Annotated in this window: 55 protein-coding genes and 1 tRNA gene (2 of these 56 running past the window's edge); 30 read left to right on the top strand and 26 right to left on the bottom strand. The window is 68.1% G+C overall.

Annotation, left to right across the window (positions count from 1 at the left end):
* The 7 genes from ACN0WF_RS04105 to ureG all read left to right on the top strand — a co-directional run.
* Positions 1 to 164: the end of a lysozyme inhibitor LprI family protein gene (locus ACN0WF_RS04105; RefSeq protein ID WP_417771508.1), read on the top strand. Its footprint begins 259 nt before the window's first position; the window shows 164 of its 423 coding nt (coding positions 260-423); its start codon lies beyond the left edge, outside the window; it ends in the stop codon at positions 162 to 164.
* A 37-nt stretch (positions 165 to 201) separates the two neighbouring features.
* Positions 202 to 1,914 (top strand): urease subunit alpha, encoded by a 1,713-nt coding sequence (gene ureC / locus ACN0WF_RS04100; RefSeq protein ID WP_417771507.1) that lies wholly within the window; start codon positions 202 to 204, stop codon positions 1,912 to 1,914.
* Positions 1,915 to 1,983: 69 nt separating this feature from the next.
* Positions 1,984 to 2,595 (top strand): glutathione S-transferase family protein, encoded by a 612-nt coding sequence (locus ACN0WF_RS04095; RefSeq protein ID WP_417771506.1) that lies wholly within the window; start codon positions 1,984 to 1,986, stop codon positions 2,593 to 2,595.
* The gene (locus tag ACN0WF_RS04090) at positions 2,592 to 3,140 is read left to right on the top strand and encodes an urease accessory protein UreE (protein ID WP_417771505.1); all 549 of its coding nucleotides are present in this window, start codon (positions 2,592 to 2,594) and stop codon (positions 3,138 to 3,140) included. Before ACN0WF_RS04095 ends, ACN0WF_RS04090 begins: the two co-directional genes overlap by 4 nt.
* Positions 3,088 to 3,873, top strand: a complete 786-nt coding sequence (locus tag ACN0WF_RS04085; RefSeq protein WP_417771504.1) for an urease accessory protein UreF — start codon at positions 3,088 to 3,090, stop codon at positions 3,871 to 3,873. Before ACN0WF_RS04090 ends, ACN0WF_RS04085 begins: the two co-directional genes overlap by 53 nt.
* Positions 3,870 to 4,271 (top strand): hypothetical protein, encoded by a 402-nt coding sequence (locus tag ACN0WF_RS04080; RefSeq protein ID WP_417771503.1) that lies wholly within the window; start codon positions 3,870 to 3,872, stop codon positions 4,269 to 4,271. Before ACN0WF_RS04085 ends, ACN0WF_RS04080 begins: the two co-directional genes overlap by 4 nt.
* Positions 4,268 to 4,894 carry an urease accessory protein UreG gene (ureG, locus tag ACN0WF_RS04075; RefSeq protein WP_417771502.1) on the top strand — a complete coding sequence of 209 codons (627 nt, stop codon included), beginning with the start codon at positions 4,268 to 4,270 and terminating at the stop codon, positions 4,892 to 4,894. The genes ACN0WF_RS04080 and ureG overlap by 4 nt, the downstream gene beginning before the upstream one ends.
* 15 nt (positions 4,895 to 4,909) lie before the next feature.
* On the opposite strand, the gene ACN0WF_RS04070 is transcribed toward ureG, so the two are convergent.
* Positions 4,910 to 5,437, bottom strand: coding sequence for a gamma-glutamylcyclotransferase (locus tag ACN0WF_RS04070; RefSeq protein WP_417771501.1), 528 nt, complete (start codon positions 5,435 to 5,437; stop codon positions 4,910 to 4,912).
* A 151-nt stretch (positions 5,438 to 5,588) separates the two neighbouring features.
* Here ACN0WF_RS04070 and ACN0WF_RS04065 point away from each other — a divergent pair, with 151 nt between their 5' ends.
* Positions 5,589 to 6,671, top strand: coding sequence for a DUF2125 domain-containing protein (locus ACN0WF_RS04065; protein ID WP_417771500.1), 1,083 nt, complete (start codon positions 5,589 to 5,591; stop codon positions 6,669 to 6,671).
* Between the two features lie 47 nt (positions 6,672 to 6,718).
* On the opposite strand, the gene ACN0WF_RS04060 is transcribed toward ACN0WF_RS04065, so the two are convergent.
* Positions 6,719 to 7,180: a GNAT family N-acetyltransferase gene (locus tag ACN0WF_RS04060; RefSeq protein ID WP_417771499.1), complete on the bottom strand. Its 462-nt coding sequence runs from the start codon at positions 7,178 to 7,180 to the stop codon at positions 6,719 to 6,721.
* A 275-nt stretch (positions 7,181 to 7,455) separates the two neighbouring features.
* On the opposite strand from ACN0WF_RS04060, the gene ACN0WF_RS04055 reads away from it, so the two are divergent.
* The 3 genes from ACN0WF_RS04055 to ACN0WF_RS04045 all read left to right on the top strand — a co-directional run bounded on the left by ACN0WF_RS04055 (position 7,456) and on the right by ACN0WF_RS04045 (position 9,552).
* Positions 7,456 to 8,382, top strand: coding sequence for a DMT family transporter (locus tag ACN0WF_RS04055; protein WP_417771710.1), 927 nt, complete (start codon positions 7,456 to 7,458; stop codon positions 8,380 to 8,382).
* Positions 8,379 to 9,272, top strand: a complete 894-nt coding sequence (locus ACN0WF_RS04050) for an HpcH/HpaI aldolase/citrate lyase family protein (RefSeq protein ID WP_417771498.1) — start codon at positions 8,379 to 8,381, stop codon at positions 9,270 to 9,272. The genes ACN0WF_RS04055 and ACN0WF_RS04050 overlap by 4 nt, the downstream gene beginning before the upstream one ends.
* 73 nt (positions 9,273 to 9,345) lie before the next feature.
* On the top strand, positions 9,346 to 9,552 hold the full coding sequence (locus ACN0WF_RS04045; protein WP_417771497.1) for a DUF1737 domain-containing protein: 207 nt from the start codon (positions 9,346 to 9,348) through the stop codon (positions 9,550 to 9,552).
* 85 nt (positions 9,553 to 9,637) lie between these two features.
* Here the strand turns inward: ACN0WF_RS04045 and ACN0WF_RS04040 are convergent, their stop codons facing one another.
* Positions 9,638 to 10,690: a MaoC family dehydratase gene (locus tag ACN0WF_RS04040; protein WP_417771496.1), complete on the bottom strand. Its 1,053-nt coding sequence runs from the start codon at positions 10,688 to 10,690 to the stop codon at positions 9,638 to 9,640.
* Positions 10,691 to 10,906: 216 nt separating this feature from the next.
* Between ACN0WF_RS04040 and ACN0WF_RS04035 the strand changes: the two genes are divergently transcribed.
* Positions 10,907 to 11,602: a carbonic anhydrase gene (locus ACN0WF_RS04035; RefSeq protein ID WP_417771495.1), complete on the top strand. Its 696-nt coding sequence runs from the start codon at positions 10,907 to 10,909 to the stop codon at positions 11,600 to 11,602.
* Between the two features lie 81 nt (positions 11,603 to 11,683).
* Here ACN0WF_RS04035 and ACN0WF_RS04030 read toward each other — a convergent pair whose 3' ends face one another.
* The 4 genes from ACN0WF_RS04030 to hemC form a co-directional block, all read right to left on the bottom strand.
* Entirely contained in the window at positions 11,684 to 13,450 is a 1,767-nt protein-coding gene (locus tag ACN0WF_RS04030) for a heme biosynthesis HemY N-terminal domain-containing protein (protein ID WP_417771494.1), read from the bottom strand.
* 83 nt (positions 13,451 to 13,533) lie between these two features.
* Entirely contained in the window at positions 13,534 to 15,360 is a 1,827-nt protein-coding gene (locus tag ACN0WF_RS04025) for a mitofilin family membrane protein (RefSeq protein WP_417771493.1), read from the bottom strand.
* Between the two features lie 171 nt (positions 15,361 to 15,531).
* Positions 15,532 to 16,245: a uroporphyrinogen-III synthase gene (locus ACN0WF_RS04020; protein WP_417771492.1), complete on the bottom strand. Its 714-nt coding sequence runs from the start codon at positions 16,243 to 16,245 to the stop codon at positions 15,532 to 15,534.
* 4 nt (positions 16,246 to 16,249) lie between these two features.
* Positions 16,250 to 17,203 carry a hydroxymethylbilane synthase gene (gene hemC, locus ACN0WF_RS04015; RefSeq protein ID WP_417771491.1) on the bottom strand — a complete coding sequence of 318 codons (954 nt, stop codon included), beginning with the start codon at positions 17,201 to 17,203 and terminating at the stop codon, positions 16,250 to 16,252.
* 49 nt (positions 17,204 to 17,252) lie between these two features.
* Between hemC and tsaD the strand changes: the two genes are divergently transcribed.
* The 10 genes from tsaD to leuB all read left to right on the top strand — a co-directional run bounded on the left by tsaD (position 17,253) and on the right by leuB (position 25,901).
* Positions 17,253 to 18,422 carry a tRNA (adenosine(37)-N6)-threonylcarbamoyltransferase complex transferase subunit TsaD gene (gene tsaD, locus ACN0WF_RS04010; RefSeq protein WP_417771490.1) on the top strand — a complete coding sequence of 390 codons (1,170 nt, stop codon included), beginning with the start codon at positions 17,253 to 17,255 and terminating at the stop codon, positions 18,420 to 18,422.
* A complete protein-coding gene (locus tag ACN0WF_RS04005; RefSeq protein ID WP_417771489.1) occupies positions 18,419 to 18,946 on the top strand; it encodes an NUDIX hydrolase in 528 nt (175 codons plus the stop codon). The genes tsaD and ACN0WF_RS04005 overlap by 4 nt, the downstream gene beginning before the upstream one ends.
* Entirely contained in the window at positions 18,943 to 19,953 is a 1,011-nt protein-coding gene (locus tag ACN0WF_RS04000; protein ID WP_417771488.1) for an NAD(P)H-dependent glycerol-3-phosphate dehydrogenase, read from the top strand. The genes ACN0WF_RS04005 and ACN0WF_RS04000 overlap by 4 nt, the downstream gene beginning before the upstream one ends.
* A gap of 115 nt (positions 19,954 to 20,068) precedes the next feature.
* Positions 20,069 to 20,356 carry a YciI-like protein gene (locus ACN0WF_RS03995; protein ID WP_417771487.1) on the top strand — a complete coding sequence of 96 codons (288 nt, stop codon included), beginning with the start codon at positions 20,069 to 20,071 and terminating at the stop codon, positions 20,354 to 20,356.
* A 1-nt stretch (position 20,357) separates the two neighbouring features.
* Positions 20,358 to 20,792, top strand: coding sequence for an EVE domain-containing protein (locus tag ACN0WF_RS03990; RefSeq protein WP_417771486.1), 435 nt, complete (start codon positions 20,358 to 20,360; stop codon positions 20,790 to 20,792).
* Positions 20,792 to 21,454: a class I SAM-dependent methyltransferase gene (locus ACN0WF_RS03985; RefSeq protein ID WP_417771485.1), complete on the top strand. Its 663-nt coding sequence runs from the start codon at positions 20,792 to 20,794 to the stop codon at positions 21,452 to 21,454. Before ACN0WF_RS03990 ends, ACN0WF_RS03985 begins: the two co-directional genes overlap by 1 nt.
* 187 nt (positions 21,455 to 21,641) lie before the next feature.
* Complete coding sequence (locus ACN0WF_RS03980; RefSeq protein ID WP_417771484.1) at positions 21,642 to 22,811, top strand: M20 aminoacylase family protein; 1,170 nt, start codon at positions 21,642 to 21,644, stop codon at positions 22,809 to 22,811.
* A gap of 112 nt (positions 22,812 to 22,923) precedes the next feature.
* Positions 22,924 to 23,706, top strand: coding sequence for a sulfite exporter TauE/SafE family protein (locus tag ACN0WF_RS03975; RefSeq protein ID WP_417771483.1), 783 nt, complete (start codon positions 22,924 to 22,926; stop codon positions 23,704 to 23,706).
* 49 nt (positions 23,707 to 23,755) lie between these two features.
* A complete protein-coding gene (locus tag ACN0WF_RS03970) occupies positions 23,756 to 24,694 on the top strand; it encodes a threonine/serine dehydratase (protein WP_417771482.1) in 939 nt (312 codons plus the stop codon).
* A gap of 94 nt (positions 24,695 to 24,788) precedes the next feature.
* Positions 24,789 to 25,901, top strand: coding sequence for a 3-isopropylmalate dehydrogenase (leuB, locus tag ACN0WF_RS03965; protein WP_417771481.1), 1,113 nt, complete (start codon positions 24,789 to 24,791; stop codon positions 25,899 to 25,901).
* Positions 25,902 to 25,996: 95 nt separating this feature from the next.
* Here leuB and ACN0WF_RS03960 read toward each other — a convergent pair whose 3' ends face one another.
* The 4 genes from ACN0WF_RS03960 to ACN0WF_RS03945 form a co-directional block, all read right to left on the bottom strand.
* Positions 25,997 to 26,215, bottom strand: a complete 219-nt coding sequence (locus tag ACN0WF_RS03960; RefSeq protein ID WP_417771480.1) for a Trm112 family protein — start codon at positions 26,213 to 26,215, stop codon at positions 25,997 to 25,999.
* Between the two features lie 62 nt (positions 26,216 to 26,277).
* Positions 26,278 to 26,958 (bottom strand): LON peptidase substrate-binding domain-containing protein, encoded by a 681-nt coding sequence (locus ACN0WF_RS03955; protein ID WP_417771479.1) that lies wholly within the window; start codon positions 26,956 to 26,958, stop codon positions 26,278 to 26,280.
* A 158-nt stretch (positions 26,959 to 27,116) separates the two neighbouring features.
* Entirely contained in the window at positions 27,117 to 28,109 is a 993-nt protein-coding gene (gene trxA, locus ACN0WF_RS03950; protein ID WP_417771478.1) for a thioredoxin, read from the bottom strand.
* A gap of 111 nt (positions 28,110 to 28,220) precedes the next feature.
* Complete coding sequence (locus ACN0WF_RS03945) at positions 28,221 to 28,754, bottom strand: prolyl-tRNA synthetase associated domain-containing protein (protein ID WP_417771477.1); 534 nt, start codon at positions 28,752 to 28,754, stop codon at positions 28,221 to 28,223.
* A 361-nt stretch (positions 28,755 to 29,115) separates the two neighbouring features.
* On the opposite strand from ACN0WF_RS03945, the gene ACN0WF_RS03940 reads away from it, so the two are divergent.
* Positions 29,116 to 29,190 (top strand) — tRNA-Gly (locus tag ACN0WF_RS03940).
* Between the two features lie 156 nt (positions 29,191 to 29,346).
* On the opposite strand, the gene ACN0WF_RS03935 is transcribed toward ACN0WF_RS03940, so the two are convergent.
* The 5 genes from ACN0WF_RS03935 to ACN0WF_RS03915 all read right to left on the bottom strand — a co-directional run bounded on the left by ACN0WF_RS03935 (position 29,347) and on the right by ACN0WF_RS03915 (position 33,643).
* Positions 29,347 to 30,651 (bottom strand): TRAP transporter large permease, encoded by a 1,305-nt coding sequence (locus ACN0WF_RS03935; RefSeq protein WP_417771476.1) that lies wholly within the window; start codon positions 30,649 to 30,651, stop codon positions 29,347 to 29,349.
* On the bottom strand, positions 30,648 to 31,130 hold the full coding sequence (locus tag ACN0WF_RS03930; protein WP_417771475.1) for a TRAP transporter small permease: 483 nt from the start codon (positions 31,128 to 31,130) through the stop codon (positions 30,648 to 30,650). The genes ACN0WF_RS03935 and ACN0WF_RS03930 overlap by 4 nt, the downstream gene beginning before the upstream one ends.
* A 72-nt stretch (positions 31,131 to 31,202) precedes the next feature.
* The gene (gene dctP / locus ACN0WF_RS03925) at positions 31,203 to 32,267 is read right to left on the bottom strand and encodes a TRAP transporter substrate-binding protein DctP (RefSeq protein WP_417771474.1); all 1,065 of its coding nucleotides are present in this window, start codon (positions 32,265 to 32,267) and stop codon (positions 31,203 to 31,205) included.
* Positions 32,268 to 32,297: 30 nt separating this feature from the next.
* Positions 32,298 to 33,092 carry an alpha/beta fold hydrolase gene (locus tag ACN0WF_RS03920; RefSeq protein WP_417771473.1) on the bottom strand — a complete coding sequence of 265 codons (795 nt, stop codon included), beginning with the start codon at positions 33,090 to 33,092 and terminating at the stop codon, positions 32,298 to 32,300.
* Entirely contained in the window at positions 33,092 to 33,643 is a 552-nt protein-coding gene (locus ACN0WF_RS03915) for a hypothetical protein (protein WP_417771472.1), read from the bottom strand. Before ACN0WF_RS03915 ends, ACN0WF_RS03920 begins: the two co-directional genes overlap by 1 nt.
* A gap of 165 nt (positions 33,644 to 33,808) precedes the next feature.
* Between ACN0WF_RS03915 and ACN0WF_RS03910 the strand changes: the two genes are divergently transcribed.
* The gene (locus ACN0WF_RS03910; RefSeq protein ID WP_417771471.1) at positions 33,809 to 34,759 is read left to right on the top strand and encodes a LysR family transcriptional regulator; all 951 of its coding nucleotides are present in this window, start codon (positions 33,809 to 33,811) and stop codon (positions 34,757 to 34,759) included.
* Between the two features lie 109 nt (positions 34,760 to 34,868).
* Here the strand turns inward: ACN0WF_RS03910 and ACN0WF_RS03905 are convergent, their stop codons facing one another.
* Entirely contained in the window at positions 34,869 to 36,899 is a 2,031-nt protein-coding gene (locus tag ACN0WF_RS03905; RefSeq protein ID WP_417771470.1) for a methyl-accepting chemotaxis protein, read from the bottom strand.
* Between the two features lie 475 nt (positions 36,900 to 37,374).
* Positions 37,375 to 38,394, bottom strand: a complete 1,020-nt coding sequence (locus tag ACN0WF_RS03900) for a LacI family DNA-binding transcriptional regulator (protein ID WP_417771469.1) — start codon at positions 38,392 to 38,394, stop codon at positions 37,375 to 37,377.
* Positions 38,395 to 38,564: 170 nt separating this feature from the next.
* On the opposite strand from ACN0WF_RS03900, the gene ACN0WF_RS03895 reads away from it, so the two are divergent.
* The 5 genes from ACN0WF_RS03895 to ACN0WF_RS03875 are packed head-to-tail and all read left to right on the top strand — an operon-like array spanning position 38,565 to position 44,091.
* The gene (locus tag ACN0WF_RS03895; protein ID WP_417771468.1) at positions 38,565 to 39,644 is read left to right on the top strand and encodes an ABC transporter ATP-binding protein; all 1,080 of its coding nucleotides are present in this window, start codon (positions 38,565 to 38,567) and stop codon (positions 39,642 to 39,644) included.
* Between the two features lie 35 nt (positions 39,645 to 39,679).
* On the top strand, positions 39,680 to 40,648 hold the full coding sequence (locus ACN0WF_RS03890; RefSeq protein ID WP_417771467.1) for an ABC transporter substrate-binding protein: 969 nt from the start codon (positions 39,680 to 39,682) through the stop codon (positions 40,646 to 40,648).
* Positions 40,649 to 40,652: 4 nt separating this feature from the next.
* Positions 40,653 to 42,386, top strand: coding sequence for an ABC transporter permease (locus tag ACN0WF_RS03885; protein ID WP_417771466.1), 1,734 nt, complete (start codon positions 40,653 to 40,655; stop codon positions 42,384 to 42,386).
* Positions 42,374 to 43,504 carry an MBL fold metallo-hydrolase gene (locus tag ACN0WF_RS03880; protein WP_417771465.1) on the top strand — a complete coding sequence of 377 codons (1,131 nt, stop codon included), beginning with the start codon at positions 42,374 to 42,376 and terminating at the stop codon, positions 43,502 to 43,504. The genes ACN0WF_RS03885 and ACN0WF_RS03880 overlap by 13 nt, the downstream gene beginning before the upstream one ends.
* The gene (locus ACN0WF_RS03875; RefSeq protein WP_417771464.1) at positions 43,501 to 44,091 is read left to right on the top strand and encodes a dual specificity protein phosphatase family protein; all 591 of its coding nucleotides are present in this window, start codon (positions 43,501 to 43,503) and stop codon (positions 44,089 to 44,091) included. The genes ACN0WF_RS03880 and ACN0WF_RS03875 overlap by 4 nt, the downstream gene beginning before the upstream one ends.
* 50 nt (positions 44,092 to 44,141) lie before the next feature.
* Here the strand turns inward: ACN0WF_RS03875 and ACN0WF_RS03870 are convergent, their stop codons facing one another.
* The 7 genes from ACN0WF_RS03870 to ACN0WF_RS03840 form a co-directional block, all read right to left on the bottom strand.
* Positions 44,142 to 45,428, bottom strand: a complete 1,287-nt coding sequence (locus tag ACN0WF_RS03870; protein WP_417771463.1) for a class I SAM-dependent methyltransferase — start codon at positions 45,426 to 45,428, stop codon at positions 44,142 to 44,144.
* 479 nt (positions 45,429 to 45,907) lie between these two features.
* Positions 45,908 to 46,543 carry a septation protein A gene (locus ACN0WF_RS03865; protein ID WP_417771462.1) on the bottom strand — a complete coding sequence of 212 codons (636 nt, stop codon included), beginning with the start codon at positions 46,541 to 46,543 and terminating at the stop codon, positions 45,908 to 45,910.
* Positions 46,544 to 47,869 (bottom strand): signal recognition particle-docking protein FtsY, encoded by a 1,326-nt coding sequence (gene ftsY, locus ACN0WF_RS03860; RefSeq protein ID WP_417771461.1) that lies wholly within the window; start codon positions 47,867 to 47,869, stop codon positions 46,544 to 46,546.
* A gap of 4 nt (positions 47,870 to 47,873) precedes the next feature.
* The gene (gene mtaB / locus ACN0WF_RS03855; RefSeq protein ID WP_417771460.1) at positions 47,874 to 49,172 is read right to left on the bottom strand and encodes a tRNA (N(6)-L-threonylcarbamoyladenosine(37)-C(2))-methylthiotransferase MtaB; all 1,299 of its coding nucleotides are present in this window, start codon (positions 49,170 to 49,172) and stop codon (positions 47,874 to 47,876) included.
* Positions 49,169 to 50,077 carry a diaminopimelate epimerase gene (gene dapF / locus ACN0WF_RS03850; RefSeq protein ID WP_417771459.1) on the bottom strand — a complete coding sequence of 303 codons (909 nt, stop codon included), beginning with the start codon at positions 50,075 to 50,077 and terminating at the stop codon, positions 49,169 to 49,171. The genes mtaB and dapF overlap by 4 nt, the downstream gene beginning before the upstream one ends.
* 248 nt (positions 50,078 to 50,325) lie before the next feature.
* Positions 50,326 to 51,243 (bottom strand): pirin family protein, encoded by a 918-nt coding sequence (locus ACN0WF_RS03845; protein ID WP_417771458.1) that lies wholly within the window; start codon positions 51,241 to 51,243, stop codon positions 50,326 to 50,328.
* 143 nt (positions 51,244 to 51,386) lie between these two features.
* Positions 51,387 to 51,983 (bottom strand): L,D-transpeptidase family protein, encoded by a 597-nt coding sequence (locus ACN0WF_RS03840; protein ID WP_417771457.1) that lies wholly within the window; start codon positions 51,981 to 51,983, stop codon positions 51,387 to 51,389.
* Between the two features lie 156 nt (positions 51,984 to 52,139).
* Here ACN0WF_RS03840 and ACN0WF_RS03835 point away from each other — a divergent pair, with 156 nt between their 5' ends.
* Entirely contained in the window at positions 52,140 to 52,823 is a 684-nt protein-coding gene (locus ACN0WF_RS03835; RefSeq protein WP_417771456.1) for a response regulator transcription factor, read from the top strand.
* Positions 52,824 to 52,921: 98 nt separating this feature from the next.
* Here the strand turns inward: ACN0WF_RS03835 and ACN0WF_RS03830 are convergent, their stop codons facing one another.
* Positions 52,922 to 54,553: the 3' portion of a protein meaA gene (locus ACN0WF_RS03830; protein WP_417771455.1), read on the bottom strand. It continues 396 nt past the right edge of the window; the window shows 1,632 of its 2,028 coding nt (coding positions 397-2,028); its start codon lies beyond the right edge, outside the window; it ends in the stop codon at positions 52,922 to 52,924.

Raw genomic sequence — 54,553 nt, 5'->3', positions numbered from 1 at the left:
CCCAGCACGCCTGGATCGCCTATCGCGACAAGGCCTGCGCCGCCTACGGCTATCTCGCCCACGGCGGCACGATGGAGCCCATGCTGATCTACCAGTGCAATGCCGACCTGACCACGCAGCGCACGGAAGAACTGGAACAACTGGCCGCCGGCCTCGGTAACTGATCCGGGCCCGGCCGCTCTCGCTTTCGCCGGAGGGGACATGGCTTACAAACTGTCGCGCGCCGCCTATGCGGATATGTTCGGCCCCACCACGGGCGACCGGGTACGCCTTGCCGACACCGAACTCTTCATCGAGGTGGAGCGCGACTTCACGCTCTACGGCGAGGAGGTGAAATTCGGCGGCGGCAAGGTGATCCGCGACGGCATGGGCCAGTCCCAGCGCACCCGCGCGCAAGGCGCCGTCGACACGGTCATAACCAACGCGCTGATCGTCGACCACACCGGCATCTACAAGGCCGACATCGGGCTCAGGGACGGACGCATCGCCGCCATCGGCAAGGCGGGCAATCCGGACATCCAGCCCGGTGTCGACATCATCATCGGACCGGGCACGGAAGCAATCGCCGCCGAGGGCAAGATCGTCACCGCCGGCATGCTCGACGTGCACATCCACTTCATCTGCCCGCAGCAGATCGACGAGGCGCTGACCTCCGGCGTGACCACCATGCTCGGCGGCGGCACCGGGCCGGCAACAGGCACCAACGCCACCACCTGCACCCCCGGTCCCTGGCACATCGAACGCATGCTGCAGGCGGCGGAAGCCTTTCCGATGAACCTCGCCTTCGCCGGAAAGGGCAACGCCGCCCTGCCGGCGGCGCTCGAGGAGCAGATCCTGGCCGGCGCCTGCAGCCTCAAGCTGCATGAGGACTGGGGCACCACGCCGGCGGCCATCGACTGCTGCCTGGCGGTCGCCGACGCCCACGACGTGCAGGTGATGATCCACACCGACACGCTCAACGAAAGCGGTTTCGTCGAGAACACCACCGCGGCCTTCAAGGGCCGCACCATCCACGCCTTCCACACCGAGGGCGCCGGCGGTGGCCACGCCCCCGACATCATCAAGCTGTGCGGCGAGGCGAACGTCATCCCGTCGTCCACCAATCCGACGCGGCCCTATACGGTGAACACCATCGACGAGCATCTCGACATGCTGATGGTCTGTCACCACCTCGACCCGTCGATCCCCGAGGACGTGGCCTTCGCCGAGAGCCGCATCCGCCGCGAGACCATCGCCGCCGAGGACATCCTCCACGATATTGGCGCGTTCTCGATCATCGCCTCCGACAGCCAGGCCATGGGCCGGGTCGGCGAGGTCGGCATCCGCACCTTCCAGACCGCCCACAAGATGAAGGTGCAGCGCGGCCGCCTGAAGGAGGAGACCGGCGAGAACGACAATCTGCGGGTTCGCCGCTACATCGCCAAGGTGACGATCAACCCCGCGATCGCCCACGGGCTTTCACGCCACATCGGCTCGGTCGAGGTCGGCAAGCTCGCCGATCTGGTGATCTGGGATCCCGCCTTCTTTGGCGTGAAGCCGGATCTCGTCCTCAAGCTCGGCACCATCGCCACCGCGCCGATGGGCGACCCCAATGCCTCGATCCCGACGCCGCAACCGGTGCACTACCGGCCGATGTTCGGCGCGTTCGGCCGGTCGATGACCGCCTCCAGCGTCACCTTCGTGTCGCAGGCCGCCTATGACGCCGGCATCAAGCAGCGGCTTGGCCTCGACCGGCTGGTGCTTCCGGTCGAGAACACCCGCGACGGCATCTCCAAGGCCTCCATGGTGCTCAACAACGCCACCCCCGTGATCGAGGTCGATCCGGAGACCTACGAAGTGCGTGCCGACGGCGAACTGATCACCTGCGAGCCGGCCGAAGTGCTGCCGATGGCCCAGCGCTATTTCCTGTTCTAGGATTGCCTGGCCGCCCCGGCGAAGACCGGCGGAGGGCGCTGTCCCGCCGCCTGGATGGGAGATGACGACATGTACACCGTATTCGGATTTCCGCGCACGCGGACGATGCGCGTGATCTGGATGCTGGAGGAACTGGGGGTCGCCTACGAGTTGGTGCCCTCCATGCCGCAAAGCGCCGAGATCCGCGAGATGAGCCCGCTCGGCAAGGTGCCGCTGCTGCAGGACGGCTCCGTCGTGCTGCGCGATTCCGTCGCCATCTGTCAGTATCTCGCCGACAAGCACGGCAAGCTGACCCATCCCGCCGGAACGCTCGAGCGCGCCCGCCAGGACGGCTTCACCCAGTTCGTGATCGACGAGATCGACGGCGCGCTGTGGACCGCCGCCAAGAACACGTTCGCCAACCCGCCCGACCGTCGCGCGCCCGAGGTCAAGCGCGTCTGCATGGCGGAGTTCGCCATCGCCCTCGACCGGCTCGCCCAGATGCTCGACGGTCAGCCCTATCTTATGGGCCACACCTTCACCCTGCCCGACCTGCTTGTCGGACATTGCGCCGGCTGGGCCGAGGCTGCCCGCTTCCCGTTGCCCGACAGCGGCCCGGTTGCCGACTACATCGCCCGCACCCGCGCGCGTCCGGCCTTCGCAGCAGCGGCGAAGCGGGCGCAGGAAGCGGCCCCGGCATGATCGCGGTGGCGGAAATCCTGCCGGCGGGAAGCTGGGAGAGCGCGCCCGACGACAGCGTCGTGCTCGACCGCGAGGACCGACACCGCCGCCGCGCGGTGCTCGACTGTGCCGGAGGAACGCGGGTGCTGCTCGACCTGCCAAAGGCCGTGCAGCTGCGCCACGGCGATGGCCTGCGCCTCCAGGACGGGCGCATCGTCGCCATTCTGGCGGCCGCCGAGGACCTCGTCGAGATCGAGGCGACCAGTGCCGACGCGCTTCTGCGCATAGCCTGGCACCTGGGAAACCGTCACCTGCCGACCCAACTCGTCCCCGGCGCCATCCGCATCCGCCGCGATCACGTCATCGAGGACATGGTCGAGCGTCTCGGCGGCGTAATGACGCCGCTCGTCGCCCCCTTCGACCCCGAAGGCGGCGCCTATGGCCACGGCACGGTGCGGGGACACGACCACAGTCACGATCACACGCACGACCACAAGGGTCACGGGCATGGCCATGCCCACACCCACCCCCATGGTTCCGCAGGCCATGACGGCGGCGAAAGCTGACGCGATGACCGTCCGTTTCGCCCCGCCCGAGGAAGCGCTCTACCTGCTGCTCGCATGGCTGTCGCCATCGTTCCCGGTCGGCGCCTACACCTACAGCCACGGGCTCGAATGGGCGGTCGAGGACGGCGCCGTCACGGATGCGGCAAGCCTGAGCGCCTGGCTCGACGACGTGCTTTGCCACGGAGCTGGCCGCTCGGACGCGATCCTCCTCGCCCGGGGCATGGAGGCGGCCAGCGCTGCCGACGAGGAGACCTTTCGCGGCCTTCTCGACCTGGCGCTGGCGCTTCAGCCCTCGCAGGAGCGCCGTCTGGAGACGGGCGCGCAGGGCGATGCCTTCATCACCGCGATCCGTGCCGCCTGGATGCCGGAGTGCGGCTCGGCCGCTGCCCTGTTCGACCGGCTGACGACGGGAGGCGCGGCGATCCCGCGCGGCGGCTGGGCCTATCCGCTCGCCCTGGCGCTGGCCGCCAGCGCCTGGCGCCTGCCGGTCGCGGCCACCGTCGGCGCCTATCTGCATGCCTTCGCGGCGAACCTCGTTTCCGCCGCGATCCGCGCCGTCCCGCTCGGCCAGAGCGACGGGCAGCGGGTGATGAACCGGCTGCGTGCGACCACGCAGGCACTGAGCGCGGAGGCGATTGCCGCGCCGCTCGACGAGATCGGCGGCTGCGCCTTCATCTCCGACATTGCCTCCATGCGCCATGAAACCCAGTACACGCGGCTGTTCCGCTCATGAGCCACTTGCCGGCAATGGGCCTGCGCCAGCCACGCGGCCAATGGATCGCAACCCCGGCCGACGCGCGCTCGGCTCAGATCCTTGGCGTCGAGACCTGCGCGGTGCTGCGCGACTTTCGGGACGGAAAATGGTCCTGGCGAGGGACGCCGACGCTCACCGACGAAGCCTTGACCTCGGGCGCTGGCGCCTGGTGGATGCTGCCGCGCCACGAGGTGTGGCGTTCACTGCTCAAGCCCGGCTCCGCCGTCGCCTTGCGCTGGGCCACAAACGCGACAGCGGACGCGCCGAGCGGGTCCGTGGGGGCATGGATCGGACTGTTCCAGCTCGGATCGATCATGCTCGCCCCCCACCGGATACATCTTACCCTGACGGATCGGATAGCGGAGATACCCCAATGACCTCACCGAACGGTCCCTTGCGCGTTGGCATCGGCGGCCCCGTCGGCTCCGGCAAGACGGCGCTGATGGATGCGCTGTGCAAGCGGTTGCGCGACGATTTCGAGATCGCCGCCATCACCAACGACATCTACACCAAGGAGGATGCGGAATTCCTCACGCGCTCGGGCGCGCTGGAGGCCGAACGCATCCGCGGCGTCGAGACCGGCGGCTGCCCGCACACGGCGATCCGCGAGGATGCCTCGATCAATCTCGCCGCCATCGCCGATCTGGAAGCCGCCTTTCCCGCGCTCGACCTGATCCTGATCGAATCCGGCGGCGACAATCTCGCCGCCACCTTCTCGCCCGAGCTCGCGGACCTGACGATCTACGTCATCGACGTTTCCGCCGGAGACAAGATCCCGCGCAAGGGCGGCCCCGGGATCACCCGCTCCGACCTTCTCGTCATCAACAAGACGGATCTGGCGCCGCTGGTCGGCGCGTCGCTGGAGGTGATGGACCGGGACTCGCGCCTGATGCGCAAGGAGCGCCCCTTCGTCTTCACCAACGTCAAGGAAGGAACCGGGGTCGAGGATGTGCTCGAGTTCATCATCTCGCGGGGCGGGCTGAGGAAGGCCGCCGCCTGATCTGGCACCGTCAGCCTAGCGCGGCGCGAGGTTCCGCCCCAGCGCCTCGAGCCCGGCATCGCGGATGCCGAGCTGGCGCAGGTGATCGAGCGTGTTGAGAACATACTCGGGGTTGGGGCCGGACTGGCCGGCGGCGTCGCGCACGATCTCCACCTGCCGTTCCAGCGACAGCACGCCCGCATATTGGGGATGGCGACGGTCGACCAGATAGGTCAGCGCGTCGATCGTCTCTCCGCCGCGCCCGTCGAGACGCACCCGACGCTCGGCCTCCACATAGACCATCGTCGCCTGCTCGCGCTCGCGCAGATAGGCAACGACCTCCTCCCGGTCGCCGGCGGCGACGCGAAACGCCATGCCCCGGCACGCGCCACCCCGGTCGAGGCCGAGCACCAGACCCGGGCGCTCCTGCGTGCCGCGATGGACCCATGAGTAGATGCAGAGCGAGCGGTGCACCCCGTGCAACAGGCCGGGAACCGCTTCCTGGAACCGAAATCCGGGCCGCCAGATCAGCGACCCGTAGCCGAACACCCACAAATCCCGCATGTCGCCCCTCGTTCTGATCGGCCCCGCATTTAGCAACCGGCGAGCCGAAGGGCAAGAATTCGCCTTGAAACCGCCCCCCGACCATGCTTTTCACGCAACCGCGCCTCCCGGCGGGCCTGTCCGCCCGCCCGCGTCAAGACAAGAGGATCCCATGCCCGAGACGTCACCGGAAACGCCACGCGAGGCGAAGGCCGAGACAGCACGCCCGCAGCCCAGGCGCTCGACGCGCCGCCGGTTCATTCTCCTGATCGTTCTGGTGCTGCTGGTCGTGGGCCTGTGGAGCGCCTATTGGGCAACCGCACGCGGCATGGTCGGCGATGTGCTGCGCAATGCCACCGCCATCGCCAGCGCCGAGGGCGGCGAGATCTTCTGCGGCGAGGAATGGCTCGGCGGCTATCCCTTCCAGTTCGAGCTGACCTGCGCGCCGCTGCGGCTGCGCACGACGGACGGGCGCACGGCAACGACAGCCGGATTCCGCGCTGTGGCTCTTGCCTATAATCCCTATCACGTCATTCTCGAGGCCGATGCGCCACTTGCCCTGGGCGGCCTGCTGCCGGGCCTCGACCAGAGCCTGGTTGCCAACTGGCGCATTGCCCAGGCCAGCCTGCGCGTCGGCGATGCCGGCCTGGCGCGCGGCGACATCGAGCTCACCGCGCCGCAGCTTCTCCTGGACGCCGCCCCGGAGGATGTCGCCCCCGCCCTGGCGCTTGCAGCAGAAACGGCGAGCTTTCACGTTCGTCACTCGCCCGACAGCGATGGCGCGGCCGATGTCGCGCTGTCGGTCGCCCAACTCACCGTTCCCGGCCTCGCGGCTCCCGTGGAACTGACCGCGACCGCGACCATCGCGGGAGGCGCGGCGCTCCTGGGCAACGGCGGCCCGATCGACCCGAAGGCGCTGCTCTCCCCGGACGGAGCGATCCGTATCGCATCGCTGACGGTCGCGGGAGAAGGGCTGAACCTGTCGGCGCAAGGCACGTTGCACCTCGACGCGCGCGGCCGGCTCGAGGGTGAGTTGCCGCTGACGGTATCGGGCTCCGACCGGCTGCCGGCCCTGCTCGCGCCGCTGTTTCCGGAAGGATCGAACGTGCCGATGTCGCTGGCCGGCGCCATCGTCGCCTTCGGCAAGCCGACCACCCTTGACGGTGCACCCGCAGTGATCGTGCCGCTGGCATTCCGCGACGGCGTCGCCCGCGTCGGCTTCATTCCCATCGCGCCGCTCACGCCCCTTTTCTGAAGGGGCGTGAGCGGCGGCGTGTCATCGTGTTGCGCCGGGGCGCGCCGTCAGGCGGATGCGCCCCGGTCGATCGGCAGGACGTAGCCTTTCCAGTCGGCCGGCTCGGCGATCTTGTCGTAGAGCGCCATCGCCGGCGCGTTCTTGCCCGGCACGATCCAGCGCAGCTCGGCCCAGTGGCGCCTGCCGCCCTCGCCGATCAGCCATTCGACCATGCGCCGGCCGACGCCGTTGTTGCGCGCGTCCGGATGCACGTAGATCTCGTCGAGCTGCCCGACCCGCAGGCCGGTGATGATTTCCGGCAGGTCGAAGAAGATCGCGAAGCCGACCAGTCGGCCGTCGAGCTCTGCCCCGATCACTTCCCCCGTACGGTCGCCAAGGATGCGCTCGGCGTAGAACTGGTCCGGGCGACGTGGCGCGCCGCGCTTCAGCGCCTGCGCGTATTCGGCAATCAGCGGCGCGAGGACGAGGGCATCGTCCGGTCCGAGCGTCTTGATGGTGATCTTGCTCATGAATTCTCCGCGAAGAGTCTCGATGCCGGTCTCTCGCCGGCATTGGCCGTCACATTGCCCCGAACTCGCGCGCCATTTCAACCGCCGATAGCTCCGCCCCGAGGCAAGCCCTGCCGGCGACCGATTGACGCGGACCTGACGCGCGCCGCATAGTTCTCCCGGGTTCGCGCAGGCAAGCCGGCCGCTCCCCGTCTCCACCCCTGCCCGAAGAGTTCCCCGCCACCATGACAGAAGCCGTTTCGCAGGCCGCTCCCGACACCGCCACGGCCTCGGCACTGCGCTTGCGCGCCACGCTCGTCGGACTGTCCGCCGTGCTGATGTGGTCGACGCTCGGCCTCTTTGGCGCCGCCTCCGGCAGCGTGCCGCCCTTCCTGCTGAACGGGCTCTGCTTCGGGTTCTCCGGCGTCGCCGCCGTCATCTGGCTCGCCGCCCGCGGCCGGCTGCGCCTGATGCGTCAGTCGGTCGGTGTTCTTGCCTTCGGCACGACGGGCCTTTTCGGCTTCCACTTCTTCTATTTCACCGCGATCCGCAACGCGCCGCCGGTCGACGCCAATCTGATCAACTACACCTGGCCTCTGCTGATCGTCGTCTTTTCGGCGCTCCTGCCGGGCGAGCGGCTGAAGGCCCATCACATCGCCGGAACGGTGATCGGACTGCTGGGCGCGGCCCTTCTCGTTGCCGGAGACAAAGGGCTCGACCTCGACCCGGCCCATCTGCCAGGCTATCTCGCGGCGGTCGCCTCCGCCCTCTTCTGGTCCGGATATTCGGTGCTGTCGCGCAGGCTCGGCAAGGTGCCGACGGAAGCCGTCGCGAGCTTTTGCCTTGCCACCTCGGCGCTTTCGTTTCTCTCCCACGCCCTGTTCGAGACGACGGTGTGGCCGCAAGGTGCCGGTGAATGGGGCGCGGTGCTGGCGTTGGCCGCCTTTCCCGTCGGCCTTGCCTTCTTCGTCTGGGACTTCGGCGTGAAGAAGGGCGACATCCAGGTCCTTGGCGCCGGGGCCTATGCCGCTCCGGTGCTCTCGACCCTTCTTCTGATCGCCTTCGGCTACGGCGCCTTCACGCTCAAGGTGACGCTCGCCTGCGCGCTCGTCACCCTTGGGGCGCTGGTCGCGGCAAAGGACATGATCTTCGCCCGCTCGCACAACAGACGGGCCCGACCCGCCGAAGCAGGACAGCATAGCAAGGGACGCACTCCACGATGACCAAGACGACCACCATTCGCCCTCGCCGCAGCGCTCTCTACATGCCCGGCTCCAACGCCCGCGCCCTCGACAAGGCGCGTTCCCTCGACGTCGACGCTCTGATCCTCGATCTGGAGGACGCGGTTGCCCCCGACGCCAAGGAGATGGCGCGCGATCAGGTGCGCGAGGCGGTTGCCGCCGGCGGCTACGGGCACCGCGAGCTGGTCATTCGGGTCAACGGACTGGCCACGCCGTGGGGTGCCGGCGATCTGGAGATGGCAATCGCCGCCCGGCCCGATGCGATCCTCCTGCCCAAGGTCTCCTCGCCCGCCGATCTCGACCGCGCCGCGCACAGCCTGAACGCGGCCCGCGTTCCCGCCTCGACGCGCATCTGGGCGATGATGGAAACGCCCCTTGCCATGCTCAACGCCGGTGCCATCGCCGCCGCCGCCGGCAACCCCGAGACCCGGCTCGCCTGTTTCGTCATGGGCACCAATGATCTCGCCAAGGAGACCCGCGCCGCCCTGGTGCCCGGCCGCGCGCCGATGCGCCCCTGGCTTGCGACTTGCCTTGCCGCCGCCCGCGCCCATGGCATCGACATCCTGGACGGCGTCTGGAACCACCTCGACGACCTCGAGGGCCTTGCCGCCGAATGCCGCGAGGGCGCGGAGATGGGCATGGACGGCAAGACGCTCATCCACCCCAGGCAGATCGAGGCGTGCAACGCCGCCTTCACGCCCGCCGACGCCGACATCGCCTGGGCGCGCCGCATCATCGCCGAATTCGAAAAGCCGGAGAATGCCGCGAAGGGCGCGATCCAGGTCGAGGGCCGCATGGTCGAGCGCCTGCACGCGGAAATGGGTGCCCGGCTGGTGGCCATCGCAGACGCGATCACCGCCCGCCGGAGCTGAAGGACACGAACACGCTATGCCCAAGGTGCCCGCAGGGCACCGCCAGGACGGGCACGACCCAAGGAAACGACGCATGAAACTCTATCGCTTCATCACCGGTCCCGACGACAGCGCCTTCTGCCACCGGGTGACCGCAGCGCTCAACAAGGGCTGGACACTGCACGGCTCGCCGTCGCTGACCTTCGACGCGACGAAGGGCGTGGTCACCTGCGGCCAGGCGGTCGTGAAGGAGGTCGACGGCATCGACTACACGCCCGACATCAAGCTCGGCGAGCACTGACGCGCACCCGCCGTCCCTGTTGGACGGCGGCAAGCCTGTCTCCGAGCGGCTCGGCCGACAGGCTTGCGCGTCCGGGCCGAAGCGGCTAGCGCGGCATCAGCACCCAGTAGTCCAAGTCGAGGATCACGGCCGGATCATAGGCGCCTGCCGCGTCGACGAGCGGGAAATCGGTGCACGGCCGATCCCTGGTCGCGATAGTGCGCAGGCGCAGAGCGCCAACATCCTCGCGCCCCGAGATCGTCGCCGCCTCGAGCACTTCGGACCAGGCAAAGACGGTATCGCCCGCAAACAGCGGTGCCACATGGCGGCCGCCGTTGATGCCGGCGACGTGGAACGCCGCTCCCAGACCGTTGAAGCTCAGCGCCCGAGCCAACGAGATGACGTGGCCGCCATAGACGAGCCGCCGGCCGAAACGGCCCTGTCCCTCGGTGAACTGGTTGAAATGCACCCGCGCCGTGTTCTGGTAAAGGCGCGTCGCGAGCTGGTGCTCGCTCTCCTCCACGGTCATGCCGTCGACATGGTCGATCCGCTCGCCCACCTTGTAGTCGTCGAAGCGATAGGGCGTGCCGGCGAGCACGCCGTCCCAGCCAGCCTGGTCGATCAGCGGGCAGGCATCGCCGAGCCCGTCCGGCTCGATCGCCTCAGGCAGGTCCGGCACCACGGGCTCCGGCGCGGGCGACGCGGGATCGCGCTTCTTCACCATCACCCAGCGCACGTAGTCGAGCACCTCGGTGCCGTCCTGCCGGTACCCGGTGGACCGCACGTAGACAACGCCGGTCGTGCCGTTGGAATTCTCCTTGAGGCCGATCACCTCGGACACCGCCGACAGCGTGTCGCCCGGATAGACCGGGCTCAGGAAGCGCCCCCCCGCGTAGCCCAGATTGGCGACCGCGTTGAGCGAGATGTCGGGTACGGTCTTGCCGAAGACCAGGTGGAAGACCAGCAGGTCGTCGACGGGCGCGCGCGGGTAGCGCAGCGCCTCGGCGAAACTGTCCGACGACTGGACGGCAAAGCGCGATCCGTAGAGCGCGGTGTAAAGCGCCACATCCCCGGCCGTCACCGTGCGCGGCGTGGCGTGCCGCAGCACCTGCCCGACGCGGAAGTCCTCGAAGAAATTGCCCGGATTGGTCTTGCTCACCCTGTCTCCTTCCCGTTCGCTTGCAGCCCCCGGGGCGGAAGCCTTCGCACCCGCCGCCCCATCCCGGCATAAGACCGTGGCGGCTGACCCCGTGCAAGCGGTAGATTGAGGAGATGGCAGCGCTGCAACATCTGAGGGTTGCCCTGGCGTCTAGTTGATTTTACGTAACGCGTGCCAGCCCCTCGCCACGAGGCGCCTTTTGGAGATCCAGACGCCATGTCCCGCAACGAATCCGAAAACGATCCGAAGGGCAGCGTGTTCCCTCAGGCCCTGCTCGCGGGATACCTGCGCTATCGCGAGGACGCGCACCGCCCGCAACGGCCGGAGTACGAGCGCCTCGCGGTCTACGGCCAGGAACCGAAGGTGATGGTCGTCTCGTGCTGCGACAGCCGGGTCACGCCGGAAGGCATCTTCGGCGCCGGGCCGGGCGAGCTGTTCGTCGTGCGCAATGTCGCGAACCTGGTCCCGCCCTATGAGCCGGACAACGACTTCCATTCCACCAGCGCGGCGCTGGAATTCGCCGTCCAGGCGCTGAAGGTGCGCCATATCGTCGTCATGGGCCACTGCCAGTGCGGCGGCGTCAAGGCCTTCCTGGAGCAGGACAAGGTCCCGCTGTCGCCGGGCGACTTCATCGGCAAGTGGATGACGCTGCTCGAGCCCGCCTCCCAGTTTCGCTGCGACCCGGCCGAGCGCGGCGCCGACGCGCAGACCGCGATGGAATACGCCGGCGTGCGCCAGTCACTCGTCAACCTGCGCAGCTTTCCCTGCGTGAGCATCCTCGAGGAACGCGGCCGCCTGACGCTGCACGGCGCCTGGTTCGACATCGGCTCCGGCGAGTTGCGCCTGCTTGACGAGAAGTCCGGCGCTTTCAGGTCCGCAAGCTCGCTCGCCGAGGGGCTCGACCGCGCCTGAATTCCTCATCCTGCTTTTCCCAAACGCAAACGGCGCGCCCATCCGGCGCGCCGTTCTTGTTTCACAAGCCAGCCGGTCCAATCAGTTGAAGAACCGATAGCCGGGCTTCGTCGGCGGCTCCTCGTCGTCGCCATCTGGCCCCGGATCGTCCGGCATGTGCTTCAACGGAAACTCGATCGGGCGGGACAGATCGCGCGCCGGCTTCTCGCCGCCTGCGGTTCCCTCGGTCGCGGTGGGTTTCCCGGTCTCCTGCTTCGCCGGAGCTTCCGCCGCCGGCCCGGCCTTCGCCGCGCCGTTGACCGGAGCGCCCGCAGCGGGCTCCGCTGCTGGCTTCTCCAGCGGCTCCCCGGTCGCCGCTGCACGCTTCTCCGCCTCGGGCTTCTCCGGTTCATGCGCATCCGCCGGCTGCACGGCTTCGGCCTCAAGCACCGAAACGCCGGTTTCGGCCTCGGTTTCAGGCGCGACCACTTCGACCTCCGCACGCGGCACCACGGCCGGCGGCATCGCGGGAAGCGCCTCCAGCAGCGCATCGTCGATGGTCTCGACAGCGTCGCGCTCCGTATCACGGGCGACAGGCGGCATCGTCCAGGCAAAGGCGTCGAGACGCCCGTCGACCGGCGACACCGGTGACCACGTCTCGCTGACCGTGCCGTCGGCCACCCAGGCCGGATCGCCCGGCGCGCGCACCGCCCGCGACAGCCACTCGCGCACCCGGCCCCGGTCGCCGTTCTCCAGCTCTTCCAGATCCGCCATCAGCAGGAACACCCGGCGGGTCGGCGCGAGCCGCAGCGCGGCGCGCAGCTGCTCGCGCGCAAGCGCGTGATCGCCCGCATCGAGAGCGGCGCGCGCCAGTGCCAGCGCGCCTTCGACATTGTGCGCGCGGAGCGCGGCGAGCGCCTTCACCCGCTTCAGCCGGTCCAATGCGGAATCGCCGGTACGGGCATGGGCATAGGCATCGGCAAGATCGGGATGCGGCGAGAGCTTCCACGTCGCCTCGACGATCTTCAGCGCCTTGCGGATATCGCCGCGCCGGGTCGCGAGCCGCGCGGCGATCACCGCCGCGGGCACCAGCGCCGGGGCAAGTCCGTGCGCCTCGCCAGCGAGCGCGCGCGCCGTGTCGGGATCCCGGTCCTCGGTCTCGATGGCCCGTGCGGTCAGCAGCACCGCCTTGTGGCGGCGGAAGGTCTTCTTGTCGACGAGCTTGGAGGCGTAATTCTTTTCCAGCGTTGCGATCGCCTTCTCCCAGTCGCCCGCAACCGCCTGGTAGCTGAGCACGGCGCGCCCGGCCCAGGGCAGGCCAGGCACCAGTGCGGCGGCCTCTTCGGCGTAATGGCGGGCGGCGACCGGCTCGCCGAGACGTTCCGCCTCGACGTAGAGGCCGTGCAGGCCGACAGCCTTCAGCCGTGCGTCGTCGAGCATCTCCTCGTAGCGACCGCGCGCCTCCTCGTGGCGGCCGGCAAGCTGGGCGCTCTGGGCCAGCAGCAGCCGGGCGGCGGGCTCATCCTCGAGCAGCTTGTCGGCATCCTTGCCGTAGCGCGCCGCCGTCGCCGCGTCGCCGATACCAAGCGCCAGCAGCGCCTTCGACAGGGCGTCATAGCCCCGGTCCTTTCGCCGGCGGCGGAAGAAGCGGCCGACGAGATCCGGCGACCGCAGCACAAAGAGCGCCAGGTTCCACACAAGGATGCACACCGCAACGATGGCCGCCAGCGCCACCACGGCGGTCATCAGGCCGACCTCGATGCGGTAGCCCTGCCAGTCCAGCGTCACCAGGCCGGGCCGATCCGCCACCCAGGCGGAGCCCAGCGCGGCGACAAAAACCAGGGCGATGAAGATCAAGAGGCGGATCATCGTGTCTCACTCCCCTCGGGACGTCTCCCGCAGGCTCAAGTCATGGTCTTGGCGGCCCGACCGACATGGCGGGCCCTCGGGCATTACCTGGCGGCGTCGCCAAGCGATTTCAGCACGTCGCGGGTGACCCCGTCCACAAGCGCATCGGCGGCAAGGCGCGCCTTCGCGTCGGCGACCCAGTCCGCTCCGGCCGCCTTCGCCGGCTCCGGAAGGTCCTGATAGGCCTCGAGCGCGCCGGCGAGATCGCCGGCGTCGACGCGGGCTTCCATCCGTCCAAGCGCCGCATCCGGCGTCGACGATCCTGACTCGCCCGGTGTGCGGATCGAAACCAGCGAGCGTGCGTTGGACAGGAGCGTGTCGACCATGTCGCCATCCGCCGGCCGGTCGAGCGTTGCGCTCATCGCCCGGGCAGCCGCGCCAAAGCGGGCGCGCAACTCGGTGCGTGTGGGAACGCCGGTCGCCGCCTTTGCCGCAAGCGGCGCAAGATCCGTTCCCTCGGCAACCAGGCCGGCCACGGCGGCAAGCTCGGTCTCGAACGGCGCGCCACGGTCCATGGCCGCCTTGAGCTGTGTCACCGCGATGGCGCGCGAGGCCAGTTCGCGTGCGCCTGCATCCCCCATCTGCGCCTCGATCGGCTCGACACGGGCGGTCAGCGCGGCGAGAGACGAGGACAGTTCATCCGTCTTCTGCGTCAGCGCCGTCTCCACAGAGCCGAGGCGCGCGTCGAGCTTGCCGGTTTCCTCACGCGTCGTCGTGACCTCCCGGCGCAGGCCGTCGATGGCTTCCGGCAGGCTCGAAAGCGTCTGGCTTGCCGTCTCAAGGGCATCGAGCCGCGTCTCGATGCCGGACAGGTCCGGCGCCGGCGCGGGCTCGCCAAGCGCCTCCACCTTTGACCCTAGATCCGCAATCCGGCTCTCAAGCCCGCTCACGCTTTGCTGCAGGCTGGCAAGACCGGCGGTCTCGCCCGCTCCGCCCGAAGCGACGAAACCGCGAAGATCGGAAAGCCCCTTCTCGACGTCGCCAAGGCGCGCCGCTGCCGCCTCGGAGAGTTGGTCCGCACCCGAACTGGCCGCCGCCTTGATGTCGCCTTCCAGCGAGTCGAGCCGGTTCTTCAGGCTGCCAAGCTCGGGCGCGACGCCCGCGCTGGCGTCCTGCCGGTCGGCAAGGCTTGCGATCCGCTCCTCAAGGCCGGCAATCCGGCTCTGCGCCGCCTGAAGCGCCGCCCGCGCCTCCCCGCTCGCATCCGTGCCGCCAAGGAATCCGGCCTGCTGCGCGCCAAAGGCTCCGCCCAGCGCCACGACCGCGCCAACGAGAGAGGCCGCGAGCAGGCTGCCAAAGCCGGCGGAACCACCACGCCCCTCTTCCGGGGACGGCTTGGTCGGTGCCGGACCGGAGGCATGTCCCGCTCCAGTGGTGCCCGCGGAAGCCGCCGACGCCGAGGACCCGGCACCAGCCGTCACTCCGGCCTTCGTCTCCGATGCCTTCGCATCGGGCGTCTTGGTTTCAGGAGCCTTGGTTTCAGAAATCCCCGCGTCAGCCTTTTTCGGATCGGAAGCCTTCGCGGCCGTCGGCTTCATGCCGTCGGCTTTCGCTTCGCCGGAGCCGGAATCGGCGGCCTTGCCGGCGCTCGCCGACGCGGCATCCGCACCGGTCTTCGCGCCGGAAGCACCCGCACTGGCCTGTGCGGCCGCCGCGCCAGAGGTCGCCGAAGCGGCGGGCGCGGGTCCCGGCTTTTTCGCCTCGTCGGCCTTCGCCCCGGCGCTTGCCGCCGGTCCCGGACCGGCCGCGCCCTTCACCTCGCGGGCTTCCAGATCGATCGTCACGGGCTTGCGCGCGGTGCCGCCCGCGCCACGGGCACCCGGCTTCTCTGCCTGGCCCTTCGGGTCCGGCTTCTTGTCGTCGGCAGCCATCGTCGCTCTCCCTTGCACGCGCCCGGCGGTTTTCGCCGGGCCACGGGCCGTCCCGGCCCGGTGGTCAACCGTTCGGCCCCGGGAGGATTTCCCCGGCACCCGATTTCCTGGCGCGGTCCCGGCCTGCCCATGGTGGCCGGTTTTGCGCTGCAAAACAAATTGGGCCTTCGATTAGCACGTCTCGCCAAGAAGCGCGACGAGCGCGTCCTCATCCGGAGCTTCGGCCACATGACACGGCCCAAGACCCGCAAGCGCGCCGGCGACCTGCTCCGACAACGCCAGGAAGACGAAATTCGGCCGCTCCGGCCAGGCACGCAAGGCCGCCGCCAGCGCCTCGGCCGACCGGCGCGAGTATGAAGGCGCGACGATCGGCCCCGGATCCGGAGGTGCGAGCAGAGCCATCCGCGCCGCCGCATCGAGAGCCGGCAGGGGCACCGCGTCGTAGACCTCGACCATGACAGAACGAATTCCACGGCCCGCGAGTTCCGCGACAAGATCGCCCGAGCGCTTGCGCCCCGCGAGATAGAGAACCGGCCCTTCGGGTGGTTCGCTGGCGATCAGGTCGACAAGCGTTCCCAGCGTGCCGCCGGCCGCACGCACATCGCCTGCGCCAGCGGCCCGCGCGCCCTCGGCCGTCCGCTCGCCGACGGCGAAGACCGTCAGCCCGCGCAATCGGCTCCAGCGGGGATCGTCGCACACCGCCTCTACGGCGCGCTCGCTGGTCAGTGCCACGGCCGATATGCGCGCCGTCTCCGGCCAGTCCGCCGGAGGCAGCGCACGGGTTTCCATGAGAGGCGCGACGATCACCTCATGGCCCAGCGCCTCGAGGCGCCGGGCAGTGCGTGCCGCCGCTTCTCGCGGACGGGTGACGAGAACGCGGGCCAAGCCGCTAGTCCCCGAAAAAGCCAGGGCCGCCGCGCTCCTTGAGCTCCAGCCCGGCGTCGCGCCCCATCTCGACCGCATCCGCGATCGAACCCGAGCGCGTCGTCTCGTGCACGGTCTGGCCGTCCGGTGTCAGGATCAGCCCGCGAAAGTCCAGACCGTCCGCCGAGAGCGTCGCCAGCCCGCCGATGGGTGTTCGGCAGGAACCGTCGAGAACCCGCAGGAAAGCCCGTTCCGCATCGAGGCAGATCTGCGTTTCGCGGTCGTGAATCGCCTCCAGCAGCTTGCGCGCCTTCAGGTCGTCGGCCCGCGCCTCGATGCAGATCGCACCCTGTCCGACGGCGGGAAGGAAGTCGCGCGTGTCGATCACCGAGGTCACCACATGGGCAAGGTCGAGACGCTTCAGACCCGAATAGGCGAGCAGCGTCGCATCCACCACGCCGTCGGCGAGCTTCTGCAGCCGCGTCTGCACGTTGCCGCGATAGGTCACCACCTCGATGTCGGGACGCATCCGCTTGATCATCGCTTGGCGGCGCAGGCTGGAGGACCCCACCACCGCGCCATGGGGCAACTCGGCAAGCGTCTTCGCCTTCGGGGAAATGAAGGCGTCGCGCACATCCTCGCGCGGCAGGAAGGTGACGATCTCCAGCCCCTCCGGCAGCACGGTCGGCATATCCTTGGAGGAATGAACGGCGATGTCGATCTCTCCCGCCATCATCGCCGCCTCGATTTCCTTGGTAAAGAGCCCCTTGCCCCCCACCTCGGATAGCGGGCGGTCCTGGATGCGGTCGCCGGAGGTCTTGATCACGACGATCTCGAAGGCGCGCTCGGGCAGGCCATGCGCCGCCATCAGGCGGTCCCTGGTCTCATGCGCCTGGGCAAGCGCCAGAAGGCTGCCGCGCGTGCCGATGCGAAGGAGCGGGCGGGTCTCGTCGAAGTCTGCGGTTGGTTTTGTTTGCAAGAAGATCGGTCCCGGTGCTAGGCGGATGCAAATCGGTAGGCGAAGCTGAATGATAGTCCCTGAGAGCGCAACGGCCAATGCGGCCGGCACCGGATACACACCGGACGGCGAAAAGCCGGCCGGAGAGCTGACCGTGCTCGGCATCGAGACGAGCTGCGACGAGACGGCGGCGGCGGTCGTCCGCCGGGCCGTGGACGGCAGCGCGACGATCCTGTCCAATGTCATCCGCTCCCAGACCGACGAACACGCGGCGTTCGGCGGCGTCGTTCCGGAAATCGCGGCGCGTGCCCATATCTCCCTGCTCGACCGTCTGGTCAAGTCCGCGATGGAGGAGGCCGGTGTTTCCTTCGACGACATCGACGCGGTCGCCGCCACCGCCGGCCCCGGCCTGATCGGCGGCGTCATCGTCGGGCTGATGACGGCGAAGGCCATCGCCGCCGCATCCGGCAAGCCGCTCGTCGCGGTCAACCACCTGGAAGGCCACGCCCTGACCGCGCGCCTCGCCGACAGGCTCGCCTTCCCCTATCTGCTGCTGCTCGTCTCCGGCGGCCACACCCAGTTTCTCATGGTGGAGGGCGTCGGCGTCTACCGCCGTCTCGGCTCGACCATCGACGACGCGCTCGGCGAGGCCTTCGACAAGACCGCCAAGCTGCTGTCGCTCGGCTTTCCCGGCGGTCCGGCGGTGGAAAAAGCCGCTGCGTCCGGCGATCCGACCCGCTTCCGGCTGCCGCGACCGATGCTCGACCGGCCCGGCATCGAGTTCTCCTTCGCCGGCCTCAAGACGGCCCTGCGCACCGCCGCCCATGCGGCGGCGCCGCTGTCGCCGCAGGATGTTTCGGACCTGTGCGCCGGCTTCCAGGCCGCCGTCGGAGATGTGGTCGGCGAGAAGAGCCGCCGCGCGCTCGCGGTCTTCCGCGAGCATCACCCCGATGCCGATCCCGTCCTCGTGGTCGCCGGCGGCGTGGCCGCCAACAGCGAGATCCGCCGCCGTCTGGGCGAGGTCGCGCAAGCCGCCGGTGCCCGTCTCGTCGCCCCGCCGCACAGGCTTTGCACCGACAACGCCGCGATGATCGCCTGGGCCGGCATCGAGCGGATGGTCGCGGCCCACGCCGCCGGGGAAACAGTCGACGACAGCGCCGTGCCGCCACGCCCGCGCTGGCCGCTCGACAGGGAGGCCGAACCCGTCTTCGGCTCGGGCCGCAAGGGAGCCAAGGCGTGACAGATCCGCGTTTCGAGGAAGGCGTCGTCTGCGCCGAACGCCCCGTCGACTACGACAGGCTCAAGCACAAGGCCTATGTCTACCTGACCGCCGGGCGCGACCTTCTGGTCTTCCGTCAGCCGGACCAGCCCTATGTCGGCCTGCAGGTTCCCGGCGGCACCGTCGATCCGGGCGAAAGCCACCTGACGGCGGCCCTGCGGGAATTCGCCGAGGAAACCGGTCTCCACCTGCCCCATGCCCTCGAGATGATCGGCGCGCAGGTGCTTCTTTTCGACAATTCGCTCGGCCGCGACATCCACGACCGCAGGCTCTACCATGCCCGCACCCCCGTGAGCGGCGCGGCGCGACGGCGCCAGAGCTGGGAGCACTTCGAGATGAGCCCCTCGGGCGGCGGCGACCCGATCCGCTTCGAGCTTTTCTGGCTCGACCTCGGCGAGGCGCTGGCGATGGCTCCCGACAATTTCTTCACCGGCTTCCACGCTCCGCTCACGGCCGTGGCGCAGTGCCTCGGGATTGCCCCGTGAGCGCCGCCGGCCAGGCCCGGCCCTTCGAGCGCGTCGCCGTCGTCGGCGGCGGCTCCTGGGGAACCGCCCTCGCCCTGGTCGCGCGCCGCGCCGGACGCGAGGTGCGCCTTCTCGCGCGCGATGCGGAAAGCGTCGAGGCGCTCTCCCTACGCGGCGAGAACCCGGCCTATCTGCCGGGGATCGCGCTCGGCGGTCCGCTTGCCGCCACCACGGATCCGGCCGAGGCGCTGCGCGATGCCGACGCGGTGCTGCTCGTCACCCCGGCCCAGACCACCCGTGCCATGGCCGGGCTCATCGCCGCCCATGTCGCGCCTGGAACGCCGCTCGTCCTGTGCGCCAAGGGGCTGGAGCGCGACAGCGGCCTGCTCCTGTCGGAGGTCGTCGGCGAGGCCGCCCCCGCCTGTGTCCCGGCCGTTCTCTCGGGACCGAGTTTCGCCGCCGACGTGGCGCGCGGCCTGCCGACCGCGGTCACCCTCGCTGCGGAAGACGGCGAACTCGCAGACCGGCTCTCCGCGACCCTTGCCAGCAGCCAGTTCCGCCCCTACGCGGCGACGGATCTCGTCGGCGTGCAGATCGGCGGCGCTCTGAAGAACGTGCTGGCGATCGCCTGCGGCGCGGTCGCCGGCAAGGGCTGGGGGGCAAGCGCGCTCGCCGCTCTTACCGCGCGCGGCTTCGCCGAACTTGCCCGTCTCGGCGAAGCGCTCGGCGCGCGCCCGGAAACACTGACAGGCCTCTCCGGCCTCGGCGACCTGGTGCTCACCTGCTCGTCCGCCCAGTCCCGCAACTTCGCCTTCGGCATGGCGCTTGGCGCGGGCGAGGATCCAGCAGCGGCCGGCGGCAAGCTTGCCGAAGGTGTCCACACCGCCTCCGTCGCGGTGGCCTTCGCCGCCCGCCACGGGGTCGAGGTGCCGATTTCCGCCGCCGTCGCCGACGTGCTCGCACAGCGGATCTCGCTCGACGGCGCGCTGGCAAGCCTGATGGGCCGCCCGCTGCGCCGCGAGGCCTGATCGCCCGGCGCCGCCGGGCTCTTGCGGGAGCCGGACAAGCCTGTATCTATTGCCGGAACGACCATCGGCCGCTCCCCGTCGGGAGCCGGCCCATCCAGACCAGGAGGACCCGCTCATGCTCTATGCGCTGATCTGCACCGACAAGCCGGGCGCGCAACAGATCCGCCTCGACACCCGCTCCGAGCACCTCGCCTATCTCAAGGCGATGGGCGACCGGCTGAAGGCCGCCGGCCCCTTCATGGACGACGACGGCGGCATGACCGGCTCGCTGGTTGTGATCGAGGCGACGAACCGCGACGAGGCACTCGCCATCGCCGGAGAGGACCCCTACGCCCGTGCCGGCCTCTTCGCGAGCGTCGAGATCCGCCCGTGGAACTGGGTCCTGAAGAACCCCGAGGCCTGAGATGCGTTACTGGCTGTTCAAGTCCGAGCCGGACAAATGGTCCTGGGACCAGCAGAAGGCGAAGGCCGATGCCGGCGAGCAGTGGGACGGCATCCGCAATTATCTCGCCCGCAACAACATGCGCGAGATGAAGCTCGGCGACCGTGGCTTCTTCTATCACTCCAACATCGGCAAGGAAGTCGTCGGCATCGTCGAGGTGTGCAAGGAGATACACCCCGATACCACCACCGACGATCCGCGCTGGGAGTGTGTCGACGTCAAGGCCGTCTGCGACATGCCGAGGCCGGTGACGCTGGCCGACGTCAAGGCCGAGCCGACGCTGTCGCAGATGGCGCTCGTCACCTCCATGCGCCTGTCGGTGCAGCCGGTGAGCGAGGAGGAATGGGATATCGTCTGCCGCATGGGCGGCCTCGACCCGGCGGTCTCGAAACGCTGATGACGCCCCGCGCGGATCCGTCCGCCTTCATCCGCGCCAACACCCGCGTGCACCCGGTGCCGCATACGCCGGAGATCCGGCTCCACCTTGCCGACGAGGCGATGGACCTGTGGCAGAAGACCGAAGCGGAACTCGAGAAAATGAACCTGCCGCCGCCGTTCTGGGCCTTTGCCTGGGCCGGCGGCCAGGCGCTTGCCCGCTATGTCCTGGACAATCCTCAGATCTTCGCCGGGCGCGCCGTGCTGGATTTCGCCACCGGCTCCGGGCTGGTCGCCATCGCCGCCGCGCGTGCCGGCGCCGCCTCGGTCACCGCCTGCGACATCGACCCCTTCGCCAATGCGGCGACGGCACTCAACGCGGCGCTGAACGGCGTCAGCCTGGCGATCCTCGCCGACGATCTTCTCGACGCTCCGCCTCCCGCCGTCGACGTGCTGCTGAGCGGTGACGTGTTCTACGAGAAACCGATGGCCGAGCGGGTGTTGCCGTGGCTCGATGCGGCGCGAAAGGCCGGCACGACCGTGCTTGTCGGAGACCCCGGCCGCAGCTACCTGCCGATGGACAGGCTGGAGCGCCTCGCCACCTATGACATCGAGGTGAACCGCTCGCTGGAAGACTTCTCCGTCAAGCGCACCAGCGTCTTTCAGCTGCGCGCGGAAGCCTGAAACCTCCCTTAGCGGAAGGTCGGCCGTGACCCGCGTGCATGGGGAATCGGCGAGACAATTCGGCGATAGGGCTTGCGCCATCACCGCTTTTCGGCGTCAGATACGCCCCTCTCCTGTGGCGTGATCGCGTGCACCGAACGACACGCGGATCACGCGTTATCTCAAGAACGACGGTCAGAGGACGAATATGCCGATCATCAATCGATTCGCCGATTTCGCGGAGGAAATCACCGAGTGGCGCCGTGACATTCACGCCAACCCGGAGCTTCTCTACGACACCCATCGCACCTCGGAGCTGGCGGCGGAGAAGCTCCGTTCCTTCGGCGTCGACGAGGTCGTGACCGGGCTCGGCAAGACCGGCGTCGTTGGCGTGATCCGCGGCAAGACCAACGCCTCCGGCAAGGTTGTCGGCCTGCGCGCCGACATGGATGCGCTGCCGCTGGAAGAGATCACCGGCAAGCCCTACGCCTCGACCGTTCCCGGCAAGATGCACGCCTGTGGCCATGACGGTCACACCGCCATGCTGCTCGGTGCAGCCAAGTATCTCGCCGAAACCCGCAATTTCGACGGCACGGTGATCGTCATCTTCCAGCCGGCCGAAGAAGGCGGTGCCGGTGCCAAGGCGATGATCGACGACGGCCTGATGGACCGTTTCGGCATCCAGGAAGTCTACGGCATGCACAACATGCCGGGCGCTCCGGTCGGCACGTTCCACATCCGCAAGGGTGGCATGATGGCCGCCGCCGATCACCTGCGCATCGAGATCGAGGGCGTTGGCGGCCATGCGGCCAAGCCGAACGAGGTCGTCGACACCATCCTGGTCGGTTCGAACATCATCCAGGCCATCCAGTCGATCGCCAGCCGCAACGTGGACCCGCTGAAGTCGGTCGTCGTGTCGATCACGGCCTTCAATGCCGGCTTCTCCGACAATGTGATCCCGCAGACTGCGGTCCTGCGCGGCACCGTGCGCACCCTCGACCCGGATGTGCGCGACCTGGCCGAGAAGCGTCTGAAGGAGCTGGTCCCGACCATCGCGGAGGCCTATGGCGCCAAGGCGGTCGTGAACTACAGCCGCGACTACCCGATCACCTCCAACCACGCCGAGCAGACCGACTTCGCAGCCTCCGTGGCGGCCTCGATCGTCGGCGCGGAGAATGTCGACACGGATGTCGCGCCGACCATGGGCGGTGAGGACTTCTCCTTCATGCTCGAGGAGCGTCCGGGGGCCTTCATCTTCGCCGGCAACGGCGACACGGCGAAGCTTCACCACCCGGCCTATGACTTCAACGACGATCTGATCCCGGTGGGCTGTTCCTACTGGGTGAAGCTCGTCGAGACGGCGCTGCCGGCCGACTGAGCCGACCCCGACCAGCCAATCGCGGCGGGCCGCCATCGCGGCCCGCCGTTCCGTTTCTTCATCGCCTCGCACGATCCGGGCGCGGCCGCGCTCTTCCCCTGGACTGGCACCGATGGACGCTTTCCTAGCCGCCTTGACCCAGGCGCTCCTTGCACCGGATGTTTCCCCTCTAGTGCAGCTCGGGCTTGTTCTGGTCAGCTTCCTCACATCGGCGGTCTCGGCAGCCTTCGGGCTCGGCGGCGGCGTGATGCTGATCGGCATCATGGCGCTGGTGATGCCGATCGCAGCGCTTGTGCCCGTCCACGGGATGGTCCAGCTCGGTTCCAACGCCGGGCGCGCGGCGGTGCTCCTTGGTCATGTGAACTGGACGGCGGCGCTGTGGTTCCTCGCTGGAGCCGTCCTCGGCGCCATCGCCGGCGGCGCGGTCGCGATCAACCTGCCAGGCGCGGTCATTCGCCTCGCCCTCGGGCTTTTCATACTGTGGATGGTCTGGGGACGCCCGCCGCGCTTCGCCAATACGCCGAAGCGGGCCATGGCCGGCGCAGGCTTCATCGCCACCGCGCTCAGCATGATCTTCGGCGCCACCGGGCCCATCGGCGGCGCCGTGCTGGCCGCACTCGGCCTGACGCGCAAGAGCTTCGTCGCCACCCAGGCGGTCACCGCGCTCTGCATGCATGTGCTCAAGATCGCCGTCTTCGGTGCGCTCGGCTTCGCCTTCGCGCCATGGGCGGGTCTCATCGTGCTGATGATCGCGAGCGGCTTCCTGGGCACGCTCGCCGGCACGAGGCTGCTGTCCGACATGCCTGAAAAGGCGTTCCGCACGGGCTTTCGCGTCATCATGTCGGCGCTGGCCCTGACCCTCATCTGGCGCGGGGCCGAGGCGCTGCTGTCGTGAACACGCGCGCCGCCCCCGAACGCCCCTCACCACGACCCGGAGTTTGCCCATGTCCCCTCCCCCGACCCGCGACGACGTCGCCAAGGCCGCAGCCCGCATCACCGATCATGTCCGCCGCACGCCGGTGATCGAAAGCGGCGCGGGCTCCTTCGGCCTTGACGCCTCGATCTGCCTCAAGCTGGAACAGCTCCAGCACTCGGGATCGTTCAAGGCCCGCGGGGCCTTCAACACACTCCTCTCCGGCGGCGTTCCCACCGCCGGCGTCGCCGCGGCCTCGGGCGGCAACCACGGCGCGGCTGTCGCCTATGCGGCACGCGCCCTCGGCATCCCCGCCGATATTTTCGTGCCCGAAACCTCCTCCCCCGCGAAGATCGCCCGCATCCGCTCCTATGGCGCGACGCTCCACATCGGCGGCGCGCGCTATGCGGATGCCGCCGAGGCCTGCGCCCGCCACCGGGCCGAGACCGGCGCGATGGATATTCACGCCTATGACGCGCCCGGCACCATCGCCGGACAGGGCACGGTGGCGCTGGAGTGGCTGGAGCAGACGCCCGACCTCGACACGGTGCTGATCGCCGTCGGTGGCGGCGGGCTGATCTCCGGCTGCGCGCTCTGGCTGTCGGGCAAGGTCAAGGTCGTCGCCGTCGAGCCGGAAGGCTCCTGCGCGCTGCATGCCGCGCTCGAGGCCGGAACGCCGGTGGATGTGCCGGTCGAAAGCCTGGCCGCCGACAGCCTCGGCGCCAGGCGCTGCGGCGATCTGGTTCACACGATCTGCTCCACCCATGTCGCGGAAAGCCTGCTCGTCGCCGATGCGGCGATCGCCGAGGCCCAGACCCGCCTGTGGCGTGAGTTGCAGCAGGCCGTCGAACCGGGTGCGGCAACCGCCCTCGCCGCCCTGACGAGCGGCGTCTACAGGCCCGCTCCCGGCGAGCGCGTCGGCGTTCTGGTCTGCGGCGGCAACGTCGCGCTCGACACCATCGCCGCGTGAGCCGGGGCCGCCCGACGCTTGCCAACGGACGCGCGAGCGATTAGCAAAAAACTCCGAGTTTCGCCTTCAGAACAACCCCGAGGAAACGTTTCCCATGACCACGCACAAGCTCCTTCTCCTGCCCGGCGACGGCATCGGCCCGGAAATCATGGAGGAGGTGAAGAAGGTCGTCTCCTGGTTCGGCGCGCATGGCCCCGCGACGTTCGAGACCGAGACCGACCTCGTTGGCGGATGCGCCTACGATGCCCACGGCCAGGCAATCTCCGACGCGACCATGGAAAAGGCGATGGCGGCGGATGCGGTCATCTTCGGCGCGGTCGGCGGGCCGAAGTGGGATGGCGTTGCCTATGAGGTGCGCCCCGAGGCCGGCCTGCTGCGCCTGCGCAAGGACATGGAGCTCTTCGCCAACCTGCGCCCGGCGATCTGCTACCCCGCACTCGCCGATGCCTCCTCGCTGAAGAGCGACGTGGTCGAGGGTCTCGACATCCTCATCCTGCGCGAGCTGACCGGTGGCGTCTATTTCGGCGAGCCGAAGGAGATCATCGACCTCGGCAACGGCCAGAAGCGCGGCATCGACACGCAGATCTACGAGACCTACGAGATCGACCGCATCGCCCGCGCCGCCTTCGAGCTGGCCCGCACCCGTCGCGGCAAGGTCACCTCGATGGAAAAGCGCAACGTCATGAAGTCGGGCGTGCTCTGGAACGAGGTCGTCACCCAGACCCATTCCGACGGCTTCCAGGACGTCGAACTCGAGCACATGCTGGCCGATGCCGGCGGCATGCAGCTGGTGCGCTGGCCCAAGCAGTTTGACGTGATCGTCACCGACAACCTCTTCGGTGACATGCTCTCCGACGTCGCCGCCATGCTGACCGGCTCGCTCGGCATGCTGCCGTCCGCCTCGCTCGGTGCGCCGGATCCCGACACCGGCAAGCGCCGCGCCCTCTACGAGCCGGTGCACGGCTCCGCTCCCGACATCGCCGGCAAGGGCATCGCCAACCCGATCGCCATGATCGCCAGCTTCGGCATGTGCCTGCGCTACTCCTTCGGCCTCGTCGAACAGGCCGACCTGCTGGAGAAGGCGATCTCGGCCGCGCTCGACAAGGGCCTGCGCACCGCCGACATCGCCGCCAAGGGCGCCGAGACCATCGGCACCAAGGCCATGGGCGATGCCATCGTCGCCGAGCTGGAAGCGCTCAACGCCTGATCCTGCCCCGGCCGGAGCTTGAAACAAAGACGCCCCGCCCGGTCTTCCGGGCGGGGCGTTTCACATTTCGTGCCTGTATCGAGGCAGCGCGGGGATCAGCTTCGCGCGGCTTCGTCTTCCGTGAGCTTGCGCGCCTCGTCCGGCAGCATGATCGGGATGCCGTCGCGGATCGGATAGGCGAGCCGGGCAACACGCGAGATCAGTTCCTGCGCCGCCGCGTCATACTCCAGCGTCGTCTTGGTCAGCGGGCAGACCAGAAGCTCCAGCAGCTTGCGGTCGAGTTCGTGCGCGGGGCGGGCGGGTTCGGTGGTCATGTCGGCGGTCCTCGCGGCCGGCGCGGCCCCTGCCGCGCCCTTTGTTCGACGGTCGGGCGATCCTATTGCAGGATCACCCCATCGTCGCCCTGTTTGCGCGCCATATCCACCTCCGTCAACGCCACCAGCGTCTCGGCGCGGGTGCGCAGGTCCGGCGCCTCGAGCAGCGCCTGCTTCTCCGCCGGACCGTAGGGGCTCATGATCGACAGCGCATTGACCAGCACCTCCGTCGAAGCACGCTCTATGCTGCTCCAGTCGGCTTCGAGGTCATTGGCGTCGAGATAGGTCTTGAGCGTGCGGATCAACCCGTCGCGGTCGACCTCACCCTCGCCCCGGCCAGCCTCGAAGTCGCCGGGAAAGGCCTCGCTTGAAATCCGGCCGATACGGAAGGGCGTCACCGTTTCCAGCTCCTCTTCCAGCGTGAAGCGGGCAACGCCGGTGAGCGACACCAGATAGCGCCCGTCGCCGGTCTCCTGCAGCGCGACGATGCGCCCGGCGCAGCCGACCGAAACCAGAGGCGGGATTTCCTGCGCCGATGCGCCGCCTTCCTCGAAGTCCGGCTGGATCATGCCGATCATCCGGTCGCCGCGCATCGCCGCGTCGATCATCGCCACATAGCGGGGCTCGAAGATGTTGAGCGGCATCTGCGCCTGTGGCAGCAGCACGGTGCCCGACAGCGGAAAAAGGGGCAAGGTCGAGGGAATGTCGGCCGGGCCCGAGTAGCTCTTGTTTCCTGCGCGCATGACATGGCCCTCCGTTTCTCCGCGCGTCCAGCGCGCGGCGTCATACCGGACATATGGACACGGGCACCACATCCTGCCAGTCCACGCCGCCCCGAAGGGCGGTGGCCGACAGGACGATGGCGCCTGCGCCCGCCCGCTCTCGCGTCAGGGTATACGTCTCAGCTGAACAGAACGGATGACAGCTTCCGCCGGCCATAGCCCGTCGCCGGCTCTTTCGCGCCCCAGGCCTCGAAGAACTGGAGAAGCTGCTTGCGCGCACCGTCCTCGTTCCATTCCCGGTCGCGGCGCACGATCTCGATCAGGTGATCGACGGCGAGCTTCTTGTCGGGCCGCGCGGACAGCGCCACGGCGAGGTCGAAACGGGCCTGGTGATCGCCCGGATCGGCCTCGATGCGCGCCTCCAGCTCGGCGAGGTCGCCAAGACTGGCGGCCTGCTCGGCAAGCTCGATGGCCGCGCGCGCGGCCAGGATCGCAGGGTGATCCTTGGCAACAGTCTCCGGCGCGGCCTCAAGCACCTGACGTGCCTGATCGAGTGCATCGGCGGCGACGTAGCACTGGGCAAGTCCGCCGAGCGCAGCGCCGTTTTCCGGCTCCTGCGTCAGCGCCGCGCCGTAAAGCTGGGCGGCGCGGCCGAGGTCGCCCGCCTCGCGCGCCGTCTCGGCTTCGGCGATATAGGTCTCCGCCTCGCTCGGGCCCGCGGGGCCGGTGAGACGCTCGATGAACGACTTGATCTCGCTTTCGGGCTGCGCGCCCATGAAGCCGTCGACCGGCTGGCCATTCTTGAAGGCGATGACCGCCGGGATCGACTGGATACCGAGCTGGCCGGCCACCTCGGGGTGCTCGTCGATGTTCATCTTGGCAAGCACCACCGCGCCACGCGCCTCGGTCACCGCCTTTTCCAGCGCCGGGGTCAGCTGGCGGCACGGCCCGCACCAGGGGGCCCAGAAATCGACCAGAACCGGGCGCTCGCTGGAGGCATCGATGACGCTGGCGCGAAAGTCCTGGGTGGTCACGTCACGGATGACGTCGCCGCTGGCGGCAGGCCGGGCAGAAGCCGCGGGCGTCGGGGCGCCGCCTCCCATGCCACCGCCCATGCCGCCACCGAACGCGCCACCAAAGCTGCCGCCAACCGAATATCCGTCATTGCTCATCTAAAGCATCCCCATGTCCCCGGTCCGCTCCGGGGCCGGCAACACGGGGCCGGGGCGGAGAAGACGCGCGTCGTTTTCGTGGCCCTAACATGGGCACCGTACGGCCCAAATTCAAACGTCGTTCCCCGCCTCCGTGGCGGCCTCTTCCCCGCTCACCGCGATCACCTGCGGATCGTGGCCGCAGGCGCGGGCGAAGACCAGCAGGTCATCCCGGCAAATGGTCGTGGTCGCGATGTTTTCCAGCGGATGAAAATTGAGCGGATCCACCGCCATCATCGCCGCGTCGAAGATCGGCGTCACCTGCTGTGCGTCGCGGTCGTTGTAGAGCGCGAAGGGCGTCACCGACCCCGGCCGCACGCCCAGCGTCTCCATCAGCAGCTCCGGCTTGCCGAAGGACAGTCGCCCCTGCGCGCCGATCCTGCGATGCAGAGACTTGAGATCGATCTCCGCGTCCTGCAACGCGACGACAAGAAAGATGCGGCCCTTCTTGTCCTTCAGGAAGAGATTCTTCGTATGCCCGCCGGGCATCCGGTGGTGGATCTCGGTGGACTCGCTGACCGTGAACACCGCCTCATGGTCATGTGTCGTCGTCTCGATGCCGAGGCTGTCGAGAAAGGCGAGAAGATCGGCGCGGCTTGCCGGCATGGAGCATCTCCGGACTGGACCGGGCGAGCCGGCCGGGCTGACAATGAAGGATCGGGACACGCCCTTTCCCCTCCGGTCTAGCGGCGCGGGACGCCGTGCACAAGACGCGATGCGACCTGCGGCAACGATCGCCCCGCCCGCGACGTCCCGCCCTCCGGATGACCGCCTTCCTAGCCGAAAGGGGCCTCCCAGGAGGCCGGGTCACGGCCGCTCCGGCTTGAAAAGACGCAAGAAATCCACCGGTCATCCACAGCAGGCGACCCTTGCGGGGGAGTTGAAAAAACACTGTTGCAATCCGTCGCGCGTTGGTTCATATACAGCCCACCTCAGGCGCCGGCCACGGCTGGCGCCACTGACTGATGCGGGCGTAGCTCAGGGGTAGAGCACAACCTTGCCAAGGTTGGGGTCGTGGGTTCGAATCCCATCGCCCGCTCCAGTCACAGAGGAAATAGCGGGACAGGCTGCCGAAAGGCGGCCTTTTTTGCGTTTGGCATTCGTCCGCACAGCCCCCCCCTTCGCGACCACCCTCGACACGACAACGGGCACGCGGTTACCCGCGCGCCCGTGCGTTGCAGATCGTTCTTCCCGGCATTCAGAGAAGCGAGGGAACCAGGGTCGCGAGCGCCGGGAAGATATAGACCAGAGCCGCGATGGCGAGGATCATCGTCCAGTAGGGCGCAAGCCCGCGGAACACCTCGGATAGCCTCAGCTCCTTGTCGGGTATCGCCGCCAGCACGACGAAGGCGCCGATACCGAAGGGCGGCGTCAGCACGCCCGCCTCGATGACCAGGATGCCGACGATGGCGAAGACCACCGCGTCGATCCCCATCGCCTGCGCGATCGGCCAGAACAGCGGCACCGTCAGCAACATGATGGAGATGCTGTCGACAAAACACCCAAGCACCAGCCAGATCGCCGCCATGACAAGGATCGTGCCGGTCGGCCCCAGCTCCAGCGTTTCGAACAGCACGCCCACCACCTGGGGAATGCCGGCGAGCGCCAGCAGCTTGGAGTACATCGCCGCGCCGAGCAGGAGCAGCATGATCGGTGTCACGACCATGCCCGCCTCGCGGGTCGCATCGATGATCGCCGCCCGGCTCATGCCCTTGGCCAGCGCCAGCAGGAGCGCGCCGCACAGCCCGACAGCGCTGCCTTCCGTCGGCGTGAAATAGCCACCCCAGATGCCTCCCAGCGTGACCACGATGATCGCCAGCACGCCGCCGATGCCAACCGGGTCGGGCCGAGGCGCGCTGTCCGGCAGCGTCGCCGTCTCACCGCCGGTCACTTCCGGACTTCGGATCGCCCGCACCATGCAATAGAGACCAAAGAGCGTGGCCAGCGCGATCCCCGGCAGGACGCCGGCGGCGAAGAGGCGGCCGATCGACTGTTCCGTCAGGATCGCCCAGACGATCATGAAGACCGAGGGCGGGATCAACAGGCCGAGCACCGACGACCCGGCAATGCAGCCGGCGGCGAAGCTGCGTTTGTAGCCGGCCGCCTGCATCGAGGGATAGGCGATGTGGCTGAATGTTGCCGCTGCGGCGACCCCGACGCCGGTGACCGCGGCAAAGAGCGCGTTGCCAGCGACGGTGGCCACCGCCAGCCGCGCCGGCACCCGGCTGAAGCTGCGGTTCGCGGCGGAAAAGAGATCGCTTGCCGCTCCCGACCGGGCGATCAGCAGGCCCATCACCGCAAACAGCGGGATGACCATCAGGTTGTAGTCGCGAAGGCCGTCGAAGGCCGTTTGCTCCAGCAGGCCGAGCGTCATCCACCAGTCCTGGAACAACAGGTAGAGACCCACGGTCGAGCCGATCAGGAAGGAGAGCGCGATATGGACGCCGGCCAGCGACAGGATGAAGATCAGGCCGAGCGCGATCACCGCGGTTTGTTCGATCATCGGGAGGTCCTTTGCAGCGACATGCGGGCCTTGGTCAGGAAGGCGATGGCGAGCAGGCACCACAGCACGGCAACCGCGAGCCGTACCGGCCATGCCGTCACGCGGAAGGCGTCCGTCCCGAAGAATTCATGGGTGCGATAGGCTTGCATCGTCGGCTCGACGGCGATGGCGGCGAGGCACAGGAACAGGGCCGCGCCGACGAGATTGGCCGCCCCCATGGCAAGTGACAGGAGCCGTTCCGGCAGCTTTTCCAGAAGCAGCGTCATTTGCAGCAGCCTGTCCTGCAGCAGCGCCTTCATCGCTTGCAGGAAGGTGACGAGCACCAGGGCGATCGCCACCAGATCGGCGGTGCCGGCAAATGGTTTCCCGAAGGCGATCCGCGCGACGACGTCATAGACGATCAGCGCCGCCGAAAGGTAGACGACGAGGCTGCCGATATCCGCCAGCAGGCCGGCCGCCCGTTTGATGAAACGTTCCATGTCTCTCCCCCGTTGAACGGACTGCACCAGCGGATGGCCGGCCGGGCACCGCCCGACCGGCCATCCAACGGCTCAGAAATGATAGTCCGTGGGGAAGGTGTAGCCTTCTTCTGCGAGAATGCGGATGTAGGCCTTGAGCACATCCGCCGTCGGATAGTCCCGGTCGGCGAGACCGGCTACCGAAGTGGCCGGGATCTCCGCCACCGCCTTGGCCCAGCGCGCCCGCTCCTCGTTGGAGAGATCGCGCACGGTGATGCCCTCGGCCTCGAGGCGTTCGGCCACAGCCTTGTCGCGCTCGGCGCTGCGTTCGGCCACGATGACCGTGGCCTCGGCCGCCACCTCGTCGATGATCCGCACCACGTCCTCGGGCAGCCGCGCGCGGGTGTCCTCGTTCATGAAGGCGACGAAGGTCGACAGCGATCCGAAGCCGGTGCGGGTGAAGGTCGAGGCCACTTCCTTCAGCCGGAAGGCCTCCATGCCGGAGATGAAGAACAGGCTGCCCTCGGCAAGGCCGGTCTGCATCGCCTGATAGTGCTCGCCAATGCCGAGATTGACCGGCACCGCTCCAATCGGCACGAACAGCGGCGCGTTGGTGCCGGCCATGGCGATGCGCCGCCCCTTCAGATCGTCGATGGACGTCCAGTCGAAATTGGTGGCAAGCCCGTAGGCTTCCGTCACCATCATCGCCAGCACATGCGCGTTGTAGGGCTTCATGCTGTCCTGAAGGCTCGGCACCTCCTTGAGCATCCGTGTGGCGACACGCCCCTGCAGCACCGGATCTGCGGTGGTGAAGGGCACCATGGCGCTGTAGTTCAGCAGCGCCGCGCGCGATTGCTCGAAGCCAATGGGCGAAAGCCCGATGTCGAGCGTCCCGCGCTGCACCGCCTCGATGGCGCCGTCGACCTTGGCGACGCTGCCGCCCCAGGCCTTGATGAAGCGGATGTCGTGTCCGGTCCGCTCCTTGACGCGCTTTTGAACCTCATCGGCGAAGAAGCCGTCATAGGTCGCGATATAGGTGAGGCCCGTCGTGTGACCGCCTCCCATGCGCAGCAGAAAGCTGTCCGCCTGCGCCTCCACTGCGGAGGCCGCCAGCAGCGCCACCCCGCACAAACCCTTGATCCACGTGCCCAGTTTCATGTTTTTTTCCCTCCCAGGTAGTTCGGTTCGTCAGATCGACGCCAGCACGGCTTGCGCGAATTCCTCCGGTGCATTGACATAGGGATAGTGACCACCGCCCGTCCGCCGGTGGTCGGCACTGCTCCAGGTTTCCCGAAAGCGGGTCCTCGCCGGGGCCCTGACGATCGGATCGTCGTCGCAATCGATGACCGTCACCGGCCCCCGATAGCGCTCCGCCAGCGGCACCGGCGAGGAGGACGTGACCTCCAGCAGGCGCCCCTTCAGGTCTTCCGCCGCCAGCCATCCGGTCATCGCCGAAAGCAACAGGCCGGACAAAGCGGTCTTGGGCCCCGCCGCGGCGCGGTCACGCCATTGACCGCGCAGATCCTCCGCCGGCGTCGCCTCGATCGCCGCATGATCGAAAAGCGGGTTCGGCTTCAGGTCCTCCGCCTCGACAAAGCCGTTGCACAGGACGAGCCTGGAGAACGGCCCCGTGGCGAGGGCATATTGCAGCCACCAGGCGCTGTAGGAACAGCCGAGCCCGACCGGCGACACGAGCCCGAGTTCGCCGGCAAGGCTCTCCGTTTCGCGTGCCAGCTCCCGCGGCGCGAGCGTGCCTGGATAGTCGACCAGGATCGGATCGCACCCCCCGTCCCGCAGGAGCGGGGCGACATGGCAGAAGAACTCGGAGGTGCCGCTTGCCCCCGGCAACAGCAGGACGGGTCGCCCCGCCGGGGCGACACCGTGGCGATAGGACAGGCGCCCGCTCCGGCTGTGCGACTTGGGAAAAGCCGCATCCAGCTCGGCAAGCGGCGCTCCCGTCGGTTGCGTGGTCGCGTCGGCCATCAGCTTTCCAGCAGACCGCGCTCGCGCAGCTCGTCCATGGAGTCGGGCGAGAACTCCGCCTTCGGCTGATTGCCGCTGATCACGAACATGAGCAGATGCTCCTTGTCCGGCTCGTCGAAGGTGATGTTCTCGAACCGGCGCTGGACGCCCGGCGGGAAGGAGACGACATCATGCGGCCCGAGCTCGAAAGCCTCGACCGCACCGTCGACCTCCCACGAACACCGCCAGCGCCCGGTCATCGGAATGAAGGTCTCGTTGGTGTCGTGATTGTGCATCATCGGTCCCTTGCCGGGCTTCGCATGGCAGTAGCCCAGGTTGAACCCCTCGGAGATCTTGATGGAGGCATTCTCCGCCGCCTGCGCACCGACCGGCGAGGTCGTCGCCACGTCCGATCCCTCGGGCGGCTGAAAGCCGACGACGTTGTAGAGCGTGCGCTTGCAGTCGGGATGATCGCTGTCCGGCAGGCCGCCGTCAAATCCCTTCAGTTCCGAAAACAGAGCCACGCGCTTGCGCATCTCGTCCCGGGTTACGCGGATGGTCTTCAGAGCCATTATGTCCTCCCTTGGCAGTCTGCTCACTCCGGTCAATTGCCGGAATTTCCCTCCGGACAAATGCGGAGAGCTATCAGGAAGAACAATGAAGGCTGTGGAATGTTTGCAGCAATCGGCTGCGCTTGATATGGACTATCAGGAAATCGAATAATTCAAGAGTATGAAATGGCTGGCTTCGATTACAGCCTGAAGGACCTGCGGGCGCTGGACGCCCTGCTGCGCGACCGGCACGTAAGCCAGGCCGCCGCGCGCCTCGGCGTCAGCCAGCCGGCAATGAGCATGACGCTCAAGCGCCTGCGCGAGGTATTCGACGATCCGCTGCTGATCCGCCAGGGAAACCGCCATGTCCTGACCGACGTGGCGCGTGGCCTGCACGAGCGCGTGCAGATCCTCATTCGCGAGATGGAAGGCCTCGTCGACGACAGCGGCGGCTTCGACCCGGCACGCTCCCGGCGCACCTTCACGCTGATCCTGACCGACTATATCGACGCCATCCTCATTCCCTCGCTGCAGCGCCGTTTCCGCGAGCTTGCACCGCACATCAGGCTGCGCATCGTCGGACCGGACCCGTTCCGCCTCGCCCGCGTCTTCGGCGAGGGCAGCGTCGACCTGACGGTCTCCTACTTTCCAGATGCGCCGGGAGACCTCATTTCCAGGCGCATGTTTTCGGACCGCATGGTCTGCCTGGCGCGCCGGGGCAATCCGGCAATCGCCGAGCCGCTGTCGCTTGCCCGCTTCTGCGAGCTTGAGCATGTGGCGATCGAACCCGCCGAGGCGACGATGTACCGTGCCGTCCTCGACGAGGCGCTGGCCAGGATGAACCTGGTCCGCCAGGTTGCCATTTCCAAGCCGGATTTCGTCGGCGTCCCCTTCCTGCTCGAGCGCTCCGACCTGGTCGCGACCATGCCGGAGCGTCTCGCCAAGCTCTTCACCGCCCGCTTCGATCTCGTCACCTTCTCGCCGCCCCTCGACCTGCCGCCGCTCGACATCCAGATGATGTGGCACAAGAGCACCCACCTTTCCCCCGCTCACGTCTGGTTCCGCTCGCAGGTGATCCAGGTGTGCCGCCCGCAGTCATCGGAAGGAGGAGACATGTTCTCCGGCCCGCTCGCCTGAAGAAAATCGTGAGACCGAGGGGGAAGGGAGTGAGAGGAAGAATGACCGGTCGACAACACCCCGCCGGAGCACGCTTGCGCGCCCCGGCGGGAGATGCGTGACGCCTGTCTCAGGCGGCCCGAACCGTCTCCAGGAAACGGTCCATGACCTGACGCAGGGTCGCCGATTGCGCCGCCAGTTCTTCCGCCGCGGATTCCACCTGGCTTGCGGCGGAGGTCGAGTCCGCGGCGGCGGCGTTGATCCCGACGATGTTTTCCGACACCTGCTGCGTGCCAGCGGACGCTTGGTTGACGTTGTGGGCGATCTCCTGGGTCGCGGCCCCCTGCTCGTCGACGGAGGCCGCAATGGCGGCGGCAACCGCGTTGATCCGCTCGATCACATCCGTGATGCCAACGATGGCCGACACGGAGGCCTTGGTCGATTCCTGGATCTCGCCGATCTGGGTCGCGATCTCGGATGTCGCCTTTGTCGTCTGCTCGGCGAGCTGCTTGACCTCCGCCGCGACGACGGCGAACCCCTTGCCCGCCTCTCCCGCCCGGGCTGCCTCGATGGTGGCGTTGAGGGCGAGAAGATTGGTCTGGTTGGCGATGTTGTCGATCAGGTCGACGACGTCGCCGATGCGGTTTGCGGCGTTCGACAGTTCGCGAACCTTGGTCGCGGTCATTTCAGCATCGCCGACGGCCTGGCCGGCAACCCGCGCCGACTCGTCGACCTGGCGCTTGATCTCGCCGATCGAAGAGGCAAGTTCCTCGGCGGCCGAGGCGACCGTCTGCACGTTGGCCGCCGCCTCGTTGGAGGCATTGGCGGCGGCGTTGGACCGTCCAGCCACCTTCTGCGTCGCCGACGCCATGGTGGAGGACGCGGCCTTGAGCTGGCCGGACGCCCCCACCACGCCGGTGACGACATTGCTCATGGAGCTCTCGAACTCGTCCGCCAGCCGCATCATCGTGCTGCGACGCTCCGTCTCCTGCTCCGCACGGGCCGCGGCGTCGGCGTCGGCCTTGCGCCCTGCCTCTTCCTCGGCACCGACCCGGATCCGGTCGACGGCACGGGCGATATCGCCGATCTCGTCGCGACGCTCGGCCCCGGCGATCTCCTTCAGTCTCTCGCCACTGGCGAGCCGACGCAGCGCGTCCGTCAGCTTGGCAATGGGTCCGGCGATGCCATGGGCGAGAAGCCCCATGCCGATGACCGCAACAACCGCGACGACGAGCGCGGCGACCATCTGCCAGATGACGTCCGTTGCCCTGCGATCGCCCAGCGCCTTCGACAGCTTGTCGGCTTCCGTCATCACCACGGAACGCGGCACGGAGATGATCACCGACCATGTCTTGCCGGTCCGCCCCAGCGGGATCGGCGAGAAGACGTGCAGGACGCCGGCCGCCTCGTCGAAGCGGATCACGGCCTCGCCCTTGGCAAGAATAGCCTCATCGCGCGACGCCTCGGCGTCGATGGCGGTAAGCGGCCCGCCAATCGCCGCGGGATACTCGGAAGAGGCGACCACCAGGCCGTCATTGGAGACAATGGAGACATTGCCGGCGCCGTTGTAGACGGTGCCCTTCACCTTGTTCGCCAGGGTCTGGACGAAGGAGAGATCGAAATCCGCGCCCGCGACGCCCTTGAACGTGCCACCCACGAGGACCGGGACGGACATTGTGGCAAGGGAGACATGCTTGCCCTGGACCACATAGGGCAGCGGCGCGAGAATGCTTTCCTGCCCGGTGGTCTGCGGCCCGATGAACCAGCCGCCCTTCATTACACCGTTGGGATGAAGCTCACGGCTGTCGTACTCGACCAGCGGCTGCACGGCGATCTTGCCGGCTGCGTCGCGCGTCCAGTAGGGCAAGGCGCGACCGGTCGCGTCCGCGCCGACCGAAGCCTTGTTGACGAAATCGGCGTCGGCGCCGTCGAGCGCATTGGGCATCCAGGCGCTGTAGGTGCCGTTGAACCGGTCATTGTCCTTGAGAACGCCAAGCAGGATGCCGTTGAGCTGGTCGCGGCGCAGCCCCTTCGGCGATCCGCCATCGCTCTCTTCCGCCGCAACGACCGCCACGCTGTGCGCCATTGCGCGTGCCGCGTCGAAAGCGCTGTCGACCTCCGTGCGGATGATGCCTGCCTGTGTGGAGGCGAGGCGGCTCAAGGATTCCCTCGCGGAGGCTTCAAGCAAACCCTCCACGTTGTTGGTCACGAAGTTTGCCGTTTCACTCGCCGAATAGACACCATATCCGACAAGTGCTCCCGTGGCAGCAATAACACAAGCCGCTGACATGGAGACTATTTTAAACTTCACCGAGTGAATGTTCACTGAATTACTCCTGATGCCAGCTCGGCATTTAACCGAAGCAGGCGGCCATTCCTCGGGAAATCTGGGTTCAATTGATTTACCCAGCGTAAATTTCGAATATTAAAAATAAATTACGTAGGGGAAGAGCAAATCAGGAATTGAAAAATACCCTCCCTGATAGGGAGGCGGGATAAAATGTCGCAGGCAAAAGCGACCGGGACAGACAAAAAGGGGCGGGGGAGCGAGGTGCATGAAACGAAGCCCGCGGGCCGAACGCAGGGCCAGGCTTCGGACACCTGCGGGTATACGCTCGACCTCGCTGCGCCAGTTGTCAGCTCGACCCACGCCGCAGAAGCTCGACCGGCACCAGGCGTTCCTGCCCCCTCGCGTCCTCGCCCCGCGGCGTGTCCAGGATGGAGACCACGGCAGCCACGAAGTCCGGGATCGACTGGGCGACGGTCGAAAGCCCGTGCGACGCCCAGGCCGCTTCCGCGATACCGTCGAAACCGACGACGGCGAGACGGTCGGGGACGCTGACGCCAAGTTCGTGACGCGCCGTGTTGAGAAAGCCGAGCGCCGTTCGGTCGGTGACGCAGAACGCCGCCTCCAGATCCGGCGCCACTCCGTCCGGGCCAAGCAGCGCACGGGCCGCCATGGCGCCGGCGTCGTAGTCCTCGCGCCCCTGCGCCCATTCGAGGGCCGTAAGACCCGCCTCCGCCAGCCTGTCGCAAAAGCCCGCCGCCCGCCTCAGGCGCGTTGGCGTCTCGGATCCGCTGCGAATGACGGCAAGACGGCGGCGCCCCCCCGACATCAGATGTTCGGCCGCAAGCCGGCTGCCCGCGATATCCTGCGTGCGCACGATGTCGACGGTCGCGCCCTGCGCCTCGCGGTTGACGAGGATCATCCGCTGCCGGCCCTTCAGGCACTGTTCGACGATCTCCGTCGGCGGTGCGCCGGACAGAACGATCACCGCGCGCACCCGGTATTCAAGCACCAGCGTCATCAGCGCGCTCATGTCGCGCGCGCCGGCGTTGAGCAGCAGCGTCGGCTGCCCCCGCTCCATCAGCGCGGCACTCAGCGCGTCGAGCTGGCTGGCGATGAAGGGCTCGGCCAGGTTCGAAGCGACGATGGCAATGAGATCCGACCGGTTTGCATGCAGCCCCCGCGCCAGTCGGTTGACGCTGTAGCCGAGTTCCTCGGCCGCCTTGGTCACTTTTTCGCGCACCGCCGCCGACACGCTCGCCCCCGGCGTGAAGGTCCGTGACACGGCCGACCGCGAGACGCCGGCATGGCGTGCCACGTCGGCGGATGTCACGAAGCCGCCCTTTCCCGACACCCCATCCTCACTCATGACGCCCTTTCGTCCGAATTTAAAAGCCGGCTAATTACGTCCAACTCCCCGCCCCGCATCGTCACAAAACTGAAGCACGCATAGCCTAGTTTGCACACGAGTGCAGTCAAGCGAGAAATCGGCCGAAAAAGATTTTTCTCGATACATGACAATAGGTTAGGAAGAAATCCGTGGTTGGCATTGCCCTTGATAAGGTCACCAAGCGCTATGGCGGGACGGAGGTCCTCGGCGCCGTCTCGCTCGATGTTCGACAGGGTGAGTTTGTCGCCATTCTCGGCCCCTCCGGGTGTGGCAAGACCACGCTTCTGCGCCTGATCGCCGGCTTCGAGACGCTCGACGATGGCGCGATCCGGCTTGGCGAGCGGGAGGTCTCCACGCCCCGCTTCAGCCTGCCGCCCGAGAAGCGCAACGTCGGCATCGTCTTCCAGAACTACGCGCTATGGCCGCACATGAGCGTCGCCGGCAACGTCGGCTACGCGCTCAAGGTCGCCCGCCTTCCCAGCGCCGAGCGCAAGCGCCGCGTCGCCGTGGCGCTTGAAACAGTCGGCATGGTCGAGCACGCGGACAAGGCTCCGGCCGAGCTGTCCGGCGGCCAGCGCCAGCGTGTCGCCCTCGCCCGCTGCCTCGCCGCCGATCCGAGCGTGATGCTCCTCGACGAGCCGCTCGCCAATCTCGACGTCCACCTGCGCGCCTCCATGGAGCGCGAGTTCGTCGAGTTCCACGAGCGCACCGGCGCGACAATGATCTACATCACCCATGACCAGGCCGAGGCGATGGCGCTTGCCGACCGCATCGCCGTGATCGATCACGGCCGCCTGATGCAATTCGCCCGGCCCCGCGATCTCTACCGCGAGCCTGAAAACGAGATGGTCGCGCGTTTCATCGGCAACGGACTGGTGCTTCCCGGCGAGGATGTCTCCCTGCTGTCGCCGGGCACGGGCCGCGCCATGGCACGCGTCTTCGGCACGCCGCAGACCCTGCGCGCGAGCGCCAGGCAGCCCTCCTTCGCCCGCGCCGCGCTCAGCGTCCATCCGGACGACCTGCGCCTCGCCGAGACGCCCGGCGAGGGATTTCCCGCCACCGTCGAGCGCGTCATCTACCGCGGTGGCCACTACCAGATCGACTTTCATCCCAATGCCTCTCCCGACCTGGCGCTGACGCTGAACGCGCCGATCGACCGTTCGCTTGCCCCCGGAGCCCCGATCTCCGTGCGCATCGAAGACGGCTGGGTGATCCCCGCCGCAGCCTGACCCTCCTCCAAGCCTTGCAATCCGAGGAAAATCCCATGCGCCTTGCTTCCGCAACTGCCCTTGCCCTCGTGCTCCTCGCCGGCACCGCCCATGCCGAGAAGCTCGTTCTCTACACCTCCCAGTCGCCCGAAATCGCGCAGGAAACGGTCGACGCCTTCCAGGCAAAGCACCCCGACATCGAGGTCGAGTGGACCCGCAACGGCACCAGTCAGCTGATGAACGTGCTGCGCGCCGAGATCGAGGCCGGCGCGGTCAAGCCGGACGTCCTCCTGGTCGCCGACACCATCAACCTCGGCCAGCTCAAGGCCGAAGGCCGCCTGATGGCCTATCCCGACGCCCCGGTCAAAGGCTACGACAAGGGCACCTACGACAAGGACATGACCTTCTTCGGCACGAAGATCATCTCCACAGGCATTGCCTACAACACCAAGACCGCCAAGCCGGTGACGAGCTGGTCTGAGCTCCTCGACGAGGGCAACCGCGGCCAGGTCGCCGTTCCCAGCCCGCTTTATTCGGGCGCGGCACTGAACCACCTGCACTCGGTCATCGCCGACCCGTCGATCGGCTGGTCGTTCTACGAAAAGCTCGCCGACCTCGACATCGCTCCGCAGGGCGGCAATGGCCCGGCGATCAAGGCGGTGGCGAGCGGACTGGCAAAATACGCCATCGTCGTCGACGCCAACGCGCTGCGCGCCAAGGCCCAGGGGTCGCCGGTCGACTTCGTCTTCCCGAAGGAGGGCGTCTCTTTCATCACCGAGCCGGTCGCAATCATGTCCACGGCCAAGGCCCCGCAGGCCGCCAAGGTCTTCGTCGACTTCCTGCTCTCGCGCGAGGGCCAGGAGCTCGCCGCCCGTCAGGGCAACCTGCCGATCGATCCGGACGTGACGCCGCCGGCCGGCTTCCCCAGGCTTTCCGAGATCAAGCTGCTGCCGCTCGACGCCGACAAGGCCGTGGAGACCGACGGTGCGGTGCGCGAGCAGTTCACCGAGATCTTCGGCGGCTGATCGCATGACCGACATGGCATCCGCTCTGTCGCGGGAGGGCCGGCGCCTGCCGGCCCTCACCGTTTCCACGCAAGGGATCGTGCTGGCGCTGATCATCGGCTTCGTCGGCGTTCTCTCGCTGGCGCCGCTGGTGCGGCTCGCCGTCACCGGACTGGCACCCGAGGGCACGCTCGATCTCGACCGTCTCGCCGATCTCTACCTGAACCGGCGGGTGATCGCCGCGACAGGCAATTCGCTTTATGTCGCCGCCGCCTCGACGCTGCTTGCCGTCGCCGTCGGCACCGGCGCCGCGGTGCTCGCCGCCCACACCGACATGCGCGCGCGAAGCGCCTGGGTCTTCGGCTTCGTGTTGCCGCTGATGATCCCGCCGCAGGTGACCGCGCTTGCCTGGGTGCAGGCCTTCTCGCCCTCCAGTCCGGTGCTCGGCGCCCTCGGCCTGTCGCTGCCGCCGGGCGTGCGGCATCCGCTGTTCTCGTCCTCCGGGATCGTCTTCCTGCTCGGCCTTTACAACGCCCCGCTGGTGTTTCTCACCGTCCGCGCCGCGCTGAACCGCCTGCCGGCCAATCTCGCCGAGGCGGCACGCGCCTCCGGGGCAGGCAGCCTGCGCCTTCTCTTCACCGTGCTGCTGCCGCTCGCCCGCGCCGGCATCCTCGCCGGCGCCGCCCTTGCCTTCGTCTCCGCCATCGGCAACTTCGGCATCCAGGCGATGCTCGGCATTCCCGCCCGCTATCCGACGCTGGTCACGCTGATCTACCGCAAGCTCAACAGCTACGGCCCGGCGGCACTGTCCGACATGGCCTCGCTGGCGCTGCTGCTGTCGACCATCACGGTTGCCGCGCTTGCCCTTGCCGGCTGGGCCAACCGGCGCGGTGATCTGCGCGTCGATGCCACCGGCGGCACCATCCGCCTGCCGCTCGGACGGGCGCGCCCCGTCGTCGAGATCGGCGCCTGGGCCTTCCTTCTCGCGACCCTTGCGCTGCCGCTCAGCGCGCTCGCGGCCACCTCGCTCGTCACCGGCTACGGGCAGGAACTCACCGCCGCCACGCTCACCCTCGAGAACTACGCCAACGCCCTCTTCGCGCACGCGGCGATCCGCGAGGCCTTCGCCACCAGCTTCACGCTGACCGCCGCCGCCGTCGCCGTGCTCATCGTCGTCTCCCTGTTCCTCGCCTACTTCCTGACATGGCGGAAGGGACCGGAGGTGCGTGCCGTCCACATGGCGGCCGAACTCTCCTATGCCCTGCCCGGCATCATTCTCGGTGTCGCCATGATCCTGTTCTTCCTGAAGCCGTTGCCCGTCCTCGGGATCAGCCTCTATGGAACGCCCTGGATCATTCTCGCCGCCTATCTGTCCAACTTCCTGGCGCTGGCGCTCAGGCCGATACTCGGCGGCTTTGCCCAGGTCGACCGCGCGCTGGAGGATGCGGCGCGGGTGTGCGGAGCCGGTTTCCTGACCCGGATGCGCGACATTGTCACCCCGCTGGTGGCACCCGCCGTCTTCGCCAGCGGCATCCTCCTGTTCATGACGATCCTCAACGAAATCCAGGTCTCGATCCTGCTCGTCTCCTCCTCCACCCGCACCATCGGGCCGATGATCATCTTCCTCGAGGAAGGCGGCTCCTCGACCCTTGCCGCCGCCGTCGGCTGTCTGATGGTCGTCATCGTCCTGCTGTTCATGCTGGGAGCCTCGGCGCTCTCCGCGCGCCTGCCCCGGGGGGCGCTGCCTTGGCAAGACTGACCAGTCTCAGCGGCCTCGGCGGGAAACTGCCGGCCGCCTTCCTGCTCGAGATCGCGAGCCGGCGCATCCTGCTCGACCTCGGCGAGGGGCCGGAGCCCGGCGTCTTTCCCGATCTCTCCGGCGTCGGCCCGGTCGATGCGCTGGTGTTGTCGCACGCCCACCAGGATCACTGCGGCGGACTGCCCCTGTCGCCATGCGTCGGCGATCCGCCGGTCTATGCGACAGCGGCAACCTTCCGCCAGATCGACGAGGCACGCCTCGCGGCTCCCCGCCGCCGCCTGCTGCCCGACGCGGGCCAGGCGCGCATCGCCGGGCTTCCCGTCACCCTCGGCCGGTCGGGCCATGCCCCGGGCGGCATCTGGATCCATGTCGATGTGGACGGCGGGTTTCTCTATACCGGCGACTGGTCGTGTGAATCCGCGCTGCTGCCCTTCGACCCGCCGCCGCCGGCCGGCTGCCTTCTCACCGATGCCTCCTATGGCGACCGGTCGGAGCCGCTTGCCGGCCAGATCGCAGCCGTCGCCGAGGCCGCCCGGGCGGGCGCGGTGCTTCCGGTGCCAGCCGGCGGACGCGGACCGGAGGTCGCCCTCGCGCTTGTCGGACACGGCCTGCTGCCGCGTCTCTGCCCGGTGATCCATGCCGAACTCGCCGGCATCGCAAGCGGCGCGGACGGGGTCGGAACGCCCCGCCAGAGGGCCCAGGCCGCCGCATTGCTTGCCGCCCAGCCGACCGGGAACTGGCAGGCGCGCGACGTCATCATCGCGACGGAGGCGAATGGCGAGGCGGGTCTTGCCGCAACGCTTCTCGCCCGCAGCGGCGAAGGGTTCCGCTTCCTCTTTTCCAGCCATGTGCCCGACGGCACGCCGGCCGCCGCCCTGCTTGCCGCGGGCAGCGCACGCTGGCTCGGGTGGAACGTCCACCCCCGCCTTGTCGACACGCTGGCGCTCGCCGAGGCGACCCGTGCGATCCATGTCCTGCCCGCCTTCGCCCGCCCCGAGGCGATGACCGCCTTGCGCGCGGGCCTGGGAGCGCGCATGACGCTCGCGCGCACCCTCGACTTCGGCCCCTCGTCCGACACGCACCAGACCTCAGCTTCAGAAAAAGAAACAGCAAAATGACCGAGCCGACGCCACGCACCGCACCGCTCACCGAGGCCGAGGAGGACCGTCTTCCGGTCCTGATGCCCGTCTTCGACACGAAGGCAGCCCGGCTTTTCATCGGCAACAAGGTCGCCGCCGAGTCGCCCGACCTGCTGCTTGCCGGGGAGGTCACCTCGACCATGAACCTTGCCGTCAACATCGAGATGCGGCCGCTGACGCTTGCCGACGGCACCGCCGTCCGGCGCACCCACATCGGGCTCATCGACGGGCCCGGCAACACACCGGCGCATCTTCTCGGCGCGGTGCTGACCGTTGCCGGCATCCTCGGTCAGGCGAGCCCGGGAAAAGCCCATTATCCGCCGCACCGGCCCGGCAACCTGCTGGTTCACTGTCGCGGCGGGCGCTCGCGCTCGGCAACCGTTCTGGCGCTCTATCTGACCCTTGCCCATGGCGAGGCCTTCCCCTCCTTCGAGGCGGCGATCAATCATGTCCGCGCCAGGCGCGGCCTCGGCACGGATCAGCCCCAGCCGGCGATGCTGGACCTGGCCGCCAGGGCGCTGGAACTCGTCGGATCCGCTCCCCTGCTTGGCCAGGGAAACGGCTGACCCGGCCGCATCGGGCAGGTCTCCCTTGCAAGCATAGGCCGGCGCGGCGGCTAGTCGCCGGCGCGGGCGACCTTTTCCGGGCGCGTCGGCCCGTCCGACGCGTCACCGGCGGCGCCCTCGCGCCGGGCAAGCATGCGCTCCGCCTCGCCGATATAGTCGCGGGTCAGCGGCAGCGTATCGTTCGCCTTGGCGATCTGGATCTGGAAAACCATCAGGTCCTGCCAGCGGAACGCCGCTTCCGACCCGGCCAGATAGAAGTCCCACATCCGGCAGAAACGCGCGTCGTAGAGCGCTTCCGCCCTCTCCCGGTTGGCGTGAAAACGCGCGCGCCAGTGGCGCAGGGTCTCCGCATAGTGGAGACGCAGGATCTCCACATCGGTGACCACCAGCCCCGAACGCTCGATCGCCGGCAGCACCTCGGACAGCGCCGGCATGTAGCCTCCGGGAAAGATATGCTTGCGAATGAAGGGATTGGTCGCGCCCGGCACGCCGCTGCGGCCGATCGCATGCAGCACCATCACCCCGTCGTCGGCGAGCAGCCGCGCGCAGGTCTCGAAGTAACCGCGGTAGTGGTTGACGCCCACATGCTCGAACATGCCCACCGACACGATCCGGTCGAAGCTTGTTTCGAGGTTGCGGTAGTCGCGGATCTCGAAACGGACCCGCTCCGACAGGCCATCCGCCTCCGCCCGCGCCCGCGCGACCGCGTGCTGCTCTCCCGACAGGGTGACGCCCAGCACCTGCGCGTCGAAGCTTCGGCCAAGATAGAGCCCGAGCCCGCCCCAGCCGGAGCCGATGTCGAGCACGCTCAGCCCCGGCCGCATGGCAAGCTTCGCCGCGATATGGCGCTTCTTGGCGGCCTGCGCCTCCTCCAGCGTCTGCCCCGGATGCTCGAAATAGGCGCAGGAATATTGCATGTCGCCGTCGAGAAAGAGCCGGTACAGCTCGCCAGAGAGGTCGTAGTGGCGCTGAACGTTGCGCTTCGACCGGCCGGCGCCGTTGAGCTGGTGGAGCCGCCGCCCGAGGATCCGCAGCCGGTCGATGAGCCGGCTCCAGAAGCCCGGCGCGCTGTCGTCGCCCAGGTTCACGAACGCCACACGCAGGAAATCGAGGACATCGCCCTCGAGGATCTCCAGATCGCCCTCCATGTAGGCCTCGGGCGCCGCGAGCATTGGATCAAGCGCGATCGCCCGTGCCGCGCGGGCGGAGCGAATGTGGATGTGCACCGGCTGTCCGGTTCCATCGCCAAAGGTTTCCGGCCGACCGTCCGGGCCGGAAACCGTCAGCGAGCCAACCTGGATCAGACGCGCCATCAGGCGCCGTAGCAACGTGTTCATGACGTCAGTCCCCTCCAACCAGGATACGCGCCACGGCCCTGCCCCGGCACGACGGCCGAACAGGGCGGCGGCACTCGATCAAAGTGTGAGGCGCGGCTCCGGAACGTCGAGGCCGGTGAAAGGCCTGGCGCGCGCATGGGGACCGGATGAAAGAGCGCGCGACCGCCAGGGCGGCGGCCCGCGTCGAAGGTCGATGCGCCGAAGCGCCCGCCGCTGAAGTGGCATGCCCGGGTTCAATCGTCTCCGTTCAATCGTCTCTGTTCAACCGGTTCCATCGACTTCGGGTTTGCGCGATCAGATCCCGGACGCGGGAAGACCGGGTGCGCGCGCCCTGAATCTGGCGCCCAGGCGAGAGCGGTCAAGGCCCGCCCCCAAGGGGCTCCAGGCCTCCAGGGTGACGCCGATACGGAAGGTGTATGGAAAGGATAGCAGGCCTGGCCCGTTCCGCCTGCCCTGTTTTCAGGCAGCGGACGGCGGGCCTATTCGCTCTCGCGCTCCAGCGTGTGCCGGTTGATGAGCGGCATTTGCGCAAGCGTGAAGACAATGGTGATCGGCATCACCCCGAACAGCTTGAACGACACCCAGAAGTCGGTCCCGAAGCCGCGCCAGACAACCTCGTTGAGCACGGCGAGGAAAAAGAAGAACACGCCCCACCGGAAGGTCAGCTTGCGCCACCCCTCGTCGTCGAGGTGGAAGACGCTGTCGAACACATAGCCGAGCAGCGACTTTCCGAAGAAAAGGCCGCCAAGCAGGATCGAGCCGAACAGCACGTTGACGATGGTCGGCTTCAGCTTGATGAAGAGGTCGTCGTGCAACCACAGCGTCAGCGCGCCGAAGACGAGCACGACGACGCCGGATACCACCGGCATGATCGGCAACCGCCGGGTCAGCGCATAGGACACAGCGAGCGACAGGGCGATGGCGACCATGAAGACGGCGGTCGCCAGGAAGATCGGATCGCCCAGCGCCTTCAGCGCCGGGAAGCTGGCGGCCAGATCCTCACCGCGCGCGTTGGCGAAAAAGAACAGCACCAGCGGCCCCAGCTCGAGCACGAGCTTGAGGAGCGGCGACAGATCCTTGCGGTCCGCGGCATTGGGGCCGTGCTCGAATTCCATCTAGCGTGTCTCCCGTCCGGCGATCGCATTGGCGAAGTCCTCGGCCCGGAACGGCTCGAGATCCTCGATGCCTTCGCCGACGCCGATGAAATGCACCGGCAATCCGTATTTGGCGGCGATGGCGACGAGGATGCCGCCGCGGGCGGTGCCATCGAGCTTGGTCATCACCAGCCCGGTGACCCCGGCGACGCGGCCGAAGATCTCGACCTGGCTCATGGCGTTCTGCCCGGTCGTGGCGTCGAGTGTCAGGATCACGTCGTGCGGCGCCGTCGCATCGTGCTTGCGGATAACGCGCACGACCTTTTCCAGCTCGGCCATCAGCTCGGCGCGGTTCTGCAGCCGGCCGGCGGTGTCGATCAGAAGCACATCCACCTGTTTCTCGTTGGCCATCTTCATGGCGTCGAAGACCAGGCCGGCGGCGTCCGCGCCGGTGTCGCGGGAAACGACCTCGACGCCGGTGCGCCCGCCCCAGATCCTGAGCTGCTCCACCGCCGCCGCGCGGAAGGTGTCGCCGGCGGCGAGCATCACCGTCTTGCCCTCCGCCGCGAGCTTGGCCGTCAGCTTGCCGATGGTCGTCGTCTTGCCGGTGCCGTTGACGCCAACGAAGAGGATCACCTGCGGCCTGTGCGCGCCGGAAACCTCCAGCGGTCGCGCCACCGGCTCGAGCACCCGGGCCACTTCCTCGGAGAGGATCTTCCTCACCTCGTCGGGCGAAACCTGCTTGTCGAACCGGCCATCCGCGATGCGCTCGGTGATCGCCATCGCCGTCTCGATGCCGAGATCGGACTGAAGCAGCAGATCCTCAAGCTCTTCCAGCGTCGCCGCGTCGAGCTTGCGCTTGGTGAAGAGCGAGGAGATGCCGCCGGTCAGCGAGGCGGAGGAGCGCGACAGGCCCGCAGTCAGCCGCGACAGCCACGAGCGGCGCGGTTGCGCCTCGGGCTCGGGCTCGGGCTCGGGCTCGGGCTCGGAAACAACATCAGTCTGCGGCGCAGCGGCCAACGGTTCCTCGGCCTCCACGACGGATATGGCCGGCACGTCGTCGGCGAGAGGTGCGTGGTTGTCGACGCCATCTTGCGCCCGATTGGCGACGTCCGCGTCCGCTCCGGGCTCCGCCGCCCCGTCCTCGCTTGCCGGCGGCAGGTCGCGCGCGGCGTCATCCCGCGTGTCGTCGGCGGCGTCATCTTCGCGACGGGCGGCCTCTTCCCCGAGATCCTCGCCGGCTTCCGCCGGATGCTCCTCCGGTGTCTCGCGAACGCTCTCTTCCGGTCGCGGCGCCCCGCGTCCGCCGAACAGGCGTCCGAGAAATCCGCGCTTTTCTTCGCTCATGCCGTCATGCCGCCTGTCGGTTCGCCGGTTTTCCGATGAGATGACGCCCGGTATGCCCGGTGATCTCCAGGCTGACAAGACCGCCCGGCTCCAGGCCGGAATGCCCCTGCGGCAGATCGAGGGGGCTGAACTCCACCTGAGTGAACTGCTCGCTGCGGCCGAGCCCCTCGCGCTCCACGAGCACTTGCCGCGTCCGGCCGACCTCGGCATCGAGATGCGCCTTCAGCGCCTGCTCGCCCTTTTCGCGCAGCCGCGCCGCGCGCTCCTTGACCAGCGCCCGGCCGACCTGCGGCATGCGCGCCGCCGGCGTGCCCTTGCGCGGCGAGAAGGGGAAGACATGCAGATGCGTCAGACCGCAATCGTCGACGATGGCAAGCGTGTTCTCGAACATCTCCTCGGTCTCGGTCGGGAAGCCGGCGATGATGTCGGCGCCGAAAACCACGTCCGGGCGCATCGCCCGCACCTCCTGGCAGAAGCGGATCGTGTCGCCGCGCAGGTGTCGCCGCTTCATCCGCTTCAGGATCATGTCGTCGCCCGCCTGAAGCGAAAGATGCAGATGCGGCATCAGCCGCTCTTCGTCCGCGATGGCGCGCATCAGCGCCGGATCCGCCTCGATGGAATCGATCGACGACAGCCTGAGCCGGTCAAGCGCGGGAACATGCTTCAGGATCTTGGCGACGAGATCGCCGAGCTTGGGGCTACCCGGAAGATCGGCCCCGAAACTGGTGATGTCGACGCCGGTCAGCACCACTTCGCGGTAGCCGTTGTCGACAAGCCGGCCGATCTGGTCGACGACCGCGCCCATGGGCACGGAGCGTGAATTGCCCCGGCCATAGGGAATGATGCAGAAGGTGCAGCGGTGATCGCAGCCGTTCTGCACCTGCACGAAAGCCCTTGCACGCCCTTCCAGCCCGTCGATCAGGTGGCTGGCGGTTTCGCGCACGCTCATGATGTCGTTGACGCGGACCTTCTCGGTTTCCTCGATGCCGAATTGCGCCACCCGCCCGTAGGAGGCGCGCTCCAGCTTCTCGGTGTTGCCGAGCACGAGATCGACCTCGTCCATGCCCGCGAAGGTTTCCGCCTCGGTCTGTGCGGCGCAGCCGGTGACGATGATCCGCGCACCCGGGTTGTCGCGCCGCGCCTTGCGGATCGACTGGCGCGCCTGGCGCACCGCCTCCGCCGTCACCGCACAGGTGTTGATCAGGATCGCGTCCTTGAGGCCGGCCGCTTCCGCCTCGCGCTTCATCACCTCGGATTCATAGGAATTGAGGCGGCAGCCGAATGTGACGACGTCGACGCTCAACGGACCACCTCGAGGATCGGACGGTCGCCCGGAGCGGTCTTCTCGAAAGTAAGCGTCTGCCGGTCGAGAGCGCCCTCGTACTCGATTTCGGTGTCGCCGGTCATCAGGATGTGATCGTCGCTCTCGCGCCATTCGATGGCGAGAGGTCCGCCGGGCAGGTTGACGGTCACGCGCCGCCCGGTGCGCCTGTCGCGCGCCGCCGCGACGCCGACGGCGCAGGCCGCCGTCCCGCAGGCGCGCGTCAGCCCGACGCCACGCTCCCACACCTTGACGTCGATCTCGTGATCGGAAAGCACATGCGCGAGCGAGATATTGGCCCGCTCCGGGAACATCGGATGGTTCTCCAGCATCGGCCCGATGCGCTCCATGTCAAAGGCATCGATGTCGTTCACCCAGAAGATCGCGTGCGGATTGCCGACATTGACCACCGACGGCGTGTGCAGGATCGGCGCGTCGATGGGGCCGATCTGAAGCTCGATGGCCCGTGTGTCGTGAAATTCCTCGGCGAGCGGGATCTCGTTCCAGGCGAAGCGCGGCACGCCCATGTCGACGGTGACCTTGCGCTCCTCGCCTGTCGAGCTGGCGACCAGCAGCCCCGCGTTGGTCTCGATGGTGACGCTGTCGCGCCCGCATTCCGCCAGCAGCAACCGGCCGATGCAGCGCGTGGCATTGCCGCAGGCGTCGACCTCGCCGCCGTCGCGGTTGTGAATGCGCATGAAGGCGTCGGCCCCCGCGCGTGCCGGTTCGACGGTGATCATCTGGTCGAAGCCGATGCCGCCGTCGCGGGTGCCGATCCGGCGGATCTCGTCGTCGGTCAGACGCACGGCTTGCACCCGCGCGTCCCACACGACGAAGTCGTTGCCGAGCCCGTTCATCTTCAGAAAGGGTATGCTGTCGCCGCTCATCGCCGCACCGGATCCATGTCGCCCAGAGAGTCTGCCAGGTGTTTGCGCTGCTTTCGCGCGCATCGCGCCCGACCGGTCGCGCGGGCCGTCGCCGCCCCCGCCGGCAGCGGCACCTTGCCGGCACCCTGCCATCCCGTTCGTTTACACCGCCTATATGGCTGAAAAGCGCGCGCGGTTCCAGTGCTGCGCACGCGTATCGCGGATCAGCGGCCGCAGGCGGCTCCGTGCTTCGCGCCTGTCTCGCGCCGTCAGAACGTCGCGCCCTCGCGGATGAAGGTGCCGTTCTGCAGGTCGCTCACCGCCTGGATCAACTCCTGACGGGTGTTCATGACGATGGGACCGTGCCAGGCGACGGGTTCGCGGATCGGCGCACCGGACACCAGCAGGAAGCGGATACCGTGTTCGCCAGCGGTCACCGTCACCTCGTCGCCGGCTCCGAAGCGCACCAGCGTGCGGTCGCCGCTTTCGTCGCGCACATGCACCTCCTGCCCGTCGACTTCCTTTTCCAGCAGCACGCCGCGTGGTGCCGAGGCATCGCGGAACGAGCCCGAACCGGCGAAGATATAGGCAAACGCCTGCCGATAGGTGTCGATGGCAAAGCGCCGGGTGCGTCCGGGCGGCACCGAGATGTCGAGATAGCACGGATCGGCGGCGATGCCGTCGACCGGGCCGCTCCGGCCCCAGAAGCTGCCGCAGAGCACCCGCACCGCCGTGCCGTCGTCGTCGATGATCTCCGGCACCTCGGCGGAGGGCACGTCCTGGTAGCGCGGACTGGTCATCTTCAGCGAGGACGGCAGGTTCGCCCAGAGCTGGAAGCCGTGCATCCGCCCGTTCGGATCGCCCTTCGGCATCTCCTGGTGCATGATGCCGCTGCCCGCCGTCATCCACTGGATATCGCCCGCCCCCAGCGTGCCACGGTTGCCGAGGCTGTCGCCGTGGTCGACCGTGCCGGACAGCACATAGGTGATCGTCTCGATGCCCCGGTGCGGATGCCAGGGGAAACCGGCGCGGTAGTCCTCGGGGCGCTCGTTGCGGAAGTCGTCGAACAGCAGGAACGGGTCGAAGGCGGTCGGATCGCCGAAGCCGAAGGCCCGGTGCAGCTTCACGCCCGCGCCCTCGAGGGTCGGCTTTGCGGACGTCAATTGCGTGATCGGTCTGACGGACATGGTCTCTCACCCCTTGCGGTGGCGCCCGCGCGGCAGGGCGGGTATCCCGCTACACAGATAGGCCATGAAAGCCGGCCCGCCATCGTCCCGCCTGCTGGACGCACCGTTCACGATGACGTGACCAATCGTTTCGCGACGTTCGCTCACGCTTCGACCGAAAGCACCGTCTCCGGGCCGATGCGGGCAAGCAGGTTGAGCATGTCGCGCCGGCTCACCGCCACGCAGCCTTCGGTTGGCGTGTAGCCGGGGCGCGCCAGGTGAAAGAACAAGGCGCTGCCCCGGCCGGGAATGGCGGGGGCGAGATTGATCTGCGGAACGACGACGACGTCATAGAGCCCGTCGTCGCGCCACATCGCCTCGTGCGAGCCGGCGAAAGGCAGCGCCACGGGCCGGTTGTAGGCGGCGTCGCGCGGATCATCGCACCATCCAAGCCCCGGCTCGATCGCGACCAGCGGCAGGCGCGTGCGCGGTCGCGCCATCCGGTCGGCGCGGTAGAAGGCGAAAAGCAGCGGGAACCGACCGACAACGGTCTTGCCGTCGCCCTCCCGCTTGGCGACCGTGAGCCCGGCGCGGCCGAGCGCGCACGGGACCGTGATCGCGCCAAGCGTCAGCCGCCCGCGTGTCGCGCGCGGCGACAGCGCCCGCACGACCGCGCGGCCCTCCCCTCCCGCCGCTGCGTCGGCGGCGCGGGATCGACGGCGCGAAAGAAGCCGGATGCTTTTGAGCGGAACGGTTGTCATCGGCGGCTGGATCACCTTGCGGTCAAGGACGCGTGAACGAGATTTGTTGCCGAAACCCGGGCGCGGCGTCAATGCGTGCTCGCGCAAGCGTGTCGACTTGCCTAAGTGAGGGAAAGCGGATTTGAATGACACCATGCCCCTGAGAGAGGACCGACCATGAGCGCACGCAAGATCCTGATCGTCGACGACGACAACGATCTGAGGGACGCGCTGGTTGAGCAGCTGTCGCTCTACGACGAATTCGAGACCCAGGAGGCGGCCACCGCCTCCGCCGGCATCCAGGCGGCCGAGGCCGGCCATGTCGACCTCCTGCTCATGGACGTGGGCCTACCAGACATCGACGGTCGCGAGGCGGTGAAGCTCCTGCGCAAGAAGGGATTCAAGGCACCCGTGATCATGCTCACCGGCCACGACACCGACAGCGACACCATTCTGGGGCTCGAGGCGGGCGCCAACGACTATGTCGCCAAGCCCTTCAAGTTCGCGGTGCTCCTGGCGCGCATCCGCGCCCACCTGCGCTCCCACGAGCAAAGCGAGGACGCCGTCTTCACCATCGGCCGGTTCTCCTTCCGCCCGGCGCAGAAGCTGATGACCGACGAGAAGGGCGGCAAGATCCGTCTCACCGAGAAGGAAACCTCGATCCTGAAGTTCCTGTATCGGGCGGGCGAGAAGCCGGTCACCCGCGACGTGCTGCTGACAAAGGTCTGGGGCTACAATTCCGGCGTCACCACCCACACCCTGGAAACCCACATCTACCGCCTGCGCCAGAAGGTCGAGCGCGATCCCTCGAATGCCGAACTGCTGTTGACGGAGGCCGGCGGCTACAAGCTGGTGCCGTGACGTCGCGCAGCGCGCCCCGGGATGACAACGAAAAAAGGACCGGCGCGGATGTCTCCGCCCGGCCCCGGTGATGCCTCTTCAAAAGATGCGCCGCCGCCTCAGGCGGCCGCCTCCGCCCGTGCGCCGACGATCTCCACGACCTCGCGCATGATGTCGGTGAGCTGGAAGTTCTTCGGCGTGTAGACCGCCGCGACCCCCATCGCCTTCAGCCGGACAGCATCCTCGTCCGGGATGATGCCGCCGACGACGACGGGCACGTCGTCGAGCCCCTCGGCCCTCAACCGCTCCATCACCTCGCGCACCAGCGCCAGATGCGAGCCGGAGAGGATCGACAGGCCGATGACGTGAACGTCCTCCTCGAGCGCCGCGTTGGCAATCTGGGCCGGTGTCAGGCGGATGCCCTCGTAGACGACCTCCATGCCGCAGTCGCGCGCGCGCACGGCGATCTGCTCCGCGCCGTTGGAATGGCCGTCGAGCCCCGGCTTGCCGACCAGGAACTTGAGCCGGCGTCCAAGCTTGCGCGACACCGCCGCGACCGCCGCGCGCACCGGCTCGAGCTCGCCCGCATCGGCGCGCGCCGCCTTGCCGACACCGGTCGGTGCCCGGTATTCGCCGAACACCTCGCGCAGCGCCGCGCCCCATTCGCCGGTGGTGACCCCCGCCTTCGCCGCGGCGATGGAGGGCTCCATGATGTTGCTCCCCTCCGAGGCGGCCTGCCGGAGCGCGGCGATCGCCGCCTCCACGGCGCCGGCATCGCGCTCCGCGCGCCAGGTCTTCAGGTTCTCGACCGCCTCTTCCTCGACGTGCTCCGGCACCGTCAGGATGCCGCCATCCTCGCCGGCGGAAAGCGGCGACGGCTCGCTCTCGGTGAAGCGGTTGACGCCGACGACCACTTGATCGCCCGCCTCGATGGCGGCGAGCCGGTCGGCGTTGGCGGCGACCAGCGCCTGCTTCATGTAGCTCGTCTCGACCGCCGCGACGGCCCCCCCCATCTCGGCGATGCGGGCCAGTTCCTCGCGCGCCGCGCCCTTCAACTCCTCGACCTTCGCCGTGATCGCCTCCGACCCGTCGAAAATGTCACCGAACTCCAGCAGGTCGGTCTCATAGGCAAGGATCTGCTGCATCCTCAGCGACCATTGCTGGTCGAACGGTCGCGGCAGGCCCAGCGCCTCGTTCCAGGCGGGAAGCTGCACGGCGCGCGCCCTGGCGTTTTTCGACAGCACCACGGCCAACGCCTCGATCAGGATGCGGTAGACGTTGTTCTCCGGCTGCTGCTCGGTCAGGCCCAGCGAATTGACCTGCACCCCGTAGCGGAACCGGCGGAAGCGCGCGTCCGTGACGCCGTAGCGGGTGAGACAGATCTCGTCCCACAGTTCGGCGAAGGCGCGCATCTTGCAGATCTCGGTGAGGAAGCGCATGCCGGCGTTGACGAAGAAGGAAATGCGCCCGACCGCTTCGGGAAAGTCCGCCTCGGCAATGACGCCCGCCTGCTTGACCTCGTCGAGGATGGCAATCGCGGTCGCCAGAGCGAATGAAAGCTCCTGCACCGGCGTCGCCCCGGCCTCCTGCAGGTGATAGGAGCAGACGTTCATCGGGTTCCACTTGGGCATCGCCCGATAGGTCCAGGCGATGACGTCGCGGGTGAGCCGCAGCGACGGCGCGGGCGGGAAGACATACGTCCCGCGCGACAGGTATTCCTTGATGATGTCGTTCTGCGTGGTGCCCGCCAG

It is taken from the genome of Stappia sp. (assembly GCF_048268045.1).
In the GTDB taxonomy this organism is placed as follows: domain Bacteria; phylum Pseudomonadota; class Alphaproteobacteria; order Rhizobiales; family Stappiaceae; genus Stappia.
The sequence above is the reverse complement of the archived record's forward strand: the minus strand, read 5'-3'. Positions and strand labels throughout refer to the sequence as shown.

Excerpts from the sequence above, each read along its gene's own strand:
- ACN0WF_RS03980 (WP_417771484.1), top strand. The coding sequence starts at position 21,642 with ATGCCGATCATCAATCGATTCGCCGATTTCGCGGAGGAAATCACCGAG.
- ACN0WF_RS03865 (WP_417771462.1), bottom strand. The coding sequence starts at position 46,543 with ATGGAATTCGAGCACGGCCCCAATGCCGCGGACCGCAAGGATCTGTCG.
- ACN0WF_RS04050 (WP_417771498.1), top strand. The coding sequence starts at position 8,379 with ATGACCAAGACGACCACCATTCGCCCTCGCCGCAGCGCTCTCTACATG.
- ACN0WF_RS04090 (WP_417771505.1), top strand. The coding sequence starts at position 2,592 with ATGATCGCGGTGGCGGAAATCCTGCCGGCGGGAAGCTGGGAGAGCGCG.
- ureC (WP_417771507.1), top strand. The coding sequence starts at position 202 with ATGGCTTACAAACTGTCGCGCGCCGCCTATGCGGATATGTTCGGCCCC.
- ACN0WF_RS03995 (WP_417771487.1), top strand. The coding sequence starts at position 20,069 with ATGCTCTATGCGCTGATCTGCACCGACAAGCCGGGCGCGCAACAGATC.
- ACN0WF_RS03930 (WP_417771475.1), bottom strand. The coding sequence starts at position 31,130 with ATGGAACGTTTCATCAAACGGGCGGCCGGCCTGCTGGCGGATATCGGC.
- leuB (WP_417771481.1), top strand. The coding sequence starts at position 24,789 with ATGACCACGCACAAGCTCCTTCTCCTGCCCGGCGACGGCATCGGCCCG.
- ureG (WP_417771502.1), top strand. The coding sequence starts at position 4,268 with ATGACCTCACCGAACGGTCCCTTGCGCGTTGGCATCGGCGGCCCCGTC.
- trxA (WP_417771478.1), bottom strand. The coding sequence starts at position 28,109 with ATGAGCAATGACGGATATTCGGTTGGCGGCAGCTTTGGTGGCGCGTTC.
- ACN0WF_RS04080 (WP_417771503.1), top strand. The coding sequence starts at position 3,870 with ATGAGCCACTTGCCGGCAATGGGCCTGCGCCAGCCACGCGGCCAATGG.
- tsaD (WP_417771490.1), top strand. The coding sequence starts at position 17,253 with ATGATAGTCCCTGAGAGCGCAACGGCCAATGCGGCCGGCACCGGATAC.
- dctP (WP_417771474.1), bottom strand. The coding sequence starts at position 32,267 with ATGAAACTGGGCACGTGGATCAAGGGTTTGTGCGGGGTGGCGCTGCTG.
- ACN0WF_RS03875 (WP_417771464.1), top strand. The coding sequence starts at position 43,501 with ATGACCGAGCCGACGCCACGCACCGCACCGCTCACCGAGGCCGAGGAG.
- ACN0WF_RS04065 (WP_417771500.1), top strand. The coding sequence starts at position 5,589 with ATGCCCGAGACGTCACCGGAAACGCCACGCGAGGCGAAGGCCGAGACA.
- ACN0WF_RS04035 (WP_417771495.1), top strand. The coding sequence starts at position 10,907 with ATGTCCCGCAACGAATCCGAAAACGATCCGAAGGGCAGCGTGTTCCCT.
- ACN0WF_RS04025 (WP_417771493.1), bottom strand. The coding sequence starts at position 15,360 with ATGGCTGCCGACGACAAGAAGCCGGACCCGAAGGGCCAGGCAGAGAAG.
- ftsY (WP_417771461.1), bottom strand. The coding sequence starts at position 47,869 with ATGAGCGAAGAAAAGCGCGGATTTCTCGGACGCCTGTTCGGCGGACGC.
- ACN0WF_RS03840 (WP_417771457.1), bottom strand. The coding sequence starts at position 51,983 with ATGACAACCGTTCCGCTCAAAAGCATCCGGCTTCTTTCGCGCCGTCGA.
- ACN0WF_RS04085 (WP_417771504.1), top strand. The coding sequence starts at position 3,088 with ATGCCCACACCCACCCCCATGGTTCCGCAGGCCATGACGGCGGCGAAA.
- ACN0WF_RS03870 (WP_417771463.1), bottom strand. The coding sequence starts at position 45,428 with ATGAACACGTTGCTACGGCGCCTGATGGCGCGTCTGATCCAGGTTGGC.
- ACN0WF_RS03945 (WP_417771477.1), bottom strand. The coding sequence starts at position 28,754 with ATGCCGGCAAGCCGCGCCGATCTTCTCGCCTTTCTCGACAGCCTCGGC.
- ACN0WF_RS03935 (WP_417771476.1), bottom strand. The coding sequence starts at position 30,651 with ATGATCGAACAAACCGCGGTGATCGCGCTCGGCCTGATCTTCATCCTG.
- ACN0WF_RS04030 (WP_417771494.1), bottom strand. The coding sequence starts at position 13,450 with ATGATCCGCCTCTTGATCTTCATCGCCCTGGTTTTTGTCGCCGCGCTG.
- ACN0WF_RS03835 (WP_417771456.1), top strand. The coding sequence starts at position 52,140 with ATGAGCGCACGCAAGATCCTGATCGTCGACGACGACAACGATCTGAGG.
- ACN0WF_RS03915 (WP_417771472.1), bottom strand. The coding sequence starts at position 33,643 with ATGGCTCTGAAGACCATCCGCGTAACCCGGGACGAGATGCGCAAGCGC.
- ACN0WF_RS03975 (WP_417771483.1), top strand. The coding sequence starts at position 22,924 with ATGGACGCTTTCCTAGCCGCCTTGACCCAGGCGCTCCTTGCACCGGAT.
- ACN0WF_RS03890 (WP_417771467.1), top strand. The coding sequence starts at position 39,680 with ATGCGCCTTGCTTCCGCAACTGCCCTTGCCCTCGTGCTCCTCGCCGGC.
- ACN0WF_RS04045 (WP_417771497.1), top strand. The coding sequence starts at position 9,346 with ATGAAACTCTATCGCTTCATCACCGGTCCCGACGACAGCGCCTTCTGC.
- ACN0WF_RS04070 (WP_417771501.1), bottom strand. The coding sequence starts at position 5,437 with ATGCGGGATTTGTGGGTGTTCGGCTACGGGTCGCTGATCTGGCGGCCC.
- ACN0WF_RS03885 (WP_417771466.1), top strand. The coding sequence starts at position 40,653 with ATGACCGACATGGCATCCGCTCTGTCGCGGGAGGGCCGGCGCCTGCCG.
- ACN0WF_RS03985 (WP_417771485.1), top strand. The coding sequence starts at position 20,792 with ATGACGCCCCGCGCGGATCCGTCCGCCTTCATCCGCGCCAACACCCGC.
- ACN0WF_RS03970 (WP_417771482.1), top strand. The coding sequence starts at position 23,756 with ATGTCCCCTCCCCCGACCCGCGACGACGTCGCCAAGGCCGCAGCCCGC.
- ACN0WF_RS04095 (WP_417771506.1), top strand. The coding sequence starts at position 1,984 with ATGTACACCGTATTCGGATTTCCGCGCACGCGGACGATGCGCGTGATC.
- ACN0WF_RS03990 (WP_417771486.1), top strand. The coding sequence starts at position 20,358 with ATGCGTTACTGGCTGTTCAAGTCCGAGCCGGACAAATGGTCCTGGGAC.
- ACN0WF_RS03960 (WP_417771480.1), bottom strand. The coding sequence starts at position 26,215 with ATGACCACCGAACCCGCCCGCCCCGCGCACGAACTCGACCGCAAGCTG.
- ACN0WF_RS03920 (WP_417771473.1), bottom strand. The coding sequence starts at position 33,092 with ATGGCCGACGCGACCACGCAACCGACGGGAGCGCCGCTTGCCGAGCTG.
- ACN0WF_RS03845 (WP_417771458.1), bottom strand. The coding sequence starts at position 51,243 with ATGTCCGTCAGACCGATCACGCAATTGACGTCCGCAAAGCCGACCCTC.
- ACN0WF_RS03955 (WP_417771479.1), bottom strand. The coding sequence starts at position 26,958 with ATGCGCGCAGGAAACAAGAGCTACTCGGGCCCGGCCGACATTCCCTCG.
- ACN0WF_RS04060 (WP_417771499.1), bottom strand. The coding sequence starts at position 7,180 with ATGAGCAAGATCACCATCAAGACGCTCGGACCGGACGATGCCCTCGTC.
- ACN0WF_RS03910 (WP_417771471.1), top strand. The coding sequence starts at position 33,809 with ATGGCTGGCTTCGATTACAGCCTGAAGGACCTGCGGGCGCTGGACGCC.
- dapF (WP_417771459.1), bottom strand. The coding sequence starts at position 50,077 with ATGAGCGGCGACAGCATACCCTTTCTGAAGATGAACGGGCTCGGCAAC.
- ACN0WF_RS03900 (WP_417771469.1), bottom strand. The coding sequence starts at position 38,394 with ATGAGTGAGGATGGGGTGTCGGGAAAGGGCGGCTTCGTGACATCCGCC.